This window comes from Nocardioides aequoreus (assembly GCF_000720335.1).
GTDB lineage: Bacteria > Actinomycetota > Actinomycetes > Propionibacteriales > Nocardioidaceae > Marmoricola > Marmoricola aequoreus.
Map to the genome: position 1 here is coordinate 1 of NZ_JOJN01000003.1, position 57,039 is coordinate 57,039.

Here is a 57,039-nt window from a genome sequence, read left to right on the forward strand (position 1 = left end):
TTTCTCAACAGCTCCACTTCACATCGGGAGGTCTTCACCCGTCTACAGCCCTCAGATCGTCACGTCACACGAACTCGACCAACGTGCCTGGGCATCACATCTAGCGCGCGGCCTCGGCCTTCGCCAGGCGCAGCCAGGTGTCGACGACGCTGTCGGGGTTGAGGCTCATCGACTCGATCCCCTGCTCCAGCAGCCAGTCCGCGAGGTCGGGGTGGTCGCTGGGGCCCTGGCCGCAGATGCCGACGTACTTGCCGGCGTCGCGGCAGGCCTTGATGGCGCGCTCGAGCATGACCTTGACCGCCTCGTCGCGCTCGTCGAAGGAGGAGGCGACCAGGCCGGAGTCGCGGTCGACGCCGAGGGTGAGCTGGGTGAGGTCGTTGGAGCCGATCGAGAAGCCGTCGAAGTGCTCGAGGAAGCGCTCCGGGATGACGGCGTTGGAGGGCACCTCGCACATCATCACGACCTGCAGGTCGTGCTTGCCGCGCTCGAGCCCGTGCTCGCCGAGCAGCCGGATCACGCCCTCGGCCTCGGCGACGGTGCGCACGAAGGGGATCATGATCTTGACGTTGGTCAGACCCATCTCCTCGCGCACGTAGCGCAGCGCCTCGCACTCCAGGGCGAAGCACTCGGCGAAGTCCTCCGAGAGGTACCGCGAGGCGCCGCGGTAGCCGATCATCGGGTTCTCCTCGTGCGGCTCGTAGCGCGGGCCGCCGACGAGGTTGGCGTACTCGTTGGACTTGAAGTCGCTCATCCGCACGATCACCGGCTCGGGCGCGAAGGCCGCGGCGATCGTCGCGACACCCTCGACCACGCGGTGCACGAAGTAGTCGCGCGGCGAGTCGTAGGCCGCGATCATCTCCTCGATCTCCCCACGGAGGTCGGCGGGCATGTCGTCGCCGCCGTCCTGCAGCTCCAGCAGGGCGCGCGGGTGGATCCCGATCTGCCGGTTGATGATGAACTCCAGGCGCGCGAGGCCGACGCCCCGGTGGGGCAGCCGGGAGAAGGCGAAGGCCTGCTCGGGGGTGCCGACGTTCATCATGATCTTGACGTCGAGGTCGGGCATCGAGTCGAGCTCGGTGCGCTCGACGTCGAACTCGAGGATCCCCTCGTAGACCAGGCCGGTGTCGCCCTCCGCGCAGGAGACCGTGACCTCGCGGCCGTCGACCAGCTCCTCGGTGCCGCTCTTGGTGCCGACCACCGCCGGGATGCCGAGCTCGCGGGCGATGATCGCCGCGTGGCAGGTGCGACCACCGCGGTTGGTGACGATCGCGGCGGCCCGCTTCATGATCGGCTCCCAGTCGGGGTCGGTCATGTCGGCGACGAGCACCTCGCCCTCGCTGAACTCGTGCATCTGGTCGACCGACGTGAGCACGCGAGTGGTGCCGGCGCCGATCTTCTGGCCGATCGCCCGCCCCTCGACGACGACCTCGGCGTCCTTGGTCACCGCGCGGTCGATCTTGAAGCGCTCCAGCGTGCCTGCCGTGCGGGACTGCACCGTCTCGGGCCGCGCCTGCAAGATGTAGAGCCGACCGTCGACGCCGTCCTTGGCCCACTCGATGTCCATCGGGCGCTCGTAGTGGTCCTCGATGGTCAGCGCGTGCTTCGCCAGCTCCTGCACCTCGTCGTCGGCGAGGCTGAGCAGCCGGCTCTGCTCGGGGTCGACGTCGACGAACTCCGTGGTGCGCCCCACGGCGGCGTCGTCGGTGTAGATCATCTTGGTGGCCTTGCCGCCGACCCCGCGCTTGAGGATCGCCGGCCGGCCGGCGCGCAGCGCCGGCTTGTAGACGTAGAACTCGTCGGGGTTGACCGCGCCCTGCACCACGCCCTCGCCGAGCCCGAAGGCGGAGGTGATGAAGACGGCGTCGCGGAAGCCCGACTCGGTGTCCATCGTGAACATCACGCCCGAGGAGCCGACGTCGGAGCGCACCATCTTCTGCACGCCGGCCGAGATGCCGACCTCGGCGTGCTCGAAGCCGTGGTGCACGCGGTAGCTGATGGCCCGGTCGTTGTAGAGCGAGGCGTAGACCTCGCGGATCGACTGCAGCACCGCGTCGATGCCGCGCACGTTGAGGAAGGTCTCCTGCTGCCCGGCGAACGACGCGTCGGGGAGGTCCTCGGCGGTGGCCGAGGAGCGGACGGCGAAGGACGGCTCCGCGCCCGACTGCTCGACCAGGGTGTCGTAGGCCTCGCGCACGGCGGCCTCGAGGTCGTCGGGGAAGTCGTGCTCGTTGATCCAGCCGCGGATCTGCTTGCCGGCCTCGGCCAGCGCGCGGGTGTCGTCGACGTCGAGGTCCTTCATCCGCTCGACGATGCGCTCCCCCAGACCGCCGGCCTCGAGGAAGCGGCCGAATGCCTCGGCCGTGGTGGCGAAGCCGTCGGGCACGCTGACGCCGAGGTCGGCGAGCTGCGAGACCATCTCGCCCAGCGAGGCGTTCTTGCCCCCCACCTGGTCGAGGTCGGACATGCCGAGCTCGGAGAACCAGCGGACGGCGGGGGCGTGCGACATGGGGGTGTCCTCTCAGGGGCGGTTGCTGCGGGGCCGGGAGCGGCCGAGGTGCTGGATGATGACGGCGGAGATCTCCTCGACCGAGCGCGAGGAGGTGTCGACGGTGGGGATCCGGTGCGCGTCGAAGAGCTGCTGCGCGCGGCGGAGCTCCCACCGGCACTGCTCGGGCGAGGAGTACCGCGACCCGGGCCGGCGCTCGCCGCGGACCCGGCTGAGCCGGTCGACGTTGGTCACCAGGCCGAAGCACCGGCGCTGGTGCTCCCGCACCGGCTCGGGCAGATCGGTGCCCTCGAGGTCCTCGTCGACGAGCGGGTAGTTGGCCACGAAGAGGCCGTGCTGCAGCGCGAGGTACATGCTCGTCGGGGTCTTGCCGCAGCGCGACGGCGCCAGCAGCACGACGTCGGCCTTCTCGAGCATCCGCACGCTCTGGCCGTCGTCGTGCTCGATGGTGAACTCGATGGCCGCCATCCGGTTGTTGTAGCGCTTGATGTCGCCCACGCCGTGCAGCCGTGAGGGCTGCCGGACGCCGCGGCGGTGGAGCACGTCCTCGACCCGCGACATGTGCATGTCGAAGAAGTCGATGATGGGGGCCCGCGTCTTCTGCAGCTCGAGCCGGACGGCGTCCTCGGCCGCGGTGGTGAAGACGAGCGGCTCCAGCCCGGCGTCGACCACGGCGTCGATCTGCTCGACCACGCGCGCGGCCTGCTCGACCCCGCTGATGAAGGGGATGGTGGTGCGGTCGAAGACCAGGTCGGGAAACTGGATGAGCAGGGCGTTGCCCATGGTCTCGGCGCTGATGCCGGTGCTGTCGGAGAGGAAGAAGACGGGCACCACGCCGGAGCCTGGGTCCTGCTCAGCGGTCTCCAGTGCCATGCGCACCTCCTCGGTGATCGCTGACGCTACTAGCCCGCGGTGCGCTGCTCCACCGGCCCGACCTGCGGGCTCCCCCGCAGGGTGCGCAGGCCGAGCATGACGGCGGCGCCCACCCCGGAGCCGAGCAGCGCCGCAGCGTCGACGAGGGCGGCAGGACGGATCCACATGGGTCGCTCCTCTCGGGACCGGGGGCGCGGGCGCCTCCCCCGTACCCCCTCACCGTAGCCGCAAACGATTGCACCGTCACGGGACCAGCACGGTGATGCCCTCGGCCGCCAGCGGGTCGTCCATCGCCGCCAGCAGGGCCGGCCCCTCCGCCAGCGACGCGGTACGGCGTACCAGCCGCCGGGGGTCCAGCGCCCCGGCCGCGATCATCGCCAGCATCTCGGGGTAGTCGCCCGACGGCATGCCGTGCGACCCGAGCACGTCGAGCTCGCGCGCGACGACGACGTCCATCGGCACGGCGCGGGCGTCGTCGCCCAGGAGCAGGCCCACCTGCACGTGCCGGCCCCGCGGCCGCAGGCAGCGCACCGACGCCTCCGCGACGGCCGGGTGACCCAGGCAGTCGAGGGAGACCGCGGCGCCGCCGCCGCTCAGCTCGCGCACGTACGCCGCCACGTCGACGTCGGCGGGGTCGACCACCGCGTGCGCGCCCAGCTCCGCGGCCAGGGCCCGGGCGCGCGGCGAGGGGTCGACGCCGACCACCACGGCACCGAGCGCCACCGCGACCATCACGGCCGACAGGCCGACCCCACCGCACCCGTGCACCACGACCCAGTCGCCGGGCTCGGGCCGGCCCCGCCGGCGTACCGCCCGGAAGGCCGTCGCGACGCGGCAGCCCAGGGCCGCCGCGGTCACGGGGTCGACACCGTCGGGGAGACGGACGAGGTTGGCCTCGGCCGACGGCACGGCGACGAGCTCGGCCCAGGAGCCCGGCAGCGTGAAGCCCGGCTGCTCCTGGTCGGGGCAGACCTGCTGCTCCCCCGCCCGGCACCAGGCGCACCGCCCGCAGCCCAGCACGAAGGGCACCGTGACGCGGTCGCCCACCGCCCAGCCCGCGACGTCGGGACCCACGGCCGTCACCGTGCCGGCGTACTCGTGGCCCGGCACCATCGGCAGCGGCACCGGGTCGTGACCCCGCCAGGCGTGCCAGTCGGAGCGGCAGACCCCGGTGGCCTCCACCCGCACCACGACGCCGTCGGCCGGACAGTGGGGGTCGGGCAGGTCGAGCAGCTCGGGCTCGGCGCCGTACGCCGCGTAGCTGACCGCGCGCACGTCAGGACCGGTGCACGCGGGCGGCCCACGGACCCAGCACCACGTCGTCGGTCGAGACCGTCGAGGTCCCGTCGTTGGCCAGCACCGGCTCGCCCTCGAGCTCGATCCCCGCGGCGGCGACGTCGACGGGCTCGCCGGAGAGGTTGGCCACCACCGTCAGCCGGGCGCCGCCATGCTCGCGGGTGAAGGCCCACAGCTGCTCGTGGTCGGGCAGCAGCAGCGTGAAGTCGCCGCGGGCGACGACCGGGTCGTCGTGGCGCAGCCGCACCAGCGCGCGGTAGTGGTCGAGCACCGCCCGCTCCTCCTCGCCGTGCTCCCAGGGCACCATCGTGCGGGCGTTGTCTCGGCTCTTGTAGCGCAGCGCCGCCATCACGAGCTCGGGGTCCTCGCCCCGGCCCACCGCCTCGGCGTAGTGGTTGACCGACTCGAGGTCGACGAAGTCCTCCGGGCCGTCGAAGGCGATGTTGGCCAGCCCCAGCTCCTCGCCCTGGTAGACGAAGACGGTGCCGCGGTGCAGGTGCAGCACCGTCGCCAGCGCCGTCGCCGCACGCACCCGGTGCTCGGGGCTGTCGTCACCGAAGCGGCTCACGACGCGCGGCTGGTCGTGGTTGCTCCAGTAGAGGCTGTTCCACCCCGTCTCCGCGAGCGCCTCCTGCCAGCCGGCGAGGCTCCCCTTGAGCTGCGGCAGCGTCACCGGGACGACGTCCCACTTGCCGCCGGGACCGGAGTCGAGGTCGACGTGCTCGAAGGTGAAGACCATGTCGAGCTCGCGCCGCGCGGGGTCGGTGTAGAGCCGGCCGTGCTCCGAGGTCGTGCCCGGCGTCTCGCCGATCGTCACCGGCGCCTCACCGAGGGGCGTGGTGCGCCCGTCGAAGACCTCGCGCCGCATCTCGGCCAGGAACTCGTGGATCCGCGGGCCGTTGAGCACGTGCGGGCTGGCGTCGCCGTCCGGCCCGTCCTCCAAGCGTCCGTCGACCAGGCGCTTGGAGATCAGGTTGATGACGTCCATCCGGAAGCCGTCGATGCCCCGGTCGAGCCACCAGCGCATCATCGCGTAGACCGCCTCGCGCACCTCCGGGTTCTCCCAGTTGAGGTCGGGCTGCTCGGGGGCGAAGAGGTGGAGGTAGTGCTCACCCGTCGCCTCGTCGAGCGTCCACGCGGGCCCCGAGAAGACCGAGCGCCAGTTGGTGGGCGAGTCGGACCACCAGTACCAGTCGCGCTTGGGGTCGTCCTTGCTCGAGCGGCTGGCGAGGAACCACGGGTGCTGGTCGCTGGTGTGGTTGACCACCAGGTCCATGACCACCCGGATCCCCCGCGCGTGCGCCCGCTCGACCAGCTCGTCCATGTCGGCCAGCGAGCCGAAGGTCGGGTTGATCGCGTGGTAGTCGCTGATGTCGTAGCCGTTGTCGACCATCGGCGAGGCGTAGACCGGGCTCAGCCACACGGCGTCGGCCCCCAGCGACTCGAGGTGGTCGAGGTGGTCGATGACGCCGCGCAGGTCGCCCACGCCGTCACCGTCGCCGTCGGCGAAGCTGCGTGGGTAGACCTGGTAGACCACGCCGCTGTGCCACCAGGGGATGTCCGGCTCGCTCATGCGACCCGACCCTAGGGGGCGGCCGCACCGCGCTGCCCAGGCGTGGGTGCTCAGAAGTTGCCGCGCTTCTCCTGCTCGCGCTCGATGGCCTCGAAGAGGGCCTTGAAGTTGCCCTTGCCGAAGCCGAGCGAGCCGTGCCGCTCGATCAGCTCGAAGAAGACGGTGGGGCGGTCGCCCACGGGCTTGGTGAAGATCTGCAGCAGGTAGCCGTCCTCGTCGCGGTCGACGAGGATGCCGCGCTGCTGCAGCTGCTCGATCGGGACGCGCACCTCGCCGATGCGGGCGCGCAGCTCGGGGTCCTCGTAGTAGGAGTCGGGGGTCTGCAGGAACTCCACGCCCTCGGCCCGCAGCGCGTCGACCGTGGTGAGGATGTCGTTGGTGGCCAGCGCCAGGTGCTGGGCGCCCGGGCCGCGGTAGAACTCCAGGTACTCGTCGATCTGGCTCTTCCTCTGCGCCACGGCCGGCTCGTTGAGCGGGAACTTGACGCGGTGGTTGCCGTTGGCGACGACCTTGCTCATCAGCGCGGAGTAGTCGGTGGCGATGTCGTCGCCGATGAACTCGGCCATGTTGGTGAAGCCCATGACGCGGTTGTAGAAGCCGACCCACTCGTCCATCTGGCCGAGCTCGACGTTGCCGACGATGTGGTCGAGCGCCTGGAAGAGGCGCCTGGGGGCGCCGTCGCGCTTGGTGTACGACGACGTGCGCGCGACGTAGCCGGGCAGGTAGGGGCCGTCGTAGCGGCTGCGGTCGACCAGGGTGTGCCGGGTCTCGCCGTACGTCGCGATGGCGGCGCGGCGCACGGTGCCGTGCTCGTCGCTGACGTCGTGGGGATCCTCGAGCACGGTGGCGCCCATCGCGCGGGCGTGGGCGATGCACTGGTCGACGTCGACGACCTCGAGCGCGATGTCGGTCAGACCGTCGCCGTGGCGGGCGTGGTGGGCGATGACCGGGGAGTCGGGGTGCACGCCGCCGTTGACCACGAAGCGCACGGCGCCGCTCTTGAGCACGAAGGAGTGGTGGTCGCGGTTGCCGGTCTCGGGGCCGCAGTAGGCCACCAGCTCCATGCCGTAGGCGGACTGGAAGAAGTGCGCGGTCTGGGTGGCGTTGCCCACCGCCCACACCACGGCGTCCCAGCCGACGACCGGGAAGGGGTCGTTGTCGGCGTCGTGCTCCACCAGGCCGACCAGCTGCTTGAGCGTGTCGAGGTCGAGGTCGGCGAGGCGCTCTTCGTCGGTGAGGGTCTGCTCCAGCGTCATGAGCCGATGGTGCGGCTCCCGCCGCCCGCTGCTCAACCTGTGCGTGTCGAGGTGGTCGATCTGCCGGTTCTGGCGCGACCAGGGCCCGCCGAACTGGTCGGGTTGACTAGTCTATGGCGATGGACGGACACCGCCTCGACTCCCTCGACCTCGCGCTGCTGGAGACCCTGCACGACCGGCCGCGCGCCGGGGACCTGGAGCTCTCGCGGGCGCTCGGCGTCGCCCGGGCGACGGTGCAGAGCCGGCTCCGGCGACTCGAGCAGGCAGGCGTGGTGCGGGGCTGGGGTCCGCAGGTCTCGCTGGAGGCCTCCGGCTTCGGCGTCGCCGCCTTCGTCTCCCTCGAGATCGCCCAGGGCGCCCTGGACTCCGTACGCGAGGAGCTGGTGACGATCCCCGGCGTGGTGGAGGCCTGGGTGACGACGGGGGCCAGCGACGTCCTGCTGCGGGTCGCGGCGGCCTCGCACGCCGGCCTCCAGCAGGTGCTGATCGACCTCAACCGCAGCACCAGCGTGGTCCGCTCGACCAGCGTCATGGTGCTCTCGACGCTGATCGAGCAGCGCCTGCTGCCCCTGCTCGCCACCACCGCCGCCGACCGCGGCGCGCGCGCACCGGCGTACCGCTGACCTCCCCACGGTTTCGACCTCCCCCTCGGTGGCAACATGACCCGCATGGCCGAGTCCGCACCCCTGCCCGAGCCTGACGGCACCGATGCGACCGAGGCCCCCGACGAGGAGGCCTTCGAGCACGAGCCGAGCGAGATCACCTACTCCGAGCAGTTCTTCCCCGCGCGCCCCCGCGCGCTGCGGCCGCGCGCCCGGCTGCGCCCCCAGGGCAGCCCCACCCGCGGGGAGGAGCGCACCGGCGAGGCCGAGGGCACCAACCCCTTCTACGTCGCCTGGCTGCAGCGCTCCTCGATGCTGCGCGACGCCAACGTCATCGCCGGGCAGTTCAGCGGTCGCGGCAGCATGTGGCAGCGCCCCTTCGCGACCCCGGACCCGCGCGAGGCCATCCGGACGGCGGGGGTGTGGTTCACCGCCTACCCGCTCTCCCTCTACACCAAGCCGCGCACCTCCTTCCTGGGCACGCTCGCCGACCCCGACCTGTGGGAGGTCTTCGAGCGCATCGGCATCCAGGGCGTGCACACCGGGCCGGTCAAGCGCGCGGGCGGGCTCGCGGGGTGGGAGCCCACGCCGAGCGTCGACGGCCACTTCGACCGGGTCAGCACCGAGATCGACAACGCCTTCGGCACCGAGGAGGACTTCCGCACGATGTGCGAGGTCGCCGCCGACCACGGCGGCACGATCATCGACGACATCGTGCCCGGCCACACCGGCAAGGGCGCCGACTTCCGGCTCGCCGAGATGGGCGTCGACGACTACCCCGGCATCTACCACATGGTCGAGATCGAGCCCGACGACTGGGGCCTGCTGCCCGAGGTGCGCCCCGGGCGCGACAGCGCCAACCTCGACGCCGAGACCGAGGAGGCGCTGGCCGGCGTGGGCTACATCATCGGCCGGCTGCAGCGGGTGATCTTCTACGACCCCGGCGTCAAGGACACCAACTGGTCGGTGACCGCTCCCGTGGTGGGTCCCGACGGCGTCGAGCGCCGCTGGGTCTACCTGCACTACTTCAAGGAGGGCCAGCCCTCCATCAACTGGCTCGACCCCACCTTCGCCGGGATGCGGCTGGTCTTCGGCGACGCGCTGCACTCGATCGGCGACCTCGGGTCCGGCGCGCTGCGGCTCGACGCCAACGGCTTCCTCGGGGTGGAGAAGAGCGCCGAGGGACCGGCCTGGTCGGAGGGCCACCCGCTCTCCGAGGCGGCCAACCACCTGATCGCGAGCATGGTGCGCAAGGTGGGCGGCTTCACCTTCCAGGAGCTCAACCTCACCATCGACGACATCCGGGAGACCTCGCAGGCCGGGGCCGACCTGTCCTACGACTTCGTCAACCGACCGGCGTACCACCACGCGCTGGCCTGCGCCGACACCGAGTTCCTCCGGCTCACGCTCAACCTCTCCCTCGAGCACGCCGTGCCGCCGATCGGCCTGGTGCACGCGCTGCAGAACCACGACGAGCTCACCTACGAGCTGGTGCACTTCGCGACCCGCCACAAGGACGACGAGTACACCTTCCGGGGCGAGACGATCCTGGGCGGCGACCTCGCCGAGGCCGTGCGGGCCGACCTCGTCGAGCACCTCACCGGCCCCGCGGCGCCGTACAACGCCATCTTCACCACCAACGGCATCGCCTCGACGACGGCCAGCATCATCGCGGCCTCCCTCGGCGTGACCGACCTGGAGGACCTCGACGACGAGACGGCGGAGGAGGTCAAGCGGGCGCACCTGCTGCTGGCGAAGTTCAACGCCTGGCAGCCAGGGGTCTTCGCGCTCTCGGGCTGGGACCTGTGCGGCATGCTCCCGCTGCCCCGCGAGGAGGTGCGCCACCTGCTCGCCGGCGGCGACACCCGCTGGATCCACCGGGCGACCTACGACCTGATGGGCTACGAGCCCGACCCCGACAGCCAGGTGACGCGGCGCGACCGGATGCCGCGCGGGCGCAGCCTCTACGGCCCGCTGCCGCAGCAGCTCGAGGACCCCACGTCCTTCGCCAGCGGGCTGCGCGAGATCCTCGCCGTCCGCGACGCCAGCGGGGTGGCGACCGCCGACCAGGTCGACGTGCCGCAGGTCGGTCACCGCGGGATGCTCGTGATGGTGCACCTGCTGGTCGACGGCGAGCACGCCGGCAAGCACCAGGTCACGGTGCTGAACTTCTCCGGCGAGGACGTGCTCGGCTCGGTGCGCTCCGAGCAGCTGCCCGCCGGGGGCCGGGTCACCGACCTCGCCGACGGCATGGACCTCGGCACCGTCGACGAGCTGCAGAGCTTCATCGTCACGCTGGCGCCGTACGAGGGACTGGCGCTGCGGGTCGAGCCGCCCGAGGACGACTGAGCGCCCTGGTCAGGCCCAGACCTTCCACCACGGCACGTCTTGCGTGACCGGCTCGCCCTTGAGCAGTCGGGCCACGGTGTGGTCGCCCAGGGCCCGGTAGGCCTCGAAGTCGAACTCGCCGTAGGACTGGTCGGCCGTGGTCGTGCGCGGGAAGTCCGGGTGCTCGAGGGCGTAGGCCTCGATGTCCCACTCCAGGTCCTCCACCATGACCGCCTTGGCGAGCAGCAGCTCGCCCTGGTGGTCGGGGGCGTCGAGGAAGCTGAAGGTGCCGCGGCACCAGCCGGCGGGCGCGCGCTCCTCCTTGAGCTTGCGCATGCCCCGCGGGTCGAGGCGGACCTCGCAGCCCAGGTCCATCCGCGCCGTCGCGATCGCCTTGCCGAGGGCACTGAAGGCGTCCTCCTCGTCGTTGGAGGCGTCGAGCACGATGACGCGCTCCGGTCGGCGGCGCAGCGCCTCGACCAGCCCGAGGTTGTCGTAGTGCCCGCCGTCGGTGACGTAGAGGTACCGGTCGTAGATCGAGGCCTTGCCCACCGCCTCCTTGAGCACGCGCGTGAGTCCCGGCTTGCTCGCACCCTCGACAAGGTGGTGCAGCCATCCCTCTCGCGCGGTCTCGGGGTCGACGAAGAGCGGGTTGGGCAGCCACACCCCGAGCCGGGCGTTCGCCAGCGCCAGGACGACGCGGTAGGGACCCAGCAGCCTGTTCTCCCGGCCGGCCATCGGCGAGAAGGCCGCCGCGCTCATCGCCAGGGCCGCGGGCACGGTGCAGTCGCGGAACCACGGGTCGGCCGCCCGCTCGTACTCGTCGCTGCGCCGCATCCGCTGCGGGGGCAGGGCCCGGTCGGTGATGCCGATCGCCTGGTCGTCGAAGACGAAGGGCAGGCAGTCGCGGTCGGCGGGCACCAGCTCGACGTCGGTGACGTTGGCGACCGCACAGGTCACCAGGCGCGGTCCGCGGTCCTGCGGGGCGGACTCGGACCAGCGCAGCGGCCGGCGGTAGGGGATCGGCTCGACCCGGCCACCGGCGCGACGCACCAGGAAGGCCTGGGTGATCCGCCAGCGGAAGAAGTGGTGCAGCGAGGTGCGGTTGGCGTCGGTGAAGGTCCGCGCGACCACCAGGAGGACACCCAGCGTGCCGGCGAGCCACCACTGCGAGAGCCGCTCCGGGGCGGCGACCAGCTGACCGGTCCAGCGCAGCAGCAGCAGCACGAGCGCCAGACCGACCACCACGACGGCGGCGTACGGCACCAGCGGGTCCTTGACCTTGGCCCACAACCGCGACCACCACTGCGGCCCGGCGTCCTTGCCCGAGCCGCGCGCGCTCGCCAGCACCGACGCCACCGCGGCCACGATCGCCCCGACCGCCCCGAGTCCGCGCACGCTCTCGGCGCCCGCGGGGGTGAGCACGGCCAGCACGCCGTTGACCGGCGCCACCCACCACGCCTCGCCCTCGACCTGGCCGAGCGAGGCGACCTGCTCGAGCACCCAGGGCACCACGAGCAGGAGCAGCGCGAGGGCGGAGCCCACGGCCACCAGCGCGGACACGACCGCCTCGACCGTCGCGGGACGCGGGAGGGTCTGCCAGCGCTCGACGAAGCGGCGCAGCACGAAGACGCCGACCCCGAGGGCGAGCGGCACCCACGCGTAGCCGACCCACAGCCAGTCGCCGCAGTAGCCGAGCGCGGTCGTCGGGTCGGGACCCGGCGGCGCGCAGGCGTCGTCGAGCCGGCCCGAGGCGGCCAGCACGAAGCCGAGCACCCAGGCCAGGCCGACGAGCACCGAGCCGATGAGCAGCAGGTTGACCGCGATGCCGAAGGCCAGGGACAGCGCGCCGTGGAGCGCCACGTTGAAGGACCCGAGCAGGTAGCGGGTGTGCCGGCGCACGTAGCCGGTCTCAGGACTCTGCGGGGCGAAGGGCACCTGGTCGCGAGGACGCCAGTCCTCCGCGGGGTCGTCGGTGGGCCCCCACCGCAGCACGTGGTACGCCGCCGCGACGTAGCCGCCGCCGCTGACGCCCACCACCGCCCGAGCCTTCGCGTACTCCCCCGCGAGGGAGAGCCGCTGCAGCCCGCCCAGGGCGAAGGCCGCGGCCCGGATGCCGCCGCCGGAGCAGCTGATGATCGTGCCGTCGAGCCCGACCGGAGCCCGCGTGCGCGGCGGCGTCCGGGCCGGGCCGGGCACGCCGGTGCGACGGACGCGTCGGGCCGCCCACCAGCAGCAGCCGAGCAGCGCGACGAGCGAGAGGCCGAGCACCGAGCGCATCGCCACGGTGTAGGCGCCGAGCGACATCGCCTCCGGACCCAGGGCACGCTCGGGCAGCACCCGCCACAGGGCGACGTCCTCCCCGAGGTCCATCAGCAGGCCGACCGCGACCCCGAGCTGCGCCCCGCGCGTCGTACGCCGCAGCGCGGCGGGCGCGACCGTGCGGGCGCGCACGAAGGCACCGGCCCGCCCCACCACCTGCACGACCGCCCCCAGCATCACCAGGTCGAGGAGCAGCGAGAGCCGTCCCGCCGCCGCGGCCGCCTCCGGGGACTGGCTCGCCAGCACCCCCGTCGCGACGAGGTAGGCCGGCTGCTGCACGAGCAGCAGCCCGACCGCGATGGCGACCCACCGGACCAGGACCTGCCTGGTGCCGACGAGGAGGACTCGCTGCCGGTCGAGCACGAACCCCGTGTCGGTCTCGCGTCGGCGCGGTGCGGCAGTGCCCATGGCGTCCATCCCTCCGGATGGACCACCACGCTAGTGACCCCGGCGCCCGCGGTAACTAGTCACAACGGGCCATCGCGGTGAGCAGGCGGCGTACGGGGTCTCGACAAGCTCGACCGCCAGGCCCCGGGTGGCCGACGCCGCGGGGTCTCGACGAGCTCGACCACCAGGGCTCGGGTGGTCGAGGAAGGCGCGCACGTCTCCCGGGTGGCCGACGCCGCGGGGTCTCGACGAGCTCGACCACCCGAAGTCAGTCCCGCAGGGTCTCGACAAGCTCGACCACCAGGGCCCGGGTGGTCAGTCCCGCGGGGTCTCGACAAGCTCGACCACCAGGGCCCGGGTGGTCAGTCCCGCGGGGTCTCGACAAGCTCGACCACCAGGCGCGGGTGGTCGGTGCGGCCGCGTCTCAGCGCAGGGCCAGCGCGCGGTCGACCGCGGCGGAGTCGAGCACGTTGCTCAGCGCGAGGGCGGCGCACCCGACGACCCCGGAGCGGTCGCCGTGGGTGAGCGGCACGATCGCGAGGTCGCGCGTGGCCAGCGCCGTGGCCAGGGAGTAGAGCGACTCACGCAGCCCGGCGACGAAGGTGTCGTAGGCGCCGGCGAGGTCGCCGCCGACCACGACCACCTGGGGGTTGAGCAGGTTGACGGCGCCCGCCAGCACCTCGCCGATGCGGCGTCCGGCCTCGCGCACCAGCTGCCGGGCCTCGCCCTCGCCGCGGCCGGCCAGCTCGACCAGGTCGCGCACGTGCTCGACGGGCAGGCCGAGCGCGCGGGCGCGCTGGGCCAGCGCCCACCCGGAGGCGAGGGTCTCCAGGCAGCCGGTGTCGCCGCAGCGGCAGGGCAGTCCCGCCGCCGCCGGCGTCTTGGTGTGTCCGACCTCGCCGCCGGCGCCGAGCGCGCCGCGCACCAGACCACCCCCGGCGACCACGCCGACGCCGATGCCGGTCGAGGCCTTGACGAAGACGAGGTCGCGGTAGCGCTCCAGGTGGCCGCGGCGCTCCGAGAGCGCCATCACGTTGGCGTCGTTGTCGCAGAAGAGCGGGGCGTCGGTGAGCGGCGCGAGGTAGGGCGAGAGCGGCACGCCGTCCCAGCCGGTCATGATCGGGCTGTCGAGGCTGGCGCCCTTCTCGCGGTCGACCGTGCCGGGGATCGAGACGCCGACGGCCCGCACGTCGGACGCCGTCCGCCCGGCCTCGCCGAGCAGCTCCCCCAGGAGCTCGACGACCCGGGGCATCAGCACCTCGGGGGTCGAGCCGACCTCCTGGTCGACGTCGCGCGCGACGAGCACGTCGCCCTCGAGGTCGCAGACGGCGAGCTGGGTGCGGCTGCGGCCCACCGCGGCCGCGAGCACCACGCCGGCGTCACGGTCGAAGAGCAGCCGTGCGGGAGGACGGCCCGGACCCGGGCGCTCGGGCTCGCTGGTCTCGACGACGAGCCCCGAGTCGAGCAGCGCCTGCACGCGGGCGGCCACCGCCGTGCGCGAGAGACCCGTGATGCGGCCGATCTCGCTGCGGGTGTCGGCGCGTCCGTCGCGGACCAGCGAGAAGACCTCACCCGTCGTGGCCGGGCCACTCCAGGAGCGCATGACTGGCATTGAACCACTCCCGTTCATCTGCGGGTCGGCTCCCGCTGGTCTAATTTTACCTCGAAAATACTTAACTGCGCTTGCTCCTGTACATAACCCTCTTTACGGTGGTCGTCATGTCCCAGCCCCTGGTCGAGGTCCCCGTCGCGGACGTCGTCGTCTTCGGCGGCACCGGCGACCTCGCCGTCCGCAAGCTCCTGCCCGCCCTCTACCTGCGCGACCGCGACGGCCAGCTGCCCGCCGAGACCCGCATCCTGGCCACCTCCCGGGCCGGTCTCGACGACGACGGCTACCGCGACAAGGTGCGCGGCGAGCTGATGCGCTTCGTCGCCTCCGAGGAGCTCGAGGACGACGTCGTCGAGCGCTTCCTCGCCCGGCTCGCGCACACCAGCCTCGACATCGCCGACCCCGACGGCTGGGAGGAGCTCGGCGCCCGGCTCGACGACCCGGAGCGGGTGCGCGTCTTCTACCTCGCCATCTCCCCCGGCCTCTTCGGCACGGTCAGCGCCCGGCTCGCCGAGCACGGGCTGGTGACCGAGCAGTCGCGACTGGTGCTGGAGAAGCCCATCGGGCACGACCTGGCCTCGGCGCAGGAGATCAACGACGCGGTCGGCGCGGTCTTCGCCGAGCACCAGATCTTCCGCATCGACCACTACCTCGGCAAGGAGAGCGTGCAGAACCTGCTGGTCACGCGCTTCGCCAACACCTTCCTCGAGCCGCTGTGGAACGCCACGGCGATCGACCACGTGCAGATCACGGCGTCGGAGACACTCGGCGTCGGCGGTCGCGGCGGCTACTACGACGGCTCCGGCGCGCTGCGCGACATGGTGCAGAACCACCTGCTCCAGCTGCTGTGCCTGGTGGCCATGGAGCCGCCGACCTACGTCGGCCACGAGACCGTGCGCGACGAGAAGCTGAAGGTGCTGCAGGCGCTGCGGCCGATCACCGGCGCCGACGTCGACCAGCAGGTCGTCGCCGGGCAGTACGTCGCCGGGCTCGTCGACGGCGCGGCCGCGGCGGCGTACGCCGAGGAGGCCGGGCGTCCCGACTCGCGCACCGAGACCTTCGTGGCGATCCGCGCCGAGGTCGCCAACTGGCGCTGGGCGGGGGTCCCCTTCTACCTGCGCACCGGCAAGCGCCTCGACCGCCGCGCTTCGGAGATCGTGATCCAGTTCAAGGACGTGCCGCACCCGATGTTCCCCGCCGCGGAGGGCACCAGCGAGCCCAACCGGCTGGTCATCCAGCTCCAGCCCGAGGAGGGCATGCGGCTGCACCTCACCGCCAAGGAGCCCGGCCCGGGCGGCATCCGGCTCCGCCCGGTCTCGCTCGACCTCAGCTACACCAGCGCCTTCACCGAGCGCTCGCCCGAGGCCTACGAGCGGCTGCTGATGGACGTCGTCCGCGGCAACCCGCAGCTCTTCATGCGCCGCGACGAGGTCGAGGCCGCCTGGCGGTGGGTCGAGCCCATCCACGAGCACTGGACCCGCACCGCCGCCAAGCCACGCCGCTACCCCGCCGGCACCAGCGGGCCCTACGCCGCCACCACGCTCGTCGAGCGCGACGGCCGCCAGTGGCACGAGCACGAGTGATCACCTCCGGACAAGGAGCCCAGCCCATGCCCCCCACCACCCACCCCGTCCTGGCGGAGGTGACCGCCCGGATCGTCGAGCGGTCGGCCACCGAGCGCACGGCCTACCTCGCCCGCCTCGACGCGGCCGCCGAGCGCGGCCCGATGCGCACCCGGCTCGCCTGCGCCAACCTCGCGCACGGCTTCGCCGCGTCCGGCGAGGTCGACAAGGCCGCGCTGCGCGGCAAGGTCAAGCCCAACGTGGCGATCGTGTCCGCCTACAACGACATGCTCTCGGCCCACCAGCCCTTCGAGACCTTCCCCGCGCAGCTCAAGCGCGCGGTGGTGCGCTCGGGCGGCATCGCGCAGTTCGCCGGCGGCGTGCCCGCGATGTGCGACGGCATCACCCAGGGCCGTGACGGCATGCAGCTCTCGCTCTTCAGCCGCGACGTCATCGCGATGTCGACCGCGATCGCGCTCAGCCACGACATGTTCGACGCGACGCTCATGCTCGGCGTCTGCGACAAGATCGTGCCCGGCATGCTCATCGGCGCGCTCTCCTTCGGCCACCTGCCGGCCGTCTTCGTGCCCGCAGGCCCGATGACCTCGGGCCTGCCCAACGGCGAGAAGGCCCGGATCCGGCAGCAGTACGCCGCCGGCGAGATCGACCGCGAGGCGCTGCTCGAGGCCGAGTCGGCGTCGTACCACTCCGCGGGCACGTGCACCTTCTACGGCACCGCCAACTCCAACCAGCTGCTGATGGAGGTCATGGGCCTGCACCTGCCGGGCGCCTCCTTCGTCAACCCCGGTACGCCGCTGCGCGCGGCACTGACCGACGCCGCCGCCGCGCGGGCGACCGCGCTCACCGCCTGGGGCGAGAGCTGGACGCCGGTCGGCCACGTGGTCGACGAGAAGGCGATCGTCAACGGGTGCGTGGCGCTGCTCGCCACCGGCGGATCGACCAACCACACGATGCACCTGGTCGCCATCGCCAAGGCCGCCGGCATCACGCTGACCTGGGACGACCTGGCCGACCTGTCGGCGGTGGTGCCGCTGATGGCGCGGGTCTACCCCAACGGCAAGGCCGACATCAACCACTTCCACGCCGCCGGGGGCCTGGGCTTCACGGTGCACTCGTTGCTCAAGGCCGGGCTGCTGCACGACGACGTGCAGACGGTGGCCGGGCACGGCCTGTGGCGCTACACGAGCGAGGCTCGGCTCATCGGGGGAGAGCTGAGCTGGGAGGAGGGCCCGAAGCGCTCGCTGGACACCGACGTCCTGCGAGGCGCTGACGACCCCTTCAGCGCCGACGGCGGCCTGCGGATGCTCGACGGCAACCTCGGCCGATCCGTCATCAAGACCTCGGCGGTGGCGCCGGAGCACCGGCAGGTCAAGGCGCCCGCACGGGTCTTCGACGACCAGGCCGACTTCCTGCAGGCCTTCTCCGACGGCGACCTCACCGGCGACTTCGTGGCGGTCATCCGCTTCCAGGGCCCGGCGGCCAACGGGATGCCCGAGCTGCACAAGCTCACGCCCGCCCTCGGCGTGCTGCAGGACCGTGGCCAGCGCGTCGCGGTGGTGACCGACGGCCGGATGAGCGGGGCGTCCGGCAAGGTGCCCGCCGCCATCCACCTCACCCCCGAGGCCTCGGTCGGCGGCCCGCTGGCGCGGGTGCGCGACGGCGACCTGGTCTCGCTCGACGCCGACGCCGGCATCCTCGAGCTGCACGTCGCCGAGCACGACCTCGACGAGCGCGAGGCCGCCTCGGCCGACGACAGCTTCGTCTACGGCACCGGCCGCGAGCTCTTCGCGGCCTTCCGCTCCCACGTCGGTCCCGCCGACGAGGGCGCCTCGGTCTTCGCCACCCGCAAGGAGCGGCTGTGAGGGTCTCGACAAGCTCGACCGACGACAGCGTCTCGACCGACGACAGCGTCTCGACAGGCTCGAGCTCGCTGCTCGACCGGACCCCGGTGATCCCGGTGGTGGTGCTGCACGACGTCGCCCACGCCGTCCCCGTGGCCGAGGCCCTCGTCGAGGGCGGCGTGCCCGTCATCGAGCTGACCCTGCGGACGCCGGCCGCGCTGGCCTGCGTCGAGGCGATCGCGGCCGCGGTGCCGGAGATCCTGCTCGGCGTCGGCACCGTCGTGGCACCGGCCCAGGTCAAGGACGCGCTCTCGGCGGGGGCGCAGTTCCTGGTCTCCCCCGGCACCACCGAGTCGCTCGCCGCCGCCATGCGGGAGACCGGGCTGCCGCACCTGCCCGGGGCCGCCACCGTCAGCGAGGTGCTGCGGCTGCTCGAGCTCGGCTACGAGGAGCTGAAGTTCTTCCCCGCCGAGCAGTCCGGCGGTGCGCCCTTCCTGAAGTCGCTGGGCGCCCCCGTGCCGCAGGCCCGCTTCTGCCCCACCGGCGGGATCAGCGCGGCGACCGCGGCGTCGTACCTCGCGCTGCCCAACGTCGGCTGCGTCGGCGGCTCGTGGCTCACCCCGGCCGACGCCGTCGAGTCCGGCGACTGGGCCCGCATCGCCACGCTGGCGCGGGAGACGACGCTCCTGGGCTGAGCCGGCCGGGCCCGTCTAGGTCGTGGTCTCGGTCTCGGTCTCGACCTCGGTCCACCGCGGGTCGTCACCGGTGACGTGGTGCACCTCGCCCACCAGCTCGACACGGGTCTCGACCAGCCGCTCGCCGCTGGAGCCCACCCACAGCTCGACCTCGCCGGGCTCGACGACGCGTCGCAGGTGGCGGTCGCTGAAGGCGAGCCGCGTGGTCGGCACCCGCAGGCGCACCGTCGCGGAGCGGCCCGGGTCGAGCTCGACCCGGGCGTAGCCGAGCAGCTGGGCCACCGGCCGGGTGACCGAGGCGACGATGTCGCGCCCGTAGAGCTGCACCACCTCGGTGCCGGCGCGCTCGCCCGTGTTGGTCACGCTGACCTGCACCGTCAGCACCCCGTCGGTCGGCACCTCCGCGGACGCCACCAGGTCGTGGTGGTCGAAGTCGGTGTAGGAGAGGCCGTGCCCGAAGGGCAGCGCGGGCGTCGGGTCGAGGTTGCTCACCGGGGAGCGCCCGGCGAGCGGGGCGTGCAGGTAGGAGTAGGGCTGCGCCCCCGCCGAGGTGGGCATGCTCACGGGCAGCCGCCCCGACGGGTTCACCCGGCCGGTGAGCACCCCGGCCACCGCGCGCCCGCCCTCCTCCCCGGGGAAGAAGGCCTGCACCACCGCCGCGCACGACTCCAGGGCCCAGCCGACGGCGTAGGCACGACCGGTGAGCAGCACCATCACCACGGGTGTGCCCGTGGCGAGGACCTCCTCGACCAGCGCCCGCTGCACGCCGGGCAGCTCGAGGTCGTCGCGGTCGCACCCCTCTCCGACGGTGCCGCGGCCGAAGAGACCCGCTTGGTCACCCACGACCACGACGGCGACGTCGCTCGCCGCCGCCAGGGCGACGGCCTCGGCGAAGCCCGACCGGTCGTCGCCGTCGACGCCGCAGCCCGGCGCGGTGGTCACCGCGAGATGCTCAGCGAGCGCCCCGGCGACGGTGGCCACCTCGAGCCCGGCCGGGACGTCGGGGTGGCGGTCGAGCACGTGGTTGACGAAGGAGTAGCAGCCGAACATCGCCTCGGCGCGGTCGGCGTTGGGGCCCACGACCGCGACACGGGTGGCCGGGGCGAGCGGGAGGGTGCCGTCGTTGGCGAGCAGCACCACCGACTCCTCGGCCAGCCTGGCCGCCAGCGCGCGGTGCGCCGCGGGGTCGAGGTCGGGCACGCCGTCGGCGGCGTCGAGCCGGTCGACGTAGTCGGCGTCGAGCAGCCCGAGCTCCTCCTTCTGCCGCAGCACCCGGAGCACGGCGCGGTCGACCAGCTGCTCCGGCACCCGACCGTCGGTGACGGCGTCGCGGAGGGGGGCCAGGTAGGCGTGGCCGGTCGGCAGCTCGATGTCGACCCCCGCGGCGAGCGCCTGTCCGGCGGCGTCGGCGAGGTCGGCGGCCACGCCGTGCAGCGAGTGCAGGAAGGCCACCCCGAAGTAGTCGGCGACGAGGGTGCCGTCGAAGCCCCACTCGTCACGCACCAGGCCCGTGAGCAGGTCGGCGTCCGCCGCGGCGGGGACGCCGTCGACGTCGGTGTATGCGTGCATCGCCGAGCGGACGCCGCCGTCGCGGATGGCCATCTCGAAGGGCACGAGCAGCACGTCGCGCACCTCCCGGCGGCCGGCGTGGGTCGGCGCGAGGTTGCGGCCGCCGCGCGAGCCGGAGTAGCCGACGAGGTGCTTCACGGTGGCCACGGTGCCGCCCGCCTGGACCCCGCGCACGTACGACGTCCCGATGCTCCCCACCAGGTAGGGGTCCTCACCGATGCACTCCTCGCAGCGGCCCCACCGGGCGTCGCGCACCACGTCGAGCACCGGGGCGAGCCCCTGGTGCACCCCGAGCGCCCGGCACGACTCGCCGATCGCCTCACCCACCTGCTGCACGAGCGCGGCGTCGAAGCTGGCGCCCCAGGCCAACGGCGTCGGGAAGGTGGTGGCCTGCCAGGCGCAGACGCCGGTGAGGATCTCCTCGTGCGCGATGGCCGGGATGCCCAGCCGGGTCTCGGTGGCCAGCCAGCGCTGGGACTCGCGCAGCGCCCGCGCCCCCACCGCGGGGTCGACCGGGCGGGTGCCGTACATCCGCGTCAGGTGACCCAGCCCGTGCTCGGCGAACTCGTGGAACTCCGGCGGCTGCTCGCCGAGCATGTCGTCCTGGAGCGGCGCGACGACCTCGCCGTCGGCCCCGGCCCCCGTCCAGAGGCCGACGAGCTGGGCCAGCTTCTCCTCCAGCGTCATGCAGGCGAGCAGCGACGCGGCGGTCCGGTCGGTGGCGGTGGGCGGTGTCGCGAGGTCGGTCACGGGGTCTCCTCGGAGGTGGTCGACGGTCATCCCTTCACCGCACCCGTCAGGCCGCCGACGATGCGACGCTCCGCGAGCAGGAAGAAGAGCAAGGCGGGGAGCATCGCCATCGAGGTGAAGGCGAGCACCGCCGCGGTGTCCTGGGTGTACTGGGTGGAGAAGGTCGCCACGCCGAGGGGCAGCGTGTAGGCGCTCTCCTGGTCGAGCACGAGCAGCGGCAGCATGTAGGCGTTCCACGAGGCCACGAAGGCGAGCACGCCCACGGTCACCAGCGCGGGCATCGAGAGCGGCAGCGCGATCCGCCAGAAGAAGCCGAGCCGCGAGCACCCGTCGACGGCGGCGGCGTCCTCGAGCTCGTCGGGCAGCGCCCGCAGGAAGGGTCGCAGGATCACGATCGTCATGGGCAGCGCGAAGGCCGCCTGCGGCAGCGCGACCCCGAGCGGGCTGCTGGTGAGGTCGAGGTCGCGCAGCAGCAGGAAGAGCGGCAGGATCGCGACCGTCAGCGGGAAGAGCAGCCCGAGGGTGAAGAGGGTGTACAGCACCTCGCGCCCGCGGAACTCGTAGCGCGACAGCGCGTAGGCCGCCATCACGCCCGTCACCACCACGAGCGCGGTGGTCACCACCCCGATCAGCGTCGAGTTCAGCGTCATCCGCCAGAACGACGAGGAGGTGAGCACGCTGGTGTAGTTGGTGAGCACCCAGGGATCCGGCAGCGCCACCGGGTCGGCGGCCAGCTGGCCCGTGGTGCGGAAGCCGCTGACCACGGCGTACGCCACGGGGGCGAGGGTGACCGCGACGACGGCGAGGGCCACGCCCACCGCGAAGGTCCGGGACACGCGGCCGGTCATCGACGCCTCCCCCCGAGCCGGTCGGCCACGTCGCGACGCAGCACGAAGCGCTGGTAGAGCAGCGCGACCACGAGCGAGATCGCGAAGAGGACGACGGCGACGGCGCTGCCGTAGCCGTAGCGGAAGCGCTCGAAGCCCTGCGAGATCAGGTAGGTCGCCATGGTGCTGCTCGCGTTGGCGGGGCCGCCGCCGGTCATGATCCAGACCAGGTCGAAGAGCTGCAGCGAGCCGATCATCGACAAGAAGGCCCAGATCCGGATGGTGGGGCCGAGCAGCGGCAGCGTGATGGCGCGCTGCGCCTGCCACCACGAGGCGCCGTCGAGCGAGGCGGCCTCGTGCAGCTCGGGCGGGATCCCCTGCAGCCCGGCGAGGAAGAGGATGATCGCGAAGCCGACGTACTTCCAGGTCAGCACCACCATCATCGTCACCATCACGACGCCGGGGTCGCCGAGCCACAGCTGCACCGCGCGGCCGAGCCCGACCGACTCCAGCGCGGCGTCCATGAAGCCGTCAGGCTGCAGCATCAGCAGCCAGATCACGGCCGCCATCGCCTCGGCGAGGACGTAGGGGACGAAGATCAGCATCCGCAGCAGCGCGCGGCCGCGCATCGGGCGGTTGAGCAGCAGCGCCACCCCGAGCCCGAGCGGCAGCTGGACGAGCAGCGAGAGGCCCACGATCCAGAAGTTGTGGGCGATCGCCCCGCGGAAGACCGGGTCGCCCAGCGCCTCCCGGTAGTTGTCGAGGCCGACGAAGTCCTCCAGCGGGGTGAGGCCGTTCCAGCTCCACACGCTGTAGTAGGCGGCCTGCGCCACCGGCAGCAGCACGAAGCAGCAGAAGAGCAGCAGCGCCGGGGTGACGAGCAGCAGCACCTCGCCGCGGCGTCGCCAGTCGTCGGCGCTCGCCGAGGACCCCCGGCGCGACGGCGGCCGACCCTGCGCCGACCGCGCACGGGCGCGGTCGGCGGAGGTCTCGCCGCGGTCGTGCTGCAGCAGCGTCACGACGAGGCGGAGGAGATCGCCGCGACGATGTCGGCCGGGGTCGACTCGCCGGCGAAGAGCAGCGAGACGGCGTCGTTGAGCGCGCCGCCGACGTTGGGCCCGTAGGCGGTGTCGAGGTAGAGCTGCACGTACGGCGCCTGGTCGCGGTACTCCGCCACCGTCACGAGGTTGGGGTCCTCCAGCGAGTCCTCGGTGCCCTGCACCGTCGGGATGCCCGCACCGGTGGCACCGAAGCCGCGCTGCACCTCGGGGCTCATCACGTAGGCCAGGAAGTCGGCGCACTCCGGGGGCGCGGTCACCGAGCAGGAGAAGCCGTCACCGCCGCTGAGGGCGGCCGCCTGGTCTCCCTCGCCGTCGGGAGCCGTGGGGAAGGGGAACCAGCCGAGGTCCTCGCCCAGCCCCTCGCCGTCCTCGGTGAGCCCCGACATCACGCCCGGGTTCCAGTGGCCCATCAGCTCCATCGCGACCTTGCCGTTGGCCAGCAGCCCGGCGGAGCTGGTGGCTCCCTGCTGGGCGGAGGTGCCGAGGAAGCCGCGGTTGAAGGGCTGCGCGGAGACGATCGACTCGACGAGCTCGCCCGCCCGCTCGAAGCAGGGGTCGGAGAAGTCGAGGTCGACGCCGGCCTGCGTCAGCGTCTCCTCGCTGCACTCGCGCACGGCGGCGTAGTACCAGTAGTGCGCGGCCGGCCACTTGTCACCCGCGCCCACGGCGGCCGGGGTGAGCCCGGCGGCCTCGAGGTCGTCGATGACCGAGAGCAGCTCCTCGGTCGTCGCCGGCGGCTCCACGCCCGCCTCGGCGAAGAGCGCCTTGTTGTACCAGAAGCCGACCACGCCGAGGCTCCACGGCAGCCCGTAGGTCGCGCCGTCGACCTGCCACCCGGCGGCGGAGCCGCCGACCGACTCGATCTCCTCGGGCAGCTCCTCGGTCAGGTCCATCAGCAGCCCCGACTCCACCTGCTGGGCCATCTCGCCGCCGCCCCACTGCTGGAAGAGGTCCGGGGGGTCGTTGGACTGCAGGGCCGCGGTGAGCCGCGAGCGCAGGTCCTCGTTCTGCAGCGCGCTGATCTCGATGTTCACCCCGGGGTTCTCGGCCTCGTAGTCGGCGGCGACCCCCTCCCAGTAGCCCTTGAGGGGATCGTTGTTGCCGTTGTGCCACCAGGTGAGGGTCGTCTCGCCGTCGGCCGAGTCGTCCCCGCCGCCCCCGCCGCACGCCGCCAGCAGCGCCGCGCACGCGACCGCCGCCACCGCTCCCAGAGCCCGCTTCCTCGCCGTCCTCGCCATGGTCGTCCCGCCCTCTTGTGTCGTGGGTCACACCTGTTGCCGCACAGGTCTACGCGGTCGCACAGGCTCGTGTCAATCGTTATCGATAACGTTATCTACGCGCTACAGTCAGGCCGTGAGCAGTCCCCGCGTGACGATCCACGAGGTGGCCCGCACGGCGGGCGTCTCGGTGGCGACCGTCTCCAAGGTCATCAACGACCGGTACGGCGTCGCGGCCGGCACCTCGGAGCGGGTCCGCGAGGTCATCGACCAGCTCGGCTACGAGTCCAGCCTGGTCGCCCGCAGCCTGCGCAGCTCGCGCACCAGCGTGCTCGGCATCCTGGTCGCCGAGTTCGAGCCCTTCAGCGCTGAGATCCTCAAGGGCGCCTCGCGCGCCATCACCGGCACGGGCTACGAGCTGCTGGCCTACTCGGCCGGCGCGTCGGGGCCCGCGCAGCACCCGGGCTGGGAGCGGCGCCACCTGCGTCGGCTCGCAGGCACCCTCATCGACGGCGCGGTGCTCGTCACCCCGACGGTGGTCGACACCGGGGTCTCGGTGCCCGTCGTGGCCATCGACCCCCACACCGGGCCGGCCGGCATGCCGACCATCGACTCCGACAACCACTCCGGCGCGGTCGCCGCGACCGAGCACCTGCTGGCGCTGGGCCACGAGCGGATCGGCTTCCTCGCCGGACGCCCCGACCTGGAGTCCTCGCGACTGCGCGAGGCCGGCTTCCGCAGCGCCATGGCGGCCGCCGGGCTCGCGGTCGACGAGCGGCTGGTCGTGCCCGGCGACTACCGGCGCGAGGACGCGCTGGAGCCGTCGCGCGGCATGCTCGCCCGCGCCGACCGGCCCACCGCCGTCTTCGCGGCCAACGACCTGATGGCCCTGGCCGCCCTCGACGTGGCGGCCGAGCTCGGGCTGGACGTGCCCCGCGACCTCAGCGTCGTCGGCTTCGACAACGTGCCCGAGTCGGCTCTCTGCGACCCTCCGCTCACCACCATCAGCCAGCCGATGCAGCAGATGGGGGCCGAGGCGGTGACGATGCTGCTGGGCCTGCTGGCCGCCGGCGAGGAGGCCGAGCCCGCGTCACCGGCCCACGTGCAGCTCCCGACCGGGCTCGTGGTGCGCAGCTCCACCGCTCCCCCGGCGCCGCGGTGACCACGGCCGCGACCCGGCGCCGGCGCCGGTGGCCCCCCGACGGCGTGCTCGTGCTCGACGGCGGGATGTCCAACGCGCTCGAGGACGAGGGTGCCGACCTCGCGGACCCGCTCTGGACCGCGCGGGTGCTCCGGGACGAGCCGCAGCGCGTGGCGGCGGTCCACGAGCGCTACTTCCGCGCCGGGGCCGACGTGGCGACCAGCGCCACCTACCAGGCGCCGGTCGAGCTGCTGGGCCACGGCGTGGCGATCGCCCGCGAGGTGCGTGACCGGGTCGCGCCCCACGGACTGGTCGCCGGCTCGCTCGGGCCCTACGGCGCCCTGCTCGCCGACGGCTCGGAGTACCGCGGCCGCTACGGCCTCAGCGCCGCCGCGCTCCGCGACGTGCACGGCCCGCGGCTCGAGGCGCTGGCCGCCGCCGGGCCCGACGTCATCGCCGTCGAGACCGTGCCCGACCTCGACGAGGCCCTGGTGCTGCTCGACCTGCTGGGCGGGCTGGGGCTCCCCGCGTGGCTCTCGTACGCCGTGGTCGGCGACCGCACCCGGGCCGGCCAGCCGCTCACCGAGGCGTACGCCGCCGTCGCGGCCACCGACGTCGTCCCCGGCGTCAACTGCTCGGCGCCCGGTGACGTGCTGGGAGCCCTGGCCCTGATGGCCGGCCCCGGGGTCGTCTACCCAAACCGCGGGGAGGACTGGGACGGCACCCACAAGCGCTGGACGGGCGCCGGCGCCTTCGACCCGGGTCTCGTGCCGCCGTGGGTCGCGGCGGGTGCGGTCGGCGTCGGCGGCTGCTGCCGCGTGGGTCCCGACGACATCCGCGCGGTGCGCGAGGCCCTGGCCTGAAATCCGCTTGACCCGCGGGTCCTCGACGTACGACGGTCGGGGCATGCGCGAGCCTTGACCCATCGCCACCGACCTCCGCCGACGTCGCCTCGAGTGGCGCCTGCTCGCGTGGCAGGCGCTCGACGAGGCGATGCCGATCTTCCCCGTCTACGCCCTGCTCTTCGCCGACGCCGGGCTGTCGCTGGCCGACATCTCGCTGCTCTTCGTGCTGTGGTCGGTCGTCGGGATCGTGCTCGAGGTGCCCTCCGGCGCCTGGGCCGACACCGTCTCGCGCAGGCTGCTGCTCGCCCTCGGCTCGGTCACCTACGCGGCGGGCTTCGCCTGCTGGGTGCTCGTCCCGACCTTCGCCGGCTTCGCCGCCGGCTTCGTGCTGTGGGGGCTCTCCGGCGCGCTCACCTCCGGCACCTACCTCGCCCTGGCCTACGACGAGCTCGCCGCGCTGGGCGCGCCGCACCGCTACGCCCGGCTGATCGGGCTGGGTCGCGCGCTGGCCATCACCGCGATGATGCTCGCCAGCGTCGCCGCGACACCGCTGCTCGCCGTCGGCGGCTACGACCTCGTGGGCTGGGCGAGCGTGGGCGTGTGCGGGGTGCAGCTGCTCGTGGTGCTCTCGCTCCCCTCGGCGCCCAAGGCGGTCTCGGCCGACGACGTCGACGAGCTCCAGGACCTCGAGGGCACCCCCGGCTTCGTGCCACCCCGACCCGGTGTCTGGCACCGCTGGCGGCACGCGCTGCGCACCGGCGTGACCGAGGCCGGCACCTCGGCGCTGGTGCGGGGCGCCGTGCTCGCGAGCGGCGCGATCCTGGCGCTGCAGGTGCTCGACGAGTACTTCGGGCTGCTCTTCGAGCAGCAGGGCGCGGCGCTGGTGCTGGTCCCGGTGCTCTACGCCCTCACCAGCCTGGGCGAGATCGTCGGCGCGCTGGTCGCGACGCGCGCGGGTCACTGGCGGCCGGCGTACGTCGGTGCCGCGGTCTCGCTCGCGGGGGCGCTGGTCGCCGTCGCAGCCCTCACCGACGATCCCTACGTCGCCGCCCTCACGCTCACCCTCGGCTACGGTCTGGTGCAGCTGGCGGTGGTGGTCAGTGAGGTGCGGCTGCAGGACTCGATCGAGGCCGGCGCCCGCGCGACGGTGATCTCGACGTCCAACGTGCTCTCCGAGGTGCTCCAGGTGCTGGCCTTCGTCGGCTTCGCGCTCGCCCCGACGGGAGACGTGGCGGCCCCGGTGCTGGTCGCCGGGCTCGTGGCCGTGCTGCTGGGTCCCCTCGTCGTCCGCTGGCTGCCGCCCGCGCCGCGACCGCCCGAGGTGGCACCATCGGCTCGTGGCTGAGCAGCAGATCGCGTACGTCGGCGCCCGCGTCTTCGACGGTCACCGCTACCGCGGCGACGTCGGCCCCGTGCTCGTCGAGGGCGGTCGGATCGGCGCGGTCGGCGCCTCGGTGCCCCGCGGCGCGGAGGTGGTCGACTGCGGTGGCGGGCTGCTGAGCCCCGGCTTCACCGACGCGCACGTGCACGCCGTGCAGGGCGGGCTCGAGCGCACCCGCTGCGACCTCTCCGAGCTCGGCACCCGCGAGGAGTACCTCGACGCGGTGGCGGCGTACGCCGCGGCGCACCCGGAGCGCCCGTGGGTGCTGGGCGGCGGCTGGGCGATGGCCGCCTTCCCCGGCGGGACGCCCACGGCCGCCGACCTCGACCGCGTCTGCCCCGACCGGCCGGTCTTCCTGCCCAACCGCGACCACCACGGCGCCTGGGTCAACAGCCGCGCCCTCGAGCTCGCCGGCGTCCGCGCCGACACCGGCGACCCGGCGCACGGCCGGATCGAGCGCGACGAGCACGGGCGCCCGAGCGGCACCCTCCACGAGGGTGCGATGGCGCTCGTCGGTAGGACTGCCCCCCACCACCGAGGCGGAGTACGACGCCGCGCTGCTCGCCGGGCAGTCCTACCTGCACTCCCTGGGCGTCGTGGGCTGGCAGGACGCGATCGTCGGCGAGTACGCCGGCATGGACGACTGCGGACCGGCGTACGTGCGAGCCGCCTCGCGCGGCGACCTGACCGCCCACGTCGTCGGCGCGCTCTGGTGGGAGCGCGACCGCGACGAGCAGCAGATCGCCTCGCTCGTCGAGCGGCGGGAGGCCTTCAGCACGGGCCGCTTCCGCGCGACCAGCGTGAAGATCATGCAGGACGGGGTCGCGGAGAACTTCACGGCCGCGATGACCGCGCCCTACCTCGACCGCTGCGGCCACGCGACCACCAACGCCGGGCTCTCCTTCGTCGACGCCGGCACGCTGCGCCGCGTCGTCCCGCTGCTCGCGGCCGAGGGCTTCCAGGTGCACGTGCACGCCATCGGCGACCGCGGGGTGCGCGAGGCCCTGGACGCCTTCGAGGGGGTCTCGACAGGCTCGACCGGCGAGGGCGGCTCCGCCGGCGATCTGCGGCACCACGTGGCGCACCTGCAGGTGGTGCACCCCGACGACGTGCCGCGCTTCGTCGAGCTCGGTGTCGCGGCCAACCTGCAGGCGGTCTGGGCCTGCCTCGACGACCAGATGGTCGACCTGACGATCCCCTTCCTCGGCGAGGAGCGGGCGGGCTGGCAGTACCCCTTCGGGGCGCTGCACCGGACGGGAGCGCGGCTCGTCGCGGGCTCCGACTGGCCGGTCTCCACGCCCGACCCGCTGCAGGCGATCCACGTCGCGGTCAACCGGTGGGCCCACGGCGAGGACGGCCCGGCCGGCTCCGAGCCCTTCCTGCCGGAGCAGTCGCTGGACCTCGCGACGGCCTTCGCGACGTACACCTCGGGCTCGGCGTGGGTCGACCACCGCGACGAGGTGGCGGGCACGCTCGAGCCGGGCAAGGCGGCCGACCTCGTGCTGCTCGACCGCGACCCCTTCACCGCGGACGCCGCCGAGATCGGCGCCGCGACGGCGGTCGCCACCTGGGTCGAGGGCACACGCGTGCACTGAAGGCGTCCGGTTTGTACCTGGCGGTCCACCGCCAGGGAGGAGTAGACCGGTGCCCGGGGAGAGGGGTCCGCCATGGTCCACCACGGCTCAGAGACGTTCCACATCGAGGGCGAGGGTGTGGTCGCCACTCAGCTCGGGGGCCGCAGCGGCCATGATCCGGACCCACTCAACGCTCCCGACGGACCACCGACCGCACCGGCGACCCGGCAGCTCGCGGCCGGCGAGGCCCCGGAGTTCCGCTTCTCGCGCGTGGGACCCAAGGGGCGTCGCCTCCGGCTCGCCCTGGCGCGCAAGCTGGCCACGGCGATGGTCGACGAGGGCGGGGGCACCGGACGCGAGGGTATCCCCGCCGGCTACACCTACCTCGGGCAGTTCGTCGACCACGACCTGACCCTCGACCGCAGCGCGCTCGTGCCGGGCGGGGAGCAGGACCCCCTCACGATCCTCAGCGGGCGCTCGCCGCGGCTCGACCTCGACTGCCTCTACGGGCTCGGGCCCCAGCACCCGGACTCCGAGAAGTTCTTCGCCGCCGACGGCGTGAAGCTCAAGGTCGGCACGACCTCGCCCTTCGGGTCGCTGCCCTCGCACGCGGAGCGCGACCTGCCGCGCGTGGGCGTCGGCACCGACGCCGAGGCGCGCAGGGCGCTCATCCCCGACCACCGCAACGACGAGAACCTCGCCGTGGCGCAGACCCACGTGGCCTTCATCAACTTCCACAACAAGGTCGTCGACAAGGTCCCCGACAGCGTCGCCGCGAGTCGACGCTTCTCCCGGGCCCGTCGCGCCGTGACGCTGCACTACCAGTGGCTGCTGCGCCACGACTACCTGCCGCGCATCGTGGTGCCGCGCATCCTCGACGACGTCTGGGAGGACGGCCGCAAGGTCTTCGAGGCCGGTGCGTCGCCGATCGACGTGCCGACCATGCCGGTGGAGTTCTCGGCCGCGGCCTTCCGGATGGGGCACAGCATGATCCGCGGCGCCTACAACTGGAACGCCGAGTTCCCGGTCGACGCGGGCACCCTGGGCTTCCTCTTCACCTTCTCCGGCACCAGCGGCGACATGTTCGGCGCCACCACGCTGCCGAGCAACTGGATCGTCGACTGGCGCCGGCTCTACGACTTCCCCGCCGCAGGCAAACCGGGGCTCGCCGCGCCCGGCGGCACCAACCTGGCGATGCGCCTCGACACCCGCCTGACCGACCCGCTCCGGGAGCTGCCGCTGCTCGGTCTCGACGCCGACGAGACGCTACCGGTGATGCAGCGCAACCAGGCCTTTCGCAACCTGGTGCGCGGCAGCCTGCTGCGCCTGGCCAGCGGGCAGCAGATGGTCAAGCTCTTCCGCGACGCGGGCCTGACCACCAAGGCGCTCACCCGCGCCCAGATCATCGACGGCTCGGGAGGCGCCAGGCTCACCGGGCTGACCTCGGCGGAGAAGGACGCCATCGCCACGAGGACACCGCTGTGGTTCTACGTGCTGCGCGAGGCCGAGGTCACCGACGGGCTGATGCGCGGGGTCGGCGGTCGGCTCGTGGCCGAGACCTTCCACCGGGCCATCGAGGGCAGCCGCAACAGCATCGTCCGCAACGCCGACTGGACACCGACCTTCGGCCCTCGCCGCGGGACCTTCGAGATGACCGACCTGCTGCAGTTCACCTACGGCTCCACCAAGAAGGCGCTCGCGCCGGTGGGGTGATCAGAGCAGCGTGGCGACGTCCTCGCGGCCGCCCCGGTCGTCGATGTGACGCACCAGGGTGTCGCGGGTCTCCTCGCCGAGGTCGACGCCCGCCTCGGCCAGGGCCTCGTCGAGCTGCTGCCGGATGGTCTCCGTGGTCGCGGACTCCTCGTAGGAGCTGACCCGGTCGTAGACCGCCTGCACGACCTCGACCGTGGCCTCGTGGGTGCCGTCGTGCTGCTCGCTCATGCGCTCGCCTTCCTCAGCTTCTCCAGCAGGGTGGGAGCCACCTCGTCGAGGAAGCGCCCCTGGGTCTCGCCACCGACCTGCACCAGGGCCACGTCGGTGAAGCCGGCCTCCCAGAAGGGGCGCACGGCCTCGACGATCGCGTCGACGTCGGGCCCGCACGGGATGTTGTCGGCCACGTCGTCGGGGCGGACGAACTGCGTCGCCCCGGCGAAGCCGTTGGTCGTCGGCAGGTCGGCGTTGACCTGCCACCCGCCGGCGAACCAGCGGAACTGCTCGTGCGCCCGCGCGACCGCGGTCTCGCGGTCGGGGTCCCAGCAGATCGGGAGCTGGCCGACGGCCCGGGCGCCCTGGCCGATCGTGGGCGCGCCCTCCGTGGCGTTCCACGCGGCCACGAGCTCGGCGTCCGGCTCGGTGGCGACGAGGTGGTCGGCCAGGGGCCCGAAGGTCTCGATGCCGCGCGGCCCCCCGGCGGCGACGCCGATCTCGACGGGCTGCTCGGGAAGGTCCCAGATGCGGGCCGAGTCGACCTGGAAGTACTCGCCGTCGTGGTCGACCAGGTCGCCGGTGTGCAGCGCGCGGATGATCGCGATCGCCTCGCGCAGCATCGCCTGGCGGTGCTGGATGCCGGGCCAGCCGTCACCCACGACGTGCTCGTTGAGGCTCTCGCCGCTGCCGAGGCCGAGGGTGAAGCGGCCCTCCGCGAGCAGCTGCACGGTCGCGGCCTTCTGCGCCACCACCGCGGGGTGGTAGCGGATCGTCGGGCAGGTCACGTAGGTCATCAGCCGGCTGGTCGACGTCGCGTGGGCGACCGCGCCCAGCACCGACCAGGCGTACGGCGCGTGCCCCTGGGCGGAGAGCCAGGGCGAGTAGTGGTCGCTCATCACCTGGAAGTCGAAGCCCGCCCGCTCGGCGGCGACCGCGTGGTCGACCAGCGCCCGCGGCCCTGCCTGCTCGGTCATCAGCGTGTATCCGAAGTCCGTCACGTGCTGCCGGGTACCCCGGTGGGCAGGAGCCATCTCCCGTGGGTCGAGCCCGACGGGATCCTCACGCGTGGCCGTGACGGGGGGTGACGGCGTGACCCAGCAGCTCGCCGAAGGCCTCGCGCACCGCGCAGGCGCACCGCGCGGGAGCCGGGAAGGGCAGCCGCAGGTCGTGGTGGCCACCGCCGACGGCGTAGACGCGCAGCACCAGGCCGGCGCGGTCGAGGCCGAGCGCACGGACCGTGTCCCCGGGTCCACGGAGGGCGCCGGCCCGCTGGGCCAGCAGGTCGACGGCGTCGCCGTGGTCACGCTGCAGGTGCGGCAGCCAGGTGCGCTCGTCGGCCACCAGGGCGTCGGGGGCGGCGGCGCGGTAGGCCTGCAGGTCGACGACGCGCCAGCCCTCGGACGCGCTCCCCCCGGTGCCCTCGCAGCGCCAGTCGAGCTCGAGGCTCACCGGTCGCAGGCTGACGAGGTCGCCCACCGTCTCCGGGGCGGGACCGACGAGGTGGTCGACGATGCCCTGCGGCCGCGGCCCGGTCCAGGGCGCCACGACGCCGCGCATGCGGAAGCGACCGCGCACCCGGTCGGGCTGCGGCACGCTGGCGACGTCGGTGCCGAGCAGCGTCGCGAGGTCGCCGATGCCCACGGCGGGCGTCGCCGCCAGCAGCAGCGTGCCGTCGGGGAGCACGACGTGCCGCGCCACCCCCTGGGGGTCGGCGGGTCCGGGGCCCTGCAGCCGGAGGTCGCCGCTCACGGCGAGCATGCTGCGGATCCGCTCGGCGGCGCTCGGCTCGTGCATGAGGTAAGGCTAGCCTAAGTCGTCCTCGGCGTCACCGGGCCGGCCACGGGGCGGACGACGACCTACTTCAGCTCCGACTCCGCGCTCTCGATCGCCGCGAACTCCTCCTCCGGGGCGGCCGCAACCAGGTGGTGGCGGCTGTAGAACCAGAAGTAGGCCAGGCCCGCGAGGAAGACGACGGCCGTGATGCCCGCCGCCTTGACGTCGACGAAGAAGGTCGCGACGACGGCCACCACGCTGAGCACCAGCGCGAGACCGGTCGTGACGACGCCGCCCGGCGTCCGGTAGGCGCGCTCCAGGTCGGGCTCCCGGCGGCGCAGCATGATGTGGCTGAGGTTGAGCAGCACGTAGGAGACCGTGGCGCCGAAGACCGCGATGTTGATCATCAGCGCGCCGTCCTCGGTGATGGCGGCGAGCAGGAAGCCGATCGTGCCGGGCACGATCAGCGCCACCCAGGGGGTGTTGCGCTTGCCGGTCAACGACAGCACCCGCGGCAGGTAGCCCGCGCGCGAGAGCGCGAAGAGCTGCCGGGAGTAGGCGTAGATGATGGAGAAGAAGCTCGCGATCAGCCCCGCGAGGCCCGCCCAGTTGACGAAGTCGGCCAGCAGCGAGTCGCTGCCGCGCACCGCCCGGATCGCCTCCGGCAGCGGGTTGTCGCTCGCGCGGATGGTCTCGGAGCCCGCCGAGCCGGGGAGGATGAAGAGGATCAGCACCGCGAAGACCAGCAGCGTCACCATCGCGGCGATGATGCCCTTGGGCATGTCGCGCTTGGGGTCGCTGGTCTCCTCGGCCGCCAGGGGCACGCCCTCGACGGCGAGGAAGAACCAGATGCCGTAGACCAGCGCCGCGACGACGCCCGCGAAGCCCATCGGCAGGAAGTCGCTCGCGCCGGCCGCGCTGGTGGGGGCGATGTCGAACATGTTGTCGACCGAGAAGGACGGCAGCAGGCCCACCAGCGCGGCCACGAGCGCGACGACCGCGATCGCGGTGATGCCGAACATCAGCTTCAGCGCCTCGCCCACGCCGTAGAGGTGGATGCCGATGAAGACGAGGTACGCCGCCAGGTAGATCACCCACAGGCTGACCCCGCCGAAGAGGCCGAGCGCCTGGATGTAGCCGCCGATGAAGACCGCGATCGCCGCGGGAGCCACGGCGTACTCGATGAGCACGGCCAGACCCGTGGCGAAGCCGCCCAGCGGACCGAGGGCCCGCCGCGCGAAGCCGTAGCCCGCGCCGGCGACCGGCAGCGCCGAGGACATCTCGGCCAGGCCGAAGACCATGCACGTGTACATCACGCCCATGAGCACGGTGGCGATCATCAGACCGCCCCAGCCGCCCTCGTCGAGGCCGAAGTTCCACCCCGCGAAGTCACCGGAGATGACGTAGGAGACGCCGAGGCCGGCGAGCAGCACCCACCCGGCCGCCCCGGCCTTGAGCTTGCGCTGCTCCAGGTAGCTCTCGTCGACCTGTTGGTAGTCGACCTGCGACTTGCGACCAGCCATTGCCGTGCCTCCTGAGCGAGGGATCGCGGCCGGGGCGCAACGATCTCGGGGTCTGCTGAGTGTGTGACCGCCCCCGAGGCGGGTCAAGCACCGCGCGTCACGGACGCGTGAAATCTCCCAGTACGAGGACCGACTTGCCCAGAGTCGCCCGATCCGCCATCTCCTGCAGGGCGCGACCGACCTCCTCCAGCGGGTAGGTCGCCCCGATCGGCGGGTCGATCGCCCCCTCCTCGACCATGGGCAGCAGCGCCTCCCACTGCCGGCGCATGAAGCCGGGCCGGGCCATCGCGTAGGCGCCCCATCCGACGCCGCGCACGTCGATGTTGTTGAGCAGCAGCCGGTTGACCTTCACCGCCGGGATCGCGCCGTCGGTGAAGCCGACGACGAGCAGCCGACCGAGCGGCGCCAGGCTGCGCAGCGAGTCGGTCATCAGCTCGCCGCCGACGACGTCCATCACCACGTCGACCCCCCGGCCGTCGGTCAGCTCCTTGACCGCGTCGCGGAAGCCGTCGACGAGCACCACCTCGTCGGCGCCCGCCCGTCGCGCCACCTCGCCCTTGGCCTCGGTCGAGACCACGGCGATGCTCCGCGCGCCCATGCCGCGGGCGACCTGCAGGGTCGCGGTGCCGACGCCGCCCGCGGCGCCGTGCACCAGCACCGTCTCGCCCTCCCGCAGACCGGCCCGGTCGGCGAGCGCGAAGTGCGCGGTCAGGTAGTTCATCGGCAGCGCGGCCCCCTGGACGAAGGTGAGCGCGTCGGGCAGCGGGAAGACGCCGTCGGCGCCCACGCTGACCAGCTCCTGCGCGCCGCCGTACGGCATCACGGCGGCGACGCGGTCGCCCGGCGCCAGGTCGCTGCCCTCGGGAGCCGAGCGCACCGTGCCGGCGACGTCGACGCCCAGGCTGAAGGGCGGCTCGGGGCGCACCTGGTACTCGCCGCGGCTCAGCAGCAGGTCGGGGAAGGAGATCCCGACGGCGGCCACCTCCACGAGCACCTCGCCGTCGCCCGGCACCGGCTCCGGCACGTCGTCGATCGTCACGGCACCGGGGCCGTCGGTCGTGGTCACCCTCGCGGCACGCATGGGGGCGAACCTAGCGCCTACCCCGCCTTGACCAGCCGGGCGAGCTCGAAGTGCATGGGGTCGGTGTAGTTCCAGTCGCCGCCCCAGGCGAAGCCCCAGCGCTTGAAGATCGCCACCACGGTGCGGTCCATCTTGCCGGCGATGCCGCGGTAGTTGTCGCGGGCGTTGAGGTCGATCGCGGTCCCGAAGGTGTGGAAGGAGAGGCCGCGCGCCGGGTTGCGGGCGATGAAGCGCGGCACGTAGCAGCCGTCGTAGGTGTAGATCGCCTCCGACAGCCCGGCCGAGACGACGTCGCGCAGCGCCGCCCGCAGCTGCGGCAGCATCACCCGGTGGCCGGTCACCGGGCCGATGATCGGCATCTCCATCGTGGTGATGTTGGCGCTGACCCAGGCGGGGTCGGGGTTGACGGTGCCGTCGGGGTTGGCGGTGTAGCTGAAGGAGCCGACCGCCTGGGCGACCGAGCCGCCCACGAGCACCGCGGTCTGGGCCGCGTCGAGGTCGAGGTCGGGGCCCAGGATCAGCACGCTGGCCAGGTCGCCGGCGATGCGGGTCAGCTGCTTGCGGATCTTCTGCGGCGCGGGCGTGCCCATGGCCAGCAGCGCCGCGTTGGTGCGCGGCATCCCGAGCTCCTCGGCCCACCGGGTGTTGACGATCGCGTCGATGCGGCGGGCGCTGGTCGCGGGCAGCAGCGCGGCGAAGGCGCCGATGTGGATGGTGCGCGCGTCCTCCTCGTTGCCGATGCGCAGGTTGCCCTCGTCGTCCTGCAGCCGCCGGCCGAGCCGCGGCTCCACGCAGATCTCGCCGCCCGCCACCCGGTCCCAGACCTCCTGGGTCTGGGCGGTGCCGGCCTGGGTGAAGTTGCGGAAGCTGGCGACGTCGACGGCGGCGTAGGTCACCTGCCGGTCGTCGACGAAGAAGGAGCCCATCGACATCGGCTCCACCCGGTCGACCTCGCCGATGTCGCGGATCCGCGCCAGCACGTCGTCGGCCAGGGTGTCCTGGCTGAAGACCAGCACGTCGGAGGAGAGGATCGGCGGCTCGAAGGGGCCGGGGGCGTCGACGGCCATGTCGGGGCCCGCGACGGGACGCGGGCTGCTGCTGCCCGTCGCGCTCGGCGAGCCCTCGGGGGTCGGCTCGGCCGTGGCGTCGCCCACCGCGCCGCACGCGGCGGCGACGGGCGCGATGCCCAGGAGCGCGAGCACGTGGCGGCGGCGTACGCGCGAGTCGTCGGCCTCCTCGCACATGCCGTCGAGGGTAGCCGGGAGAGCCAGGTCGGCGAGGTGCTTCGCGCCGACCGGCCCACCTGCCCGGATCAGGCGCCGGGCGGCTCGGTAATCTGGTCGTCGGCCGGCTTCTCGATCTCGACCGGCTCGCCCCACTTGTCGATGTCGATGCGCGTCTGCGAGCCGGCGACCTCGAGGTCGACGCGGCGGAAGCGGTCCTCGGAGTCGAGGTAGACGTCGTACTCGAGCTGCTCGGGCATGCCCTGCGGCGCCTGCTGGCCCTGGGCCTCGAGGGCGGCCGCGGTGTCGACGGTGAAGACGTAGTGGTCGACCTCGTCGTCGCCGATCGTGGTGCTCTCCTGGAACTCCACGTCGCGCAGGCCCGCGTCGAAGGCGTCGAAGGTGGAGTCGAGGCCCGAGCTGTCGGCCAGCTGGGAGAACTGCGCCGCGAGCGGGTTGCTCTCGTCGCTGGGGTCGACCGAGAGGAACTTGCCGCCCGAGTCGGGGGTCTGCACGTAGACGATCTCGTCGATGACGCGGAGGTCGATGTCGCCCTGGCCCGGGATGGTCATCGTCATCGCCATGTCGGTGGTCTGCTCGTCGATCTCGAGCACGCCCTCGGCCTCGATCGACTGGCCGTTGCCGCCGCCGATGGTCAGCGTGATCGCGGCGGTGCGGCTGTCGTCGTAGGCCGCCTTGATCGCGTCCATCGCGGTGTCGGTGGTGAGCGGCTCGTCGGAGCCGCCGCTCTCCGCGGACTGGCTCGAGCCCTCGGAGGCGCCGCCGGCGTCGCCGGAGTCGCCCGAGCCGCAGCCGGCGAGCAGGGCGAGGGGGAGCAGCGCGCCGGCCACGGCGCGCAGGGGCAGGCGGGTGCGGGTGGCGTTCATCGGGCCCTTCCGAGTCAGGGGTGCGGGATGCCGGTCAGCTCTCGCGGTCGAGGACCTTGGCCGAGATCCACGCGATCGTGGCTGCAGTCTCCTCCGGCGTGCCCGACGGCTGCATCACGTGGCTCAGCACGAGCCTGATCACCATGTCGATGAGGACCTGCAACCGGTCGGGGGGCAAGGGTACGTCGTAGGCGCGGACGTGCTCGCCCACCACCTCGCCGGCGGCGGTGAGCAACATCTCGGAGTGCGTGGTGAGCAGCGGCAGCAGGTCGGAGTCGGCGCCCTGGGTGCTGCTCAGCACGGCGTGCAGCAGCGGGTCGGTGTCGGCGAGCTCGAGCACGCTGACGGCGGCGGCGCGGATCGCCGCGACGAGGTCGGCGGGGTTGTCGGCGAAGGCCGCCTCCACCTTGCCGAGGAAGAGCTCGAGCTCGCGCATCACCATCGCCTCGGCGAGCTGCGGCTTGCCGCCGATCTCGTTGTAGACGGTCTGCCGGCTCACGCCCACCAGGTCGGCGAGCTTGGCCATCGTCAGGGCGCTCCAGCCGTGCTCCGCGGTGAAGCCGGCCGCGGCCGTGAGCAGCCGCTCGCGCTGGGAGACCGGGGCGAGCAGCGGGCGCATGCGCACCAGCCTAGGCACAGGGCCGCGGCCGGGCGCACCGCGCGGCTACTTCACGAGGCGTCCGGGCTCCACCGGCACGAAGTCGACCTTCTCGCGCACGCCGCAGTCGGGGCAGCACCACGAGTCGGGGATGTCGCTCCAGGCGGTGCCCGCCGCGAAGCCCTCGTGCTCGTCGCCCGCCTCGACCTCGTAGACGTAGGAGCAGCCGGGGCACCGGGCGGCAAGGGTCTCGACAGGCACGGGCTTGGCACGGCTCTCGACAGGCTCGACCGACGGGGCGGTCTCGACCGGTGCGGGCGCCACGGGCCGGCCGTACGCCGCCAGCACCCGCTCGCGGCGACGCGGCGAGATGTTGGCGCGGGTGACGTCGCCGTCGAAGTGCGCCAGGACGCGGGGGTCCATCACCCGGCGCCACAGCGGCGGGACCAGCGCCAGCACGATCATCCCGGCGTAGCCGGTCGGGAGCACGGGGGACTCCGCGAAGTCGCGCAGCGCCTGGTAGCGCCGGGTCGGGTTGGCGTGGTGGTCGCTGTGACGCTGCAGGTGGTAGAGCAGCACGTTGGTGGCGATGTTGTTGGAGTTCCAGCTGTGGCTGGGGTCCACCCGCTCGTAGCGCTGCCGCTCGCCCACGCCGACCTTCTGGCGGAGCATGCCGTAGTGCTCCATGTAGTTGACGACCTCGAGCAGCGAGAAGCCGATCACGGCCTGGAGCACCAGGTACGGCGCGACGCCCCACCCGAGCACGGCGATCATGACGCCCCACAGCGCCGTCGACATCAGCCAGGCGTTGAGCACGTCGTTGCCGAGCCGGAAGGGGTGCTGGTCGCGGCGGGCGTAGCGGCGCTGCTCCAGGCGCCAGCTGCTGCGCAGCGAGCCCCAGACCGTGCGCGGCCAGAAGGCGTAGAAGGTCTCGCCGAGGCGGCTGCTCGCCGGGTCCTCCGGCGTCGCGACGCGCACGTGGTGGCCGCGGTTGTGCTCGATGTAGAAGTGGCCGTAGAAGCTCTGCGCCAGCGCGACCTTGGAGAGCCAGCGCTCGTGGCTCTCCTTCTTGTGGCCGAGCTCGTGAGCGGTGTTGATGCCGATGCCGCCGATGCAGCCGATCGAGACCGCCGCACCGACCGCCTGCCAGGTCGAGAGCTCGGGTGCCCCGAGCCACTCCGGGCGGGCGATCCAGGTCATCGCGAGCACGAAGCCGGCGTACTGGATCGGGAGGTAGGCGTAGGTGATCCAGCGGTAGTAGCGGTCGTTCTCCAGCTGCTCGATCACGTCGTCGGGCGGGTTGGAGCGGTCGAGCCCGGCCACCAGGTCGATCGCCGGCACCACGCCGAGGATCACGATCGGTCCGGCCCACAGCCAGGCGGTCCAGCCGGTGGCCCAGAAGCCGACGAAGGCGATGGCGGCCAGCGAGGGCACCACCAGCCCGATCAGCCAGAGGTAGCGCTTCTTGTCGGTCCACTCCGGTGCTGCTGCCTCGGCCACGCCCGCTCCTCTCGTTCGACACTCAGGGGTGAGTTGTCAAAGGAATGGACAGGAGCGTACGAAATGTAAAGTGGGTTTGACAAGAGTCAACCGGATGTAAAGCCGCTACACGTGCTCGCGGAGCCACTTCTCCGTCACGGCGTACGCCGTGTCGCGCGGCTGCTTCAGCGAGAGGTAGACGTCGTGCCGGGCGTCGGCGATCGGCACCACGAGCGTCTCCTGGCCCAGGCAGCCCGACCAGCGCTGGATCTGCCGCACGTCGAGCACGATGTCGGCGACGTCGGAGCGCTCGCTGTAGTCGGCGGCGTAGTGCGTCTTGTCCGAGCGCAGCACCAGCGCCGGCACCCCGACGTCGAGCCCGCGGTGCAGCCGGGCGTGACCCCGGCGCACGGCGTTGAGCCAGCCGACCGTGACACCGAAGCCGTCGAGCGGCTTGAAGGTGGTGTCGAACTCCCACTCCCCGGTGCCCTCGACGTGCAGCGTGCGGCCGTAGTGGCCCAGCGGCGCCTTGAGCTGGCGGAAGGGCCGGGCCCTGCTCGCCACCCGCAGCGCCTGCGTCACCGGACCTCGCATCACCGCCGAGCCCTGCAGGTCGTACCACGGGCTGTTGTGCACCAGCCCGACCACCGGGGCGACCTCGCCGCGGGCGCGACGGCGGTCGAGCCAGAGCGCGGTCATCAGACCGCCGGTCGAGTGCGCCACGACCACGACCGGGAGGCCGGGGTGGGTCGCCTCGACCTCGGCCAGCGCCAGCTCGAGCTCCTCGTCGCACAGCGCGAGGTCGGAGACGTAGTGAGGCGTCTGCCCCTCGCGGCGCGCGCGTCCGCACTTGCGCAGGTCGAGGGCGTGGAAGGCCAGCCCGTGCTCGGCGAAGAAGTCGGCCATCTCGGTCTGGAAGAAGTAGTCGGTGAAGCCGTGCACGTAGAGCACCGCACCTCGCACCGTCTCGTCGGCCCGGACGTCGCGGCGCACGAGCACGGCACGCACGTCGCCCTCGCCGTCCGGGTCGGGGCCGAGCTCGAGGACACGCTGCTGGTAGCCCTCGCCCAGCACGTCGGGCCGCCACAGGGAGCGGGTGGTCATGAGGCCTCCTCGGTCAGGCTGCTCGGGGTCGTCACCGGTCGGCCCCCGCGGGCCCCCAGCTCGGCGCGGGTCACCAGCCGCAGCTCGTCGACGAGGTCGCGGCCGAGGGTCATCCGCCGGTCGATCACGTAGTTCTGCCGGATCAGCCAGGGCCAGCGATCGCCCTGCTGGGGCAGCAGCGCCGCGGCGCGCTGGAGGTAGCCCGAGGTCAGGTCGAGCACCGGGCGGGGCTCCATCGGGTGCTCCGGCTCGGGGACGACGTAGGCGAGGTCGCGCTCGCGCATCAGGTTCAGCACCCGGGTGGCCAGCACGTTGCTGACGTCGGCGCGCAGCGTCCAGGACGCGTTGGCGTAGCCGATCACCCGCAGGTAGTTGGGCAGCCCGGTGATCATCGCGCCCTTCCAGATCCACTGCTCCCCGACCTCGACGCCGCTGCCGTCGACGCTGAGCTCCATGCCGCCCACCACGTCGACCTGCAGCCCCGTGGCCGTCACGACGACGTCGGCCTCGAGCACCTCGCCGGAGGAGAGCCGCACGCCCTCGGGCACGAAGGTGTCGATGGTGTCGGTCACCACCGAGACCTCGCCCGAGCGCAGCGCCTTGAAGAGGTCGGCGCCGGGCACCGCGCAGAGCCGCTGGTCCCACGGGTGGTACGGCGGCGAGAAGTGCGGGTCGAGCCACTGCGGCCCCGCGACCTTCTCCACGCCGGCCGCGAGCAGCCGCTTGCCCTGCTCGGGGAAGCGGCGGAAGCCCTGGTAGAGCACCGTCTGCAGGGCGAGGTTCTTGGCGCGGATCGCCCGGTAGGCGGCCATCGGCGGCAGCGTGCGCTGCAGCAGGCCGGCGACCTTGTCGCGCCGCGGCACCGAGGCGACGTACGTCGGCGTGCGCTGCAGCATCGTGACGTGGGCGGCGCGCTCGGCCATCGCGGGGACGATGGTGACCGCCGTCGCGCCCGAGCCCACCACCACGACGCGCTTGCCCGTCCAGTCGAGCTCCTCGGGCCACGACTGGGGGTGCACGACCTCGCCGGCGAAGTCGGCCAGCCCGGGCAGCTGCGCGTCGTACGGCGCGTCGTAGGAGTAGTAGCCGTGGGTGCCCAGCACGAAGTCGCACGTCAGGGTGCGGCGACCGGCCGGGGTCTCGAGCGTGAGCGTCCACAGCGCCGTCGCGGTGGAGAAGTCGGCGGCGACCACCCGCACGCCGTAGCGCACCCGCTGGTCGATGCCGAACTCCTCGGCCGTCTCGTGGATGTAGCGCAGGATGCCGGGGCCGTCGGCGAGCGAGGTGTCGTCGGTCCACGGCCGGAAGGTGAAGCCGAAGGTGAAGATGTCGGAGTCCGACCGCACCCCGGGGTAGCGGAAGAGGTCCCAGGTGCCACCCATCGACTCGCGCGCCTCGAGCACGAGGTAGTCGCGGTCGGGACACTCGGTCTGCAGCCGGTAGGCCGCCCCGATCCCGGAGAGGCCGGCGCCGATGACGGCGACGGAGACGTGGTCGGGCAGCAGCGCGTCAGTCACACCGCGAGTATGCCGCGCCGCCCTACCGGTCAGTAGGGCGCGCGTCACAGGGTCAGCGCCGCACGGTGAAGCCCACCTTGAGCGGGTCGTGGTCGGAGGCGCGGAAGGCGTCGGGCCGGTAGAAGTCGGTCACGTTGTAGTTGTGGCGGCTGTACTCCAGCGCCACCGACTCCACGGAGTTGACGTTCCACACGTCGGCGCCGCGCACGGTGCGCATCGCCGCCGGGTTGGCGAGCACGTGGTCCAGCGAGCCGACCAGCCCGTCGAAGAGGTAGGTGTACTGGCCGGTGGCGCGCTCGGTGCCCACCGAGGCGAAGCCCGCGTCGTACAGCACCTGCATGGGGTCCTCGGCGCTGTAGGAGTTGAAGTCGCCCAGCAGGAAGACGCGCGTCACCCCACGCTCGCGCTGGACCCGCTCGGTGAAGTCGACCAGCGACCGCGCGGCCGCGGTGCGCGCCTTGTTGGAGGCGCCCTGGCCCTCGTCGCCGTCGCCCGCGACGCCGGAGCCCTTGGACTTGAAGTGGTTGACCACCGCCAGGAAGCGGTCCTTGGCCCCGCCCCCGCGGGGCTGGAAGGCCTGGGCCAGCGGGTCGCGCGCGTCGGCGAAGGCCGCGACGTCGTGGATCGCCGACTCACCGACCGGGCGCACGGCCCGGCGCTGGTAGATGAAGGCGGTCCGGATGACGTCCTCGTCTGCCTGGCTGGCGGGCGTCGTCTGCCCGCGCGGCGTCGGCACGAAGGACCACACCGCGCTCCCGGCGTTCTTGTTCAGCACCTCGACCAGCTCGCGCACTGACTCGTCGCGGTGGCGGCCGAAGCGTGCGCTGTTCTCGATCTCCTCGATGCCCACGACGTCGGCGTCGAGGGAGTTGATCGCCACCGCGAGCTTGCGCTCCTGGCGGCGCAGGTCCTCGGCCTCGGCGGCACCACGCGGGCCGTCCTCGCCCGCGGCGCCCTCGCAGGTGTCGGTCGTGACCGGGTCGCCGACGCGGTCGGCGTAGTAGTCGCAGCTGCCGCCGGCGCGCACGAAGTCCTCACCGGTGGTGGTGAAGTAGTTGAGCACGTTGAAGGAGGCGATCGAGACGCCGCCGCCCACGTCGTCCGGGCGCTGCTGCCGGGTGTCGGTGACGCGCACCGGCAGCGGGTCGGTGCCGCTCAGCGGGGCGGTGGGCTGGAAGCGCCAGTCGCCGAAGGCGTAGTGCAGCACGACCGGCGCGGTGAAGCGGGCCGGGGCGCCGACACGGATCGCCGGCTGCTGGGTCAGGTAGGGCAGCGGCTGGTCGGTGGTGCGCAGGTAGTCGGTGCTGGCACCGTCGTCGAGCGTGACGGCGCGGGCGGCGTTGTCGGCCCGCACGGCCGCCACGGTGTCGGGGTCGGTGACGGGGTTGGCGACCTCGGTCGGCTGGCGCAGCGGGGTGTCGCCCGCGGCGAGGCCGATCTCGGCGTACCGGTTGGTGGCGTAGTTGTCGGCCACGGTGAAGCCGCCCTGGGGGGCGAGGAGCATGCCCTCGAGCACCTCCTTGGCGGCCGCGGTGCGCGGCCAGGTGGTCGGCGTCGGCTCGACCGCGGCGGGGTCGGTGAGTTCGCTGACCTCCTGGGCGACGACCTGGGTCAGGCCGAAGTCCTCACCCACGGTGCCGGTGACCTCGACGTGGTCGCCGAGGGTGACCTGCTGCGCCAGCCCCTTGACGAAGACGGCGTGGGAGGCGGCGTGGTCGGCCGGCAGCGGGCCGCCGGTGCCGGCGGTCTGCAGGAAGAAGCCGTCGAGCCCGCCCGTGGGGTACGCCGCCGTGACGACGCCCGCGGTCGTCACCCGCTCGCCCACCAGGGGGCTGCTGGCGCCGGTGCCCTGGATCTCCTCGATGGTGCGCGCCGTCGGCTCGAGCTCGGGGCCGGTCTCGTCCGGCGCCCCGCCGGGCGTGCCCTCGCCCCCGGCGAGGTCCGCGGCGTTGTCGTCGGTGTCGGTGCCCTCGGCGTCGCGGGCCAGCGTCGTGGCGTTGGTCGGCTGCGGGGCCGCCGCGGTCTCGAAGGTGTTGGAGCTGCCGTAGCCGACGAGGTCGACCACGCCGGGGCGGTCGGCCACCGAGCCGACGGCGGGCGCGGAGAGCGCGCCGGCCTGGTCGGCCAGGAAGACGGTGCCCGCCGAGCCGGAGAGCTGGGTGCTGCCGCTCGCGTCGACCTCGCCGACGGGCGCGCCGACGCTGCCGGTGCCGAGGCCGACGAGGTAGTAGCCGCCCGGCTCGATCGACCCGCTCAGCGGGGTCACCCCGGTCGGGTTGGCGGTGCCGGAGGCCGAGCGGTACTGCACCGAGGCCCCGTCGAGGCTGACCGCCGACCCCGTGGGGTTGTGCAGCTCGACGAAGTCGCGGGCCCACACGCTGGTGGTGGAGCCACCCCCGCCGTACACCTCGGAGATGACGACGCCCTCCGCGGCGGCGTACGACGGGACGACGAGCGCCAGGGGCGAGAGCCCCACGGCGAGGGCGGTGGTGAGCAGGACAGGACGACGTGACAGGCGACGTGACATGGGGCGAGCACTCCTCGAGAACGTGACGGGCCGAGCCCTGTCTATCCCGGTTCGGGGTCCTTCGGGAGGTCTGGCCGGTTAACGGTTCGGCAACGCACGGCTACCTTGCCTCCATGCACCCCATCGGCATCGACTTCGGCGGCAGCGGCATCAAGGCCGCGCCGGTCGACCTGTCCACCGGCGAGTTCGCCGCGGAGCGCGAGCGCATCGAGACCCCCGAGAAGTCCACGCCGGACGCGGTGGCCGAGGTGATGGCGGAGCTGCTCTCCCGCTTCGACGACCAGCTCAGCCCGGTCGGCGTCACCGTGCCGGGCGTGGTGCGCCACGGTGTGGTCTCCTCGGCCGCCAACATCCACAAGAGCTGGATCGGCACCGACGCCCACGCCCTGCTCACCAAGGCGCTGGGCCGCGAGGTCGTCGCCCTCAACGACGCCGACGCCGCGGGCCTGGCCGAGGCGCGCTACGGCGTCGCGGTCAACCGCCCCGGGCTCGTCCTGGTCACCACCCTCGGCACCGGCATCGGCTCCGCCTTCGTCTACGACGGCGTGCTCGTGCCCAACAGCGAGCTCGGGCACCTCGAGATCGACGGACACGACGCGGAGTCGCGCGCCGCCAACTCCGCGCGCAAGCGCGAGGACCTCAGCTGGGAGGAGTGGGCCGAGCGCCTCACGACCTACTACCGCACCGTCGAGGCGCTCTTCTCCCCCGACCTCATCGTCGTCGGCGGCGGCGTCAGCAAGCACGCCACCGAGTTCATGCACCTCATCGACATCGACACCGAGATCATCAGCGCCACCCTGCGCAACACCGCCGGCATCGTCGGCGCCGCGGCGCTGGCCGCCGACCAGTAGGGCACTCGGCCGGCTCACCAGGTCTCGAGACGGTCGCTGCGCGACCTCCTCGACCACCCGAGCCTCACAGGTGGTCGAGGAAGGACGAAGTCCTGTCTCGAGACCCCCGGACCCGACCACCTCACCAGGTCTCGAGACGGTCGCTGCGCGACCTCCTCGACCACCCGAGCCTCACAGGTGGTCGAGGAAGGACGAAGTCCGTCGGCGAAGGGCGCGCCCTGCAGGGCGTCGAGGGAGTCGTCGAGCTGGGCGACCGAGGAGGCGCCGATGACCGCCGAGGTGACCCGGTCGTCGCGCAGCACCCACTGCAGCGCCATCTGCGCCAGCGTCTGGCCGCGGTCGGCGGCAATGCCGGCGAGGGCGCGGATGCGCTCGATGACGCGGTCCTCGAGGTGGCTGGGGTCGATCGAGCTGCCCTCGCGGGCGGCGCGCGAGTCCTCGGGGACGCCGTCGAGGTACTTGCTGGTGAGCAGGCCCTGCGCCAGCGCGGTGAAGACGATGCAGCCCATGCCCTGCCGCTCCAGCTCGTCGAGGAGGCCGTCCTCGATCCAGCGGTTGAGCATCGAGTACGACGGCTGGTGGATGAGCAGCGGCGTGCCCAGCGCGCGGGCGATCTCCGCGGCCTCGCGGGTGCGCTCCGGACCGTACGACGAGATGCCGGCGTAGAGCGCCCGGCCCGAGCGGACGGCGGTGTCGAGGGCGCCGATCGTCTCCTCCAGCGGCGTCTCGGGGTCGAAGCGGTGGCTGTAGAAGATGTCGACGTACTCCAGCCCCATCCGCTCGAGCGACTGGTCGAGCGAGGCCAGCACGTACTTGCGGCCGCCGCCGCCCTGCCCGTAGGGCCCGGGCCACATGTCGTAGCCCGCCTTGGTCGAGATCACCAGCTCATCGCGCAGGCCGGCGAAGTCCTCGCGCAGGTAGCGCCCGAAGTTCTCCTCCGCCCGGCCGTACGGCGGCCCGTAGTTGTTGGCGAGGTCGAAGTGCGTCACGCCGCGGTCGAAGGCCTGGCGCAGGATCGCGCGCTGCACGTCCTCGGGCCGGTCGGTGCCGAAGTTCTGCCACAGGCCCAGCGAGAGCGGGGGCAGCAGCAGTCCGCTGCGGCCGCACCGACGGTAGGTCGCCATGGTGTCGGGGTCGTACCGGCTGGGGTCGGGGGTGTAGGCGTCCATGGGGCCATGGTGCCCGCTCGGGCTACCGTCGCCCTCATGCCTGCCACCCGCGTGCTGCCCGACGAGGAGTCGACGGCGCTGCTCCAGCTGACCCGCGACCTGTGCACCCGCGAGCTGCTGCCCCAGGCGGCCCAGGCCGAGGCCACGGAGACCTTCCCCCGCGAGACCTTCCGCCTGCTCGGTCGTGCCGGCCTGCTCGGGCTGCCCTACCCGGAGGAGCACGGCGGGGGCGGGGTCTCCTACGAGGTCTACCTGCAGGTCGTCGAGGAGATCGCCAGCGTCTGGGCCAGCGTCGGCGTGGGGGTCAGCGTGCACGCGCTGTCGTGCTTCGGCCTCTTCACGCGCGGCACCGAGGAGCAGCGGCAGCGCTGGCTGCCGGAGATGCTCGGCGGCGAGCTGCTGGGTGCCTACTGCCTCTCCGAGGCGCACGCGGGCTCCGACCCCAGCGCGATGCGCACCAAGGCCGTCCGCGACGGCGACTCCTACGTCATCACCGGCGCCAAGGCCTGGACCACCCACGGCGGCCAGGCCGACTTCTACAAGGTGATGGCCCGTGCCGACGGCGGCATCTCCTGCTTCCTGGTGCCCGCCGACGCCGAGGGGCTGACGGCCGACGCCCCCGAGCGCAAGATGGGCCTGACCGGCTCGGCCACCGCCACGATGCGCTTCGACGGCGTCCGCGTCGGCGCCGACCGGCTGCTCGGCCAGGAGGGTGACGGGCTGCGCATCGCGCTGGCCGGCCTCGACTCCGGACGGCTCGGCATCGCCGCCGTCGCCGTCGGCCTCGCCCAGGCGGCGGTCGACCACGCCGTCGCCTACGCCCGCGAGCGCGAGCAGTTCGGCCGCAGGATCATCGACTTCCAGGGCCTCTCCTTCCTGCTCGCCGACATGGAGGCCGCGACGCTGAGCGCGCGGGCGACCTACCTGCACGCGGCGCGGCTGCGCGACCGCGGCCTGCCCTTCGGGCGCGAGGCGTCGGTGGCCAAGCTGGTCGCGACGGACGCGGCGATGAAGGTCACCACGGACGCCGTGCAGGTGCTCGGGGGCTACGGGTACACCAAGGACTTCCCGGTCGAGCGCTTCATGCGCGAGGCCAAGGTGACCCAGATCTTCGAGGGCACCAACCAGATCCAGCGCATGGTCATCGCGCGCTCGCTCGCCAAGGGCGACGCGGGGAACCTCCACACCGACTGATCGTTGAGACCACCGTGACCTCTCCCGACACCGACCGCGACCTCGACCCGGCCTCCTTCGGCCCCGACGACCTGCCCGACCTCACCGGACGGCGCGTGGTCGTCACCGGCGGCAACTCCGGCATCGGCTTCCACGCCGCCCGGGCCCTCGCCGCTCACGGCGCCCACGTGACCCTCGCGTGCCGCGACCTCGACAAGGCCCGCGCAGCGCAGGTGCGGCTGCCGGGCACCACCGAGGTGGCCGAGCTCGACCTCGCCTCACTCGACTCCGTGCGCCGCTTCGCCGCGGCGTGGAGCAGCCCCCTCGACACCCTGGTCTGCAACGCGGGGGTGATGACCCCGCCCCGCTACCGGGAGACCGCCGACGGCTTCGAGCTGCAGTTCGGCACCAACCACCTCGGCCACTTCGCCCTCACCGGCCTGCTGCTGCCGCACCTGCGCGAGGCGCGCGCACCTCGCGTCGTCCCGGTCGCCTCGATCGCGCACCACCGCGGCGACGCCAGCGTGCTCCAGGGCAACCAGGGCGGCGGCCGCTACGCCGCGAGCCACGCCTACGGCAACTCCAAGCTCGCCAACCTGCTCTTCGCCCAGGAGCTGCAGCGCCGTGCCGGCGACGCACTGACCGTCTCCGCCTGCCACCCCGGGGTCTCCAACACCGGCCTGATCGGCTCGCGCGACGGCCTGGGGCGGATCCCGGGCGTCCGCCTGGTGGCGCCCGTGATCGGGAGGGTCTTCCTCCAGTCCGGGCAGGCCGGCGCCAACCCCACGCTGTGGGCCTCGACGTACGCCGGGCCGGCGTCGTACACCGGTCCGCAGCGCTTCGGCGAGGCCCGCGGACCCCTGGGTCGTGCCCGGCTCAGCGCCTTCGCGCGCGACGAGCAGCTGGCGGCGGAGCTGTGGCGGATCTCGGAGGAGCGCACCGGCGTGAGCTTCGACTTCGCCTGACGCGAGCGCTCCACCGGGCGCACACTGGCGTGTGCCCCTCCTCGGACGACGCTGCCTCGTCGTCGTGCTCGCCGGCCTGCTGCTCGCCGCGCCGCCGGCGTACGCCGCTCCCGACCGGCACTCCTCCGACGGCGAGCGCGGGGTCCGGCTGACCGTGCCGGACCGGCCCGGTCCTGCCGAGCGCAGCGTCCAGCGCTCGTGGCGCCTGGCCCCGGGGGTCGGCTACCGGGAGTGGACCGCCTCGATGCCCCAGGGTCCGGTGCGGATGCACCTGCTCGGCGTCGACCTGACGCAGCCCGACGTCTCGGTCGACCTCGCGGCCGGACCGACGGCGACCAGACGCTCGACCGTCTCACGGCTGGTCTCCCGGGCCGGCGCGCTGGCCGGGGTCAACGGCGACTTCTTCGACCTCGGCCGCACCGGGGCGCCCCTCGGCCTCGGGATCGAGCGCGAGCGGGGCCTGGTGCACGGGCCGCGGGTCGGGTGGAACACCTGCCTGCGGCTCGACGACGCCGGCCGCGCCCGCGTCGGCACGGTCCGGGTGCGCGGCGGCGTCAGCCGCGACGGGCGTCGCGTCGTCGACCTCGACGGCCTCAACGCACCGGTGGTGCGGCCCGGCAAGGTGGTGCTCTACACGCCCGCCTGGGGTCGACGACCCGGCGCGCGCGTGCTGGGCGACGTCGACCGCGCGCGGCAGGTGGGCCTCGTCGACGGCGTGGTCCGCTGGAGCACCACCGAGCCCCGCTCCGGCGGACCGGTGCGCGGCCAGGTGCTGCTCGGCCGCGGCCGCGGCGCCGACGCGCTCGGACGCCTCCGCGTGGGCGACCGGGTGCGCGTCGCCACGACCACCAGCGACCGCACCTCGCGCGTGGGCGTCTGCGGCAGCGTCAGGCTGCTCCGCGGCGGCGAGCTGGCGCGGCTCGACGACCCGTGGCTCCACCCGCGCACCGCGGTCGGGGTCGACCGCGACACCGGACGCCTGCTGCTGCTCGTGGCCGACGGGCGCTCCCGCCGCAGCGCCGGCCTGACGCTGCGGCAGCTCGCCCGCGAGCTGCGCGCCCTGGGCGCCGACGAGGCGCTCAACCTCGACGGCGGCGGCTCCTCCGCGCTGGTCGCGCCCGACCGCCTGGGCCGCGCCGGCGTCCGCAACCGACCCTCCGACGGGGCCGAGCGACGCGTGCCCAACGCCCTGGTGGTGCACGCCGTCCCCTGAGCCCCCGCGTCGGCGGTGCGGGGTCAGAGCTGCTGCACCGCCCCGCCCCGGGCCAGGTAGCGCTCCAGCTCGGGTGGGCGGTACGACGCGTCGAGGTCCAGCCGCTCCACCGCGGTCGACGCCGCCCGCTCGTGCACCGGGTCGACCACGCCGATCGGGCGCTCCAGGGTCTTGGAGAGCCTGAAGACGCCCGTGCGCGACTCGTGGATCCGCCCCGTCGTCCAGGCGGGGTCGCGCCGCTCCGCGCCGTCGCGCAGCCCCAGCCCCTCGGTCCGGGCGCGCTGCTGCATCCACCACAGCGTGAGATCGGCCAGGGCGTCGTCCTTCGTCCCGCCGCCCACGTCGCTGTGGGTGCCGGCGAACCACACCTGCTCCACCACCTGGCCGGGCACCTCGTCGACGCGGCCCTCCCACAGCGTCGGCCGGAAGGGCTCGCGGCGCTCGTCGACGGCGACCGCGTGGTACGCCGCGTCGACGTGGGAGCTCAGCTGGGTGTCGTGGAAGGCCCACCGCTGGTTGATCCGTCGCAGCAGCGGCACCCGCGACACCGGGACCCCGAGCGCGCCCACGGTGTCCCACACGCCGACGAAGCGGATCCGGGTCTCGTGCGAGTGCGCCTCCCGGAAGGCGGTCGGCGCCGGGTCGCTCGGTCGCACGTCGGCGCGCCGGTAGAGGTCGTAGGCCTCGTCGACGCGCCCGGACTCCTCGCGGCGCAGCACGCCGGCCTTGCGGATCAGGCCGACGGTGCTGCGGGCGGTGAAGGCCCCGCGGCTGAAGCCGAGGGCCCAGATCTCGTCGCCGGGCTCGAAGTGCTCGACCACCCAGGCGTAGGCGTTGCGGACCTCGCGGGAGAGCCCGTAGCCGAAGACGCCGCCGCGGAGCCGCTCGAAGGGCGTCGTCCCCACCCCCTTGCGGTACGACGCGACCTGGCGCACGCCGTCGGGGCCCCGCTCGGCCAGGTCGTTGTAGAAGCGCACCACGTTGGTCGGCGACCCCTGCCAGGGGCTGCTCCAGGTGCCGTCGCAGCAGAGCACCAGCCGTTTCATCCTCCGAGACTGCCACCGCGCCGGGTCGCTCCGCCAGGGGCAGATCCGCTCGTGGCAGCACGCCCTGGTGGCCGCTGTCGTCGCGACCCACGCTGGACCGCATGACCCAGACCGCGACCCAGGCCCCGACCCCGACCACGGGCATCGATGACGAGCTCGTCCGCCGACTCATGCACCAGCGCATCGTCGTGCTGGGCGAGGCGCTGGAGGAGCACAACGGCAACCGACTGGTGCAGCAGCTGCTGCTGCTCTCCGCAGAGGACCCGCGCGCCGACATCGCCCTGTGGATCAGCAGCCCGGGCGGCTCGGTGCCGGCCATGCTCGCGATCCACGACGTGATGCGGCTGCTGCCCAACGACGTGAGCACCCTCGCGATGGGCATGGCCGCCAGCGCCGGGCAGTTCCTGCTCTCGGCCGGCACCCCCGGCAAGCGCTTCGCGCTGCCGCACAGCAAGGTGCTGCTGCACCAGGGCTCCGCCGGCATCGGGGGCAGCGCCGTCGACATCGCGATCCAGGCCGACGACCTGCGCCACACCCGCGACACCGTGCTCGGGCTGATCGCCGGGCACACCGGGCAGCCCCTGGAGGTCGTCGAGCGCGACTCGCGCCGCGACCGGTGGTTCACCGCCGAGGAGGCCCGCGACTACGGCTTCGTCGACCGGGTGATCTCCTCGGTCGACGACGTCACCCCGCGTGGCGCGCGCACGGTGGGGCTGGCCCGATGAGCGGCTACACGATCCCCTACGTCGTGCAGCAGACGCCGCGGGGCGAGCGCACCATCGACCTCTACTCCCGGCTGCTCTCCGACCGGATCGTCTACCTCGGCACCGAGATCGACGACGGCGTCGCCAACGCCGTGATCGCGCAGCTGCTGCACCTGGCCTCCGAGGGCGGCGACGCCCCGATCGACCTCTACCTCAACTCCCCCGGCGGCTCGATCACCGCGAGCCTGGCGATCTACGACGCCATGCAGTTCGTCGCCACACCGGTGCACACCACCTGCGTGGGGCAGGCCGCCTGGACCGCCGCGGTGCTGCTCGCGGGGGGCGAGCCCGGTCGCCGGGCGGTGCTGCCGCACAGCCGGGTCGTGCTGCACCAGCCCGCCACCCAGGGCCGCGGCACGGTGCCCGACCTGATCGTGGAGGCCGAGGAGGTCGCCCGGGTGCGCTCGCTGCTGGAGGGCATCCTGGCCCGCCACACCGGCCGGACGCCGGAGCAGGTGCGCGACGACACCGACCGCGACCTGGTGCTCCCGGGCCAGGCGGCGGTCGACTACGGGCTGGCCGACACGCTGCTCACCACGCAGCGCGGCTGAGCTAGGCCGCCAGTGCCAGCGGGCCGCGTGGGAGCGCCGCACGGATGCTGCCCCGGGCGACCCGCGCACCCAGCTCGACCACGGTGAGGTCGAGGGCGCCGGCGACGGCGGCCAGGATCTCCGAGGAGGGGTCCTTCAGCCCGCGCTCGAGCTCGGAGAGGTACTGCGTCGAGACGCCGGCCCGCTCGGCCACGTCGACCAGCCGCTCCTCGCGCTCGCCGCGGGTGCGCCGCAGCTCCTCGCCGACCAGCTCGCGCCACAGCGGCGGCGGCTCGCTGACCCGTGTCCCCGGCAACCTGACGACCTCACCCATGCCCCGAGGCTAGGCGCGTGCGGTCCGGCACGGCAGGGTCGTCCGCTGTCAGCAGAACGGTCGGCTCAGCCGCGCGGCAGCCGGTCCCGCAGCCAGCCCTGCGTGCCGGGTCGCAGCCCCTTGAGCTTCGGCACGGTCGCCACCGGGGCCACGATCAGCGCCGCGCCGTCGGGCAGCGCCCACTTCAGCTCGTGGTAGACGCGCGAGAGCGAGTCGGCGCTGTCGACGAGCACCAGGCCGGGCGCGGCCGGCCGCAGCTCGAGCCACGGCCCGGGTGGCGGCGGCTCCGGCAGCTCGGCGTCGGTCCAGGCGAGGTAGACGGTCACGGCGACCTGGGCGGCAGCCCCGTCAGGGCGCGCAGGGTCGACTCGAGCTCCGCGGGACCCGCCTGCTGCAGCCGCTCGAGGGCGGCGGCCTTGTCGGGACGCCGCCACGGCAGCCGGCTGCTCCCCGCGGGCAGGGCCGCCAACCTCGTCCGCGGCGCGTCGCCGTACGCCCCCTCGAGCACGTCGTGCGCCAGCGGCGCGAGCAGGGCCGTGCCGCGCTGCCGCGGCAGCGCCAGCACCGCGCGCACGTCGTGGTGCAGGGCGTGATCGGGGGTCGGCACCGAGCGGCCTCCGTCGGGGGTGGCGTACGGGTGGACGTACGGGGGGAGAACGAGCCCCGTACCCACCACGTCACGATCCAGCGTCCACCGACCGGACAGCGTCGGCCGTGTCAGGCGCCGTGTCGTCCCCGGGGCCGTCGTCCGCGGCGCGCCTCTCGGACCCGGCGGACCCGCTGGCGGGTCCGGTCGGCCAGGGTCGACCAGAGCAGGCTGAGGGCGCCGGGGGGACGGGCCGACGCGTCCGGCTCCTCGCCGGCGGCGGCCCGGTCGACGGCCCGGGCGAAGTCCTCGAACATGCGGCGGCTGACGTCGCCGGCGAGCGAGCGTCCGAAGCCGGCGATGCGACCGGTGAGGAAGACGTCGGCATCGGCCTGGAGCGAGGTGCCGCCGTCCTCGCGGGCGGCGGCGACCATCTCGATCCGCGCCTGGGCGCCTCCGCCACCGGTGTCCTTGCCCTGCGCGTTCATCCGGATCCGCTCGTCGGACTGCTCCAGGACCTGCGCGAGGCCGTGGAAGGAGAGCCGCACCGGGCCCAGCGCGATCCGGGCGCGGCCGGCGTACCAGTCGTCGCCGAGCTCCTCGGTGAGCTCCGCGCCCGGGAGGCAGCGGGCGAGCAGCCGGACGTCGCGGAAGACGCGGGCGACCTGCTCGGGGCTCGAGGAGAGCTGGCTGGTCACCTCGATGCCGATGGTGGGCTCCCCCGACGGGAGCGTGATCTCGTCCGGATGCCCGGAGGCCGCCTCGTCTGCAGCGACCTCGGCGGCCGCCCCCGAGCCCGAGACACCGGCAGGGGTGCGGCCCACGAGAGCGTGCTTGCCGCAGTTGCCGGGGCCGGGGAGGCCGTCACGGTGCGCCTCGGCGACCTCGTCGACGGCGTCGATGATGTTGCGGTAGCCGGTGCATCGGCACAGCACGCCCGACAGCTCGGCGGGCAGGTCCTCGCGGCGCACCTCGGGCTCGTGGGTGAGCAGGTCGTAGGAGCTCATCAGGAAGCCGGGGGTGCAGAAGCCGCACTGCAGTCCGTGGTGCTTGCCGAAGGCCTCCTGCAGGGGGTGCAGGTCGTCCTGGCGACCCAGTCCCTCCACGGTGGTGATCTCGGCGCCGTCCAGCTGGACCGCGAAGAGCAGGCACGCGCGGGCCGCGTCGCCGTCGACGAGCACGGTGCACATGCCACAGATGCCGTGCTCGCAGCCGACGTGGGTGCCGGTCAGCCCCAGGTGGTCACGCAGCGCGTCCGACAGCGTGACCCGCGCCGGGAGCGACATGGCGACCTCGCTGCCGTTGACGGTCATGGTGACCGCGACGGTCTGGTCGGCCTCGGTGCGGGCACGGGTCTCGGGCAGGTTCATGGCTTGTCTCTCTCCAGCTCGGAGCGGGTGGCCTTCAGGTAGGCGCTGGCGACCTCGCGAGCAACGAGGCCGCTGATCAGCCGGCGGCGGTAGGCCGGGCTGGCGTGGCTGTCGCCGCCGGTGTCGACGAGGTCACGGGCGACGTCGCCGGCGTCCTCGGCGAGCGCACAGACCAGGGCGGCCCGGGAGGGGGAGGGCCCCGTGGCGTCGAGCGCGGCGCGCAGGAGCGCGGAGACGTCGGCGGGGACGGGGACGTCGGAGACGCCGAAGCAGGTGAGCCGCGCCTCGGGGGAGGCACCGTGCGTGCGCACGCGGACCGCCACCCCGGCCAGGGCGAAGTCGCCGTGCCGGCGCGCGAACTCGCCGAAGCCGAAGCCCTCCCCCGGCTTGGCGACCGGGAGCACGACCTGCGCGAGCAGCTCGTCGGGCTCGACGGCCGTGGACAGGGCGCCGGTGAAGAAGTCGACCGCGGGGACCTCGCGCGTGCCCCGGGTGCTGGCGAGCACCATCGTGGCCTCCAGGCAGCAGGCCACCGCGGGCAGCTCGGCGGACGGGTCGGCGTGCGCGATGCTCCCGCACACCGTCCCCCGGCTCCGGATCTCGCGGTGGCCCACCCAGGGCAGGGCCAGGCGCACCAGCGGCACCGCCGCGGAGAGCGCGTCGTCCTGCAGCCGCCGCTGGCGCACGGTCGCGCCGACCCGCAGCGAGTCGCCCTCCCGCGAGAGCCGGTCGAGCTCGGACACGGAGTTGATGTCGACGAGCAGGCCGGGACGTCCCAGTCGCATCGCCAGCACCGGGACCAGGGACTGCCCCCCGGCGATCACCTTGGCGTCGTCGTGGGCGAGCTCGCCCACGACGTCCGCGACGCTCCCGGGGCGCACGTAGGCGAACGGCGCGGCCTTCACCCGGTGCTCACCGGCCCTCGAACTTCGGGGCGCGCTTCTCGCCGAAGGCCGCGACGCCCTCGGCGAAGTCGTGGCTGGCCCGCAGCATGGAGTAGGCCTTCCGCTCCAGCTCGATGCCGGTGTAGAGCGGGCCGTCGACGCCGCGGTCGAGGACCTCCTTGGCGGTGCGCATGGCCATCGGGGAGTAGCCGAGCAGCATCGTGACGACCTCCTCGACGGTCCTCTCCAGCTCCTCGGCATCGGCGCAGTTGTGGGAGGTCAGACCCCAGTCGTGGGCCTGCTGCCCGGTGATCCGCTCGCCGGTGAGGATGTGGTACTTCGCCCGGGACAGCCCGATCAGCCGGGCCAGACGCTGCGTGCCGCCGCTGCCCGGGATCATCCCGAGCTTCATCTCCGGCAGCGCGAAGCGCGACCGGTCCGTGGCGATCCGGATGTCGGCGGAGAGCGCGAGCTCGAGCCCGACACCGAAGCAGTAGCCGTCGATCGCCACGATGACCGGCTTGGGGCTGCGCGCGGCGGCCGTGACGTCCTGGCCCAGGTCGGTGAGGTCGACGGGCTCGACCTCCATGAAGCCGGCGATGTCGCCGCCGGAGGTGAAGTGCTCGCCCTCCGCCCGGATCACCACGACCTGGACCTTCGGGTCGCGGTCGATCTCGTGGAACCGCTCCGCCATGACCCGCCGGGTCTCCATCGTGATGACGTTGTAGCGCCCGTGGTCCAGGACCAGGTGGGCGACCCGGCCGTCGTGGCTGTGCTCGAGCCGGATCTCGCCTCCGGTGAGTGGCATGTCAGGTTCCTTTCGCGGTGGTGAGCAGGTCGTGCAGGACGTTTCCGTGCAGGGGCAGGGAGGTGATCTCGACGCCCTCGGCGTGCAGGGCGTCGGCGACGGCGTTGGCGATCGCCACCGGCAGGCTCATCGAGCTGCCCTCGCCGCTGCCCTTGGCGCCGAGCCGCGTCAGCGGCGACGGGGTCTCGAGGTGGTCGCTGGTGAGCGGGAAGACGGACTCCGCCGAGGTCGGGCACAGGTAGTCCATGAAGGTCCCCGCGGTCGGCTGGCCGGCGTCGGAGTAGGTCATCTCCTCGAAGAGCGCACCGCCGAGGGCCTGGGCGATCGCGCCGTGCACCTGCCCCTCGAGGAGGGTCTGGTTCAAGATGGTGCCGGCGTCGTGCACGCTCGAGAGGTGCTCGATGCGGAGGGTCAGCGTCTCCTTGTCGATCCGGACGACCACGACGTCGGCGACGAAGCCGTAGCAGAGGCT

47 protein-coding genes and 2 pseudogenes (1 of these 49 only partly in view) are annotated in these 57,039 nt (G+C 73.3%); 16 read left to right on the top strand and 33 right to left on the bottom strand.

Going from position 1 to position 57,039, the window contains the following annotated elements:
- Positions 1–100: 100 nt before the first annotated feature.
- The 6 genes from ppsA to hppD all read right to left on the bottom strand — a co-directional run bounded on the left by ppsA (position 101) and on the right by hppD (position 7,504).
- Entirely contained in the window at positions 101–2,506 is a 2,406-nt protein-coding gene (gene ppsA / locus IG63_RS0106435) for a phosphoenolpyruvate synthase (protein WP_030483556.1), read from the bottom strand.
- 12 nt (positions 2,507–2,518) lie between these two features.
- Entirely contained in the window at positions 2,519–3,379 is an 861-nt protein-coding gene (locus tag IG63_RS0106440; protein WP_036194641.1) for a pyruvate, water dikinase regulatory protein, read from the bottom strand.
- Positions 3,380–3,408: 29 nt separating this feature from the next.
- On the bottom strand, positions 3,409–3,546 hold the full coding sequence (locus IG63_RS22580; protein ID WP_157210056.1) for a hypothetical protein: 138 nt from the start codon (positions 3,544–3,546) through the stop codon (positions 3,409–3,411).
- Positions 3,547–3,622: 76 nt separating this feature from the next.
- Complete coding sequence (locus IG63_RS0106450; RefSeq protein WP_030483558.1) at positions 3,623–4,654, bottom strand: zinc-binding dehydrogenase; 1,032 nt, start codon at positions 4,652–4,654, stop codon at positions 3,623–3,625.
- 1 nt (position 4,655) lies between these two features.
- Positions 4,656–6,248, bottom strand: coding sequence for an alpha-glucosidase (locus IG63_RS0106455; protein WP_030483559.1), 1,593 nt, complete (start codon positions 6,246–6,248; stop codon positions 4,656–4,658).
- A gap of 50 nt (positions 6,249–6,298) precedes the next feature.
- Positions 6,299–7,504, bottom strand: a complete 1,206-nt coding sequence (gene hppD / locus IG63_RS0106460) for a 4-hydroxyphenylpyruvate dioxygenase (protein ID WP_030483560.1) — start codon at positions 7,502–7,504, stop codon at positions 6,299–6,301.
- Between the two features lie 119 nt (positions 7,505–7,623).
- Between hppD and IG63_RS0106465 the strand changes: the two genes are divergently transcribed.
- Positions 7,624–8,127, top strand: coding sequence for an Lrp/AsnC family transcriptional regulator (locus IG63_RS0106465; protein WP_030483561.1), 504 nt, complete (start codon positions 7,624–7,626; stop codon positions 8,125–8,127).
- A gap of 45 nt (positions 8,128–8,172) precedes the next feature.
- The gene (treS, locus tag IG63_RS0106470; RefSeq protein WP_030483562.1) at positions 8,173–10,455 is read left to right on the top strand and encodes a maltose alpha-D-glucosyltransferase; all 2,283 of its coding nucleotides are present in this window, start codon (positions 8,173–8,175) and stop codon (positions 10,453–10,455) included.
- Between the two features lie 9 nt (positions 10,456–10,464).
- Here treS and IG63_RS20480 read toward each other — a convergent pair whose 3' ends face one another.
- Complete coding sequence (locus IG63_RS20480) at positions 10,465–13,164, bottom strand: hypothetical protein (RefSeq protein ID WP_157210058.1); 2,700 nt, start codon at positions 13,162–13,164, stop codon at positions 10,465–10,467.
- Positions 13,165–13,567: 403 nt separating this feature from the next.
- A complete protein-coding gene (locus tag IG63_RS0106480; RefSeq protein WP_211249237.1) occupies positions 13,568–14,746 on the bottom strand; it encodes an ROK family transcriptional regulator in 1,179 nt (392 codons plus the stop codon).
- Positions 14,747–14,862: 116 nt separating this feature from the next.
- Between IG63_RS0106480 and zwf the strand changes: the two genes are divergently transcribed.
- Genes zwf through eda form a run of 3 tightly spaced genes read left to right on the top strand, consistent with a single transcriptional unit; the run spans position 14,863 to position 18,871 of the window.
- Positions 14,863–16,335: a glucose-6-phosphate dehydrogenase gene (zwf, locus tag IG63_RS0106485; RefSeq protein WP_030483564.1), complete on the top strand. Its 1,473-nt coding sequence runs from the start codon at positions 14,863–14,865 to the stop codon at positions 16,333–16,335.
- Positions 16,336–16,361: 26 nt separating this feature from the next.
- Positions 16,362–18,197, top strand: a complete 1,836-nt coding sequence (gene edd, locus IG63_RS0106490) for a phosphogluconate dehydratase (protein ID WP_030483565.1) — start codon at positions 16,362–16,364, stop codon at positions 18,195–18,197.
- Positions 18,194–18,871, top strand: a complete 678-nt coding sequence (gene eda, locus IG63_RS0106495) for a bifunctional 4-hydroxy-2-oxoglutarate aldolase/2-dehydro-3-deoxy-phosphogluconate aldolase (protein ID WP_084596772.1) — start codon at positions 18,194–18,196, stop codon at positions 18,869–18,871. The genes edd and eda overlap by 4 nt, the downstream gene beginning before the upstream one ends.
- 15 nt (positions 18,872–18,886) lie before the next feature.
- On the opposite strand, the gene IG63_RS0106500 is transcribed toward eda, so the two are convergent.
- From IG63_RS0106500 to IG63_RS0106515, 4 genes are read right to left on the bottom strand one after another with little or no spacing between them, the layout of a single operon-like run.
- Positions 18,887–21,190 (bottom strand): beta-xylosidase/alpha-l-arabinosidase, encoded by a 2,304-nt coding sequence (locus IG63_RS0106500; RefSeq protein WP_036194646.1) that lies wholly within the window; start codon positions 21,188–21,190, stop codon positions 18,887–18,889.
- A 26-nt stretch (positions 21,191–21,216) separates the two neighbouring features.
- Entirely contained in the window at positions 21,217–22,038 is an 822-nt protein-coding gene (locus IG63_RS0106505; RefSeq protein WP_051706295.1) for a carbohydrate ABC transporter permease, read from the bottom strand.
- A complete protein-coding gene (locus tag IG63_RS0106510) occupies positions 22,035–23,036 on the bottom strand; it encodes a carbohydrate ABC transporter permease (protein WP_211249238.1) in 1,002 nt (333 codons plus the stop codon). Before IG63_RS0106510 ends, IG63_RS0106505 begins: the two co-directional genes overlap by 4 nt.
- Positions 23,033–24,280, bottom strand: a complete 1,248-nt coding sequence (locus IG63_RS0106515; protein ID WP_245604354.1) for an ABC transporter substrate-binding protein — start codon at positions 24,278–24,280, stop codon at positions 23,033–23,035. Before IG63_RS0106515 ends, IG63_RS0106510 begins: the two co-directional genes overlap by 4 nt.
- A gap of 151 nt (positions 24,281–24,431) precedes the next feature.
- Between IG63_RS0106515 and IG63_RS0106520 the strand changes: the two genes are divergently transcribed.
- The 5 genes and pseudogenes from IG63_RS0106520 to IG63_RS0106540 all read left to right on the top strand — a co-directional run bounded on the left by IG63_RS0106520 (position 24,432) and on the right by IG63_RS0106540 (position 30,949).
- Positions 24,432–25,457 (top strand): LacI family DNA-binding transcriptional regulator, encoded by a 1,026-nt coding sequence (locus IG63_RS0106520; protein WP_036194648.1) that lies wholly within the window; start codon positions 24,432–24,434, stop codon positions 25,455–25,457.
- A complete protein-coding gene (gene mmuM, locus IG63_RS0106525; RefSeq protein WP_030483572.1) occupies positions 25,454–26,299 on the top strand; it encodes a homocysteine S-methyltransferase in 846 nt (281 codons plus the stop codon). Before IG63_RS0106520 ends, mmuM begins: the two co-directional genes overlap by 4 nt.
- Positions 26,300–26,429: 130 nt before the next feature.
- Positions 26,430–27,626: an MFS transporter gene (locus IG63_RS0106530; RefSeq protein WP_051706297.1), complete on the top strand. Its 1,197-nt coding sequence runs from the start codon at positions 26,430–26,432 to the stop codon at positions 27,624–27,626.
- A gap of 178 nt (positions 27,627–27,804) precedes the next feature.
- A pseudogene (locus tag IG63_RS20485) lies at positions 27,805–29,257 on the top strand (amidohydrolase).
- Positions 29,258–29,329: 72 nt separating this feature from the next.
- Positions 29,330–30,949 (top strand): peroxidase family protein, encoded by a 1,620-nt coding sequence (locus tag IG63_RS0106540; protein WP_030483574.1) that lies wholly within the window; start codon positions 29,330–29,332, stop codon positions 30,947–30,949.
- Here the strand turns inward: IG63_RS0106540 and IG63_RS0106545 are convergent, their stop codons facing one another.
- The 12 genes from IG63_RS0106545 to IG63_RS0106600 form a co-directional block, all read right to left on the bottom strand.
- Positions 30,950–31,177, bottom strand: coding sequence for a hypothetical protein (locus IG63_RS0106545; RefSeq protein ID WP_030483575.1), 228 nt, complete (start codon positions 31,175–31,177; stop codon positions 30,950–30,952).
- Positions 31,174–32,160: an LLM class F420-dependent oxidoreductase gene (locus tag IG63_RS0106550; RefSeq protein ID WP_211249239.1), complete on the bottom strand. Its 987-nt coding sequence runs from the start codon at positions 32,158–32,160 to the stop codon at positions 31,174–31,176. Before IG63_RS0106550 ends, IG63_RS0106545 begins: the two co-directional genes overlap by 4 nt.
- A 61-nt stretch (positions 32,161–32,221) precedes the next feature.
- A complete protein-coding gene (locus tag IG63_RS21375) occupies positions 32,222–32,956 on the bottom strand; it encodes a DUF2470 domain-containing protein (protein ID WP_030483577.1) in 735 nt (244 codons plus the stop codon).
- Between the two features lie 62 nt (positions 32,957–33,018).
- Positions 33,019–34,458, bottom strand: a complete 1,440-nt coding sequence (gene eat, locus IG63_RS0106560; protein ID WP_030483578.1) for an ethanolamine permease — start codon at positions 34,456–34,458, stop codon at positions 33,019–33,021.
- Positions 34,459–34,555: 97 nt separating this feature from the next.
- On the bottom strand, positions 34,556–35,539 hold the full coding sequence (locus IG63_RS0106565; RefSeq protein ID WP_030483579.1) for an NADPH:quinone oxidoreductase family protein: 984 nt from the start codon (positions 35,537–35,539) through the stop codon (positions 34,556–34,558).
- Positions 35,540–35,556: 17 nt separating this feature from the next.
- Positions 35,557–36,783 carry a M15 family metallopeptidase gene (locus IG63_RS0106570; protein ID WP_051706304.1) on the bottom strand — a complete coding sequence of 409 codons (1,227 nt, stop codon included), beginning with the start codon at positions 36,781–36,783 and terminating at the stop codon, positions 35,557–35,559.
- A 68-nt stretch (positions 36,784–36,851) separates the two neighbouring features.
- Positions 36,852–37,649 (bottom strand): SCO4651 family lipoprotein, encoded by a 798-nt coding sequence (locus IG63_RS0106575; RefSeq protein WP_030483581.1) that lies wholly within the window; start codon positions 37,647–37,649, stop codon positions 36,852–36,854.
- 34 nt (positions 37,650–37,683) lie between these two features.
- Positions 37,684–38,268: a TetR/AcrR family transcriptional regulator gene (locus IG63_RS0106580; RefSeq protein WP_030483582.1), complete on the bottom strand. Its 585-nt coding sequence runs from the start codon at positions 38,266–38,268 to the stop codon at positions 37,684–37,686.
- A 45-nt stretch (positions 38,269–38,313) separates the two neighbouring features.
- On the bottom strand, positions 38,314–39,747 hold the full coding sequence (locus IG63_RS0106585) for a fatty acid desaturase (protein ID WP_030483583.1): 1,434 nt from the start codon (positions 39,745–39,747) through the stop codon (positions 38,314–38,316).
- A gap of 105 nt (positions 39,748–39,852) precedes the next feature.
- On the bottom strand, positions 39,853–40,830 hold the full coding sequence (locus IG63_RS0106590; protein WP_030483584.1) for an alpha/beta hydrolase: 978 nt from the start codon (positions 40,828–40,830) through the stop codon (positions 39,853–39,855).
- Positions 40,827–42,347 carry a flavin-containing monooxygenase gene (locus tag IG63_RS0106595; RefSeq protein ID WP_084596777.1) on the bottom strand — a complete coding sequence of 507 codons (1,521 nt, stop codon included), beginning with the start codon at positions 42,345–42,347 and terminating at the stop codon, positions 40,827–40,829. Before IG63_RS0106595 ends, IG63_RS0106590 begins: the two co-directional genes overlap by 4 nt.
- Before the next feature lie 52 nt (positions 42,348–42,399).
- The gene (locus IG63_RS0106600) at positions 42,400–44,874 is read right to left on the bottom strand and encodes an ExeM/NucH family extracellular endonuclease (RefSeq protein WP_051706306.1); all 2,475 of its coding nucleotides are present in this window, start codon (positions 44,872–44,874) and stop codon (positions 42,400–42,402) included.
- A 113-nt stretch (positions 44,875–44,987) separates the two neighbouring features.
- Here IG63_RS0106600 and ppgK point away from each other — a divergent pair, with 113 nt between their 5' ends.
- A complete protein-coding gene (gene ppgK, locus IG63_RS0106605; protein WP_030483587.1) occupies positions 44,988–45,725 on the top strand; it encodes a polyphosphate--glucose phosphotransferase in 738 nt (245 codons plus the stop codon).
- A gap of 191 nt (positions 45,726–45,916) precedes the next feature.
- Here the strand turns inward: ppgK and mgrA are convergent.
- Positions 45,917–46,894: pseudogene (gene mgrA, locus IG63_RS0106610) on the bottom strand (L-glyceraldehyde 3-phosphate reductase); the annotation flags it as partial.
- Positions 46,895–46,930: 36 nt separating this feature from the next.
- Between mgrA and IG63_RS0106615 the strand changes: the two are divergent.
- The 3 genes from IG63_RS0106615 to IG63_RS0106625 are packed head-to-tail and all read left to right on the top strand — an operon-like array spanning position 46,931 to position 50,245.
- Complete coding sequence (locus IG63_RS0106615) at positions 46,931–48,088, top strand: acyl-CoA dehydrogenase family protein (RefSeq protein WP_030483589.1); 1,158 nt, start codon at positions 46,931–46,933, stop codon at positions 48,086–48,088.
- A gap of 14 nt (positions 48,089–48,102) precedes the next feature.
- The gene (locus IG63_RS0106620; RefSeq protein ID WP_211249240.1) at positions 48,103–49,032 is read left to right on the top strand and encodes an SDR family NAD(P)-dependent oxidoreductase; all 930 of its coding nucleotides are present in this window, start codon (positions 48,103–48,105) and stop codon (positions 49,030–49,032) included.
- A 31-nt stretch (positions 49,033–49,063) separates the two neighbouring features.
- A complete protein-coding gene (locus IG63_RS0106625) occupies positions 49,064–50,245 on the top strand; it encodes a phosphodiester glycosidase family protein (RefSeq protein ID WP_030483591.1) in 1,182 nt (393 codons plus the stop codon).
- Positions 50,246–50,268: 23 nt separating this feature from the next.
- On the opposite strand, the gene IG63_RS0106630 is transcribed toward IG63_RS0106625, so the two are convergent.
- On the bottom strand, positions 50,269–51,291 hold the full coding sequence (locus tag IG63_RS0106630) for a DUF2235 domain-containing protein (RefSeq protein ID WP_030483592.1): 1,023 nt from the start codon (positions 51,289–51,291) through the stop codon (positions 50,269–50,271).
- Between the two features lie 101 nt (positions 51,292–51,392).
- Between IG63_RS0106630 and IG63_RS0106635 the strand changes: the two genes are divergently transcribed.
- Together IG63_RS0106635 and IG63_RS0106640 are read left to right on the top strand one after the other, a co-directional pair.
- Positions 51,393–52,016, top strand: coding sequence for a ClpP family protease (locus tag IG63_RS0106635; protein WP_030483593.1), 624 nt, complete (start codon positions 51,393–51,395; stop codon positions 52,014–52,016).
- Positions 52,013–52,606, top strand: coding sequence for a ClpP family protease (locus tag IG63_RS0106640; protein WP_030483594.1), 594 nt, complete (start codon positions 52,013–52,015; stop codon positions 52,604–52,606). Before IG63_RS0106635 ends, IG63_RS0106640 begins: the two co-directional genes overlap by 4 nt.
- Position 52,607: 1 nt before the next feature.
- On the opposite strand, the gene IG63_RS0106645 is transcribed toward IG63_RS0106640, so the two are convergent.
- The 7 genes from IG63_RS0106645 to IG63_RS0106675 all read right to left on the bottom strand — a co-directional run.
- On the bottom strand, positions 52,608–52,919 hold the full coding sequence (locus IG63_RS0106645) for a helix-turn-helix domain-containing protein (protein WP_030483595.1): 312 nt from the start codon (positions 52,917–52,919) through the stop codon (positions 52,608–52,610).
- A gap of 65 nt (positions 52,920–52,984) precedes the next feature.
- Positions 52,985–53,245 carry a hypothetical protein gene (locus IG63_RS0106650; protein WP_030483596.1) on the bottom strand — a complete coding sequence of 87 codons (261 nt, stop codon included), beginning with the start codon at positions 53,243–53,245 and terminating at the stop codon, positions 52,985–52,987.
- Positions 53,242–53,526, bottom strand: a complete 285-nt coding sequence (locus IG63_RS0106655) for a hypothetical protein (protein ID WP_030483597.1) — start codon at positions 53,524–53,526, stop codon at positions 53,242–53,244. The genes IG63_RS0106650 and IG63_RS0106655 overlap by 4 nt, the downstream gene beginning before the upstream one ends.
- A gap of 110 nt (positions 53,527–53,636) precedes the next feature.
- The gene (locus tag IG63_RS0106660) at positions 53,637–54,875 is read right to left on the bottom strand and encodes a 2Fe-2S iron-sulfur cluster-binding protein (protein WP_051706307.1); all 1,239 of its coding nucleotides are present in this window, start codon (positions 54,873–54,875) and stop codon (positions 53,637–53,639) included.
- Positions 54,872–55,780 (bottom strand): FAD binding domain-containing protein, encoded by a 909-nt coding sequence (locus IG63_RS0106665; RefSeq protein ID WP_030483599.1) that lies wholly within the window; start codon positions 55,778–55,780, stop codon positions 54,872–54,874. The genes IG63_RS0106660 and IG63_RS0106665 overlap by 4 nt, the downstream gene beginning before the upstream one ends.
- Positions 55,781–55,787: 7 nt before the next feature.
- On the bottom strand, positions 55,788–56,567 hold the full coding sequence (locus IG63_RS0106670; protein WP_030483600.1) for an enoyl-CoA hydratase/isomerase family protein: 780 nt from the start codon (positions 56,565–56,567) through the stop codon (positions 55,788–55,790).
- Position 56,568: 1 nt separating this feature from the next.
- Positions 56,569–57,039, bottom strand: the final stretch of a protein-coding gene (locus IG63_RS0106675) for a xanthine dehydrogenase family protein molybdopterin-binding subunit (RefSeq protein ID WP_030483601.1). Its footprint extends 1,932 nt past the window's final position; only the last 471 of its 2,403 coding nucleotides appear in the window; the start codon falls outside the window, past its right edge; the stop codon is at positions 56,569–56,571.

Excerpts from the sequence above, each read along its gene's own strand:
- IG63_RS21375 (WP_030483577.1), bottom strand. The coding sequence starts at position 32,956 with ATGCACGAGCCGAGCGCCGCCGAGCGGATCCGCAGCATGCTCGCCGTG.
- IG63_RS0106505 (WP_051706295.1), bottom strand. The coding sequence starts at position 22,038 with ATGACCGGCCGCGTGTCCCGGACCTTCGCGGTGGGCGTGGCCCTCGCC.
- IG63_RS0106540 (WP_030483574.1), top strand. The coding sequence starts at position 29,330 with ATGGTCCACCACGGCTCAGAGACGTTCCACATCGAGGGCGAGGGTGTG.
- IG63_RS0106565 (WP_030483579.1), bottom strand. The coding sequence starts at position 35,539 with ATGCGTGCCGCGAGGGTGACCACGACCGACGGCCCCGGTGCCGTGACG.
- IG63_RS0106480 (WP_211249237.1), bottom strand. The coding sequence starts at position 14,746 with ATGCGCTCCTGGAGTGGCCCGGCCACGACGGGTGAGGTCTTCTCGCTG.
- IG63_RS0106440 (WP_036194641.1), bottom strand. The coding sequence starts at position 3,379 with ATGGCACTGGAGACCGCTGAGCAGGACCCAGGCTCCGGCGTGGTGCCC.
- IG63_RS0106635 (WP_030483593.1), top strand. The coding sequence starts at position 51,393 with ATGACCCAGACCGCGACCCAGGCCCCGACCCCGACCACGGGCATCGAT.
- IG63_RS0106455 (WP_030483559.1), bottom strand. The coding sequence starts at position 6,248 with ATGAGCGAGCCGGACATCCCCTGGTGGCACAGCGGCGTGGTCTACCAG.
- IG63_RS0106670 (WP_030483600.1), bottom strand. The coding sequence starts at position 56,567 with ATGCCACTCACCGGAGGCGAGATCCGGCTCGAGCACAGCCACGACGGC.
- IG63_RS0106580 (WP_030483582.1), bottom strand. The coding sequence starts at position 38,268 with ATGCGCCCGCTGCTCGCCCCGGTCTCCCAGCGCGAGCGGCTGCTCACG.
- IG63_RS0106575 (WP_030483581.1), bottom strand. The coding sequence starts at position 37,649 with ATGAACGCCACCCGCACCCGCCTGCCCCTGCGCGCCGTGGCCGGCGCG.
- IG63_RS0106630 (WP_030483592.1), bottom strand. The coding sequence starts at position 51,291 with ATGAAACGGCTGGTGCTCTGCTGCGACGGCACCTGGAGCAGCCCCTGG.
- IG63_RS0106570 (WP_051706304.1), bottom strand. The coding sequence starts at position 36,783 with ATGTGCGAGGAGGCCGACGACTCGCGCGTACGCCGCCGCCACGTGCTC.
- ppgK (WP_030483587.1), top strand. The coding sequence starts at position 44,988 with ATGCACCCCATCGGCATCGACTTCGGCGGCAGCGGCATCAAGGCCGCG.
- IG63_RS0106615 (WP_030483589.1), top strand. The coding sequence starts at position 46,931 with ATGCCTGCCACCCGCGTGCTGCCCGACGAGGAGTCGACGGCGCTGCTC.
- IG63_RS0106640 (WP_030483594.1), top strand. The coding sequence starts at position 52,013 with ATGAGCGGCTACACGATCCCCTACGTCGTGCAGCAGACGCCGCGGGGC.
- IG63_RS0106545 (WP_030483575.1), bottom strand. The coding sequence starts at position 31,177 with ATGAGCGAGCAGCACGACGGCACCCACGAGGCCACGGTCGAGGTCGTG.
- IG63_RS0106600 (WP_051706306.1), bottom strand. The coding sequence starts at position 44,874 with ATGTCACGTCGCCTGTCACGTCGTCCTGTCCTGCTCACCACCGCCCTC.
- hppD (WP_030483560.1), bottom strand. The coding sequence starts at position 7,504 with ATGACGCTGGAGCAGACCCTCACCGACGAAGAGCGCCTCGCCGACCTC.
- IG63_RS0106660 (WP_051706307.1), bottom strand. The coding sequence starts at position 54,875 with ATGAACCTGCCCGAGACCCGTGCCCGCACCGAGGCCGACCAGACCGTC.
- IG63_RS0106465 (WP_030483561.1), top strand. The coding sequence starts at position 7,624 with ATGGACGGACACCGCCTCGACTCCCTCGACCTCGCGCTGCTGGAGACC.
- zwf (WP_030483564.1), top strand. The coding sequence starts at position 14,863 with ATGTCCCAGCCCCTGGTCGAGGTCCCCGTCGCGGACGTCGTCGTCTTC.
- ppsA (WP_030483556.1), bottom strand. The coding sequence starts at position 2,506 with ATGTCGCACGCCCCCGCCGTCCGCTGGTTCTCCGAGCTCGGCATGTCC.
- IG63_RS0106590 (WP_030483584.1), bottom strand. The coding sequence starts at position 40,830 with ATGACCACCCGCTCCCTGTGGCGGCCCGACGTGCTGGGCGAGGGCTAC.
- IG63_RS0106645 (WP_030483595.1), bottom strand. The coding sequence starts at position 52,919 with ATGGGTGAGGTCGTCAGGTTGCCGGGGACACGGGTCAGCGAGCCGCCG.
- treS (WP_030483562.1), top strand. The coding sequence starts at position 8,173 with ATGGCCGAGTCCGCACCCCTGCCCGAGCCTGACGGCACCGATGCGACC.
- IG63_RS22580 (WP_157210056.1), bottom strand. The coding sequence starts at position 3,546 with ATGTGGATCCGTCCTGCCGCCCTCGTCGACGCTGCGGCGCTGCTCGGC.
- eat (WP_030483578.1), bottom strand. The coding sequence starts at position 34,458 with ATGGCTGGTCGCAAGTCGCAGGTCGACTACCAACAGGTCGACGAGAGC.
- edd (WP_030483565.1), top strand. The coding sequence starts at position 16,362 with ATGCCCCCCACCACCCACCCCGTCCTGGCGGAGGTGACCGCCCGGATC.
- IG63_RS0106530 (WP_051706297.1), top strand. The coding sequence starts at position 26,430 with ATGCCGATCTTCCCCGTCTACGCCCTGCTCTTCGCCGACGCCGGGCTG.
- IG63_RS20480 (WP_157210058.1), bottom strand. The coding sequence starts at position 13,164 with ATGGGCACTGCCGCACCGCGCCGACGCGAGACCGACACGGGGTTCGTG.